General features: G+C 73.5%; 49 protein-coding genes, 2 tRNA genes and 2 pseudogenes (1 of these 53 running past the window's edge). 19 read left to right on the top strand and 34 right to left on the bottom strand.

Annotated features, from left to right (window positions below; genetic code table 11):
* The 3 genes in view from purL to purS are tightly spaced (each overlapping or abutting the next) and all read right to left on the bottom strand, a layout consistent with a single transcriptional unit that may run on beyond the window.
* Window positions 1-1,341 carry the 5' portion of a phosphoribosylformylglycinamidine synthase subunit PurL gene (gene purL / locus ACFXPX_RS17735; RefSeq protein ID WP_380642094.1) on the bottom strand. It extends 915 nt beyond the left edge of the window, so the window shows 1,341 of its 2,256 coding nt (coding positions 1-1,341); its start codon is at window positions 1,339-1,341; its stop codon lies off the left edge, out of view.
* Window positions 1,341-2,018: a phosphoribosylformylglycinamidine synthase subunit PurQ gene (gene purQ, locus ACFXPX_RS17730; RefSeq protein ID WP_375882778.1), complete on the bottom strand. Its 678-nt coding sequence runs from the start codon at window positions 2,016-2,018 to the stop codon at window positions 1,341-1,343. Before purQ ends, purL begins: the two co-directional genes overlap by 1 nt.
* On the bottom strand, window positions 2,015-2,269 hold the full coding sequence (gene purS / locus ACFXPX_RS17725) for a phosphoribosylformylglycinamidine synthase subunit PurS (protein ID WP_030278336.1): 255 nt from the start codon (window positions 2,267-2,269) through the stop codon (window positions 2,015-2,017). Before purS ends, purQ begins: the two co-directional genes overlap by 4 nt.
* A 468-nt stretch (window positions 2,270-2,737) precedes the next feature.
* On the opposite strand from purS, the gene ACFXPX_RS17720 reads away from it, so the two are divergent.
* The 7 genes from ACFXPX_RS17720 (at window position 2,738) to ACFXPX_RS17690 (ending at window position 7,468) form a co-directional block, all read left to right on the top strand.
* A complete protein-coding gene (locus tag ACFXPX_RS17720; RefSeq protein WP_030056585.1) occupies window positions 2,738-3,055 on the top strand; it encodes an Lsr2 family protein in 318 nt (105 codons plus the stop codon).
* A 140-nt stretch (window positions 3,056-3,195) separates the two neighbouring features.
* Window positions 3,196-3,268: transfer RNA gene (locus ACFXPX_RS17715), tRNA-Gly, on the top strand.
* 40 nt (window positions 3,269-3,308) lie between these two features.
* Window positions 3,309-3,384, top strand: a tRNA-Gly gene (locus tag ACFXPX_RS17710).
* 172 nt (window positions 3,385-3,556) lie between these two features.
* A complete protein-coding gene (locus ACFXPX_RS17705) occupies window positions 3,557-4,597 on the top strand; it encodes an ABC transporter ATP-binding protein (RefSeq protein ID WP_380523812.1) in 1,041 nt (346 codons plus the stop codon).
* Complete coding sequence (locus ACFXPX_RS17700; RefSeq protein WP_380523810.1) at window positions 4,594-5,421, top strand: ABC transporter permease; 828 nt, start codon at window positions 4,594-4,596, stop codon at window positions 5,419-5,421. The genes ACFXPX_RS17705 and ACFXPX_RS17700 overlap by 4 nt, the downstream gene beginning before the upstream one ends.
* Window positions 5,422-5,526: 105 nt before the next feature.
* Window positions 5,527-6,753: a sensor histidine kinase gene (locus tag ACFXPX_RS17695; RefSeq protein ID WP_380523808.1), complete on the top strand. Its 1,227-nt coding sequence runs from the start codon at window positions 5,527-5,529 to the stop codon at window positions 6,751-6,753.
* Between the two features lie 94 nt (window positions 6,754-6,847).
* The gene (locus tag ACFXPX_RS17690; RefSeq protein ID WP_380642092.1) at window positions 6,848-7,468 is read left to right on the top strand and encodes a response regulator; all 621 of its coding nucleotides are present in this window, start codon (window positions 6,848-6,850) and stop codon (window positions 7,466-7,468) included.
* Between the two features lie 31 nt (window positions 7,469-7,499).
* Here ACFXPX_RS17690 and ACFXPX_RS17685 read toward each other — a convergent pair whose 3' ends face one another.
* The 4 genes from ACFXPX_RS17685 to purD form a co-directional block, all read right to left on the bottom strand.
* Window positions 7,500-8,399 (bottom strand): phosphoribosylaminoimidazolesuccinocarboxamide synthase, encoded by a 900-nt coding sequence (locus ACFXPX_RS17685; RefSeq protein ID WP_375882793.1) that lies wholly within the window; start codon window positions 8,397-8,399, stop codon window positions 7,500-7,502.
* 133 nt (window positions 8,400-8,532) lie between these two features.
* On the bottom strand, window positions 8,533-10,071 hold the full coding sequence (locus ACFXPX_RS17680) for a N,N-dimethylformamidase beta subunit family domain-containing protein (RefSeq protein ID WP_380642090.1): 1,539 nt from the start codon (window positions 10,069-10,071) through the stop codon (window positions 8,533-8,535).
* Between the two features lie 357 nt (window positions 10,072-10,428).
* Entirely contained in the window at window positions 10,429-12,009 is a 1,581-nt protein-coding gene (locus tag ACFXPX_RS17675; RefSeq protein WP_380523803.1) for a hypothetical protein, read from the bottom strand.
* Between the two features lie 621 nt (window positions 12,010-12,630).
* Window positions 12,631-13,878 (bottom strand): phosphoribosylamine--glycine ligase, encoded by a 1,248-nt coding sequence (purD, locus tag ACFXPX_RS17670; RefSeq protein ID WP_375882802.1) that lies wholly within the window; start codon window positions 13,876-13,878, stop codon window positions 12,631-12,633.
* Window positions 13,879-14,244: 366 nt separating this feature from the next.
* Between purD and ACFXPX_RS17665 the strand changes: the two genes are divergently transcribed.
* Window positions 14,245-15,030 (top strand): SLATT domain-containing protein, encoded by a 786-nt coding sequence (locus ACFXPX_RS17665; protein WP_375882804.1) that lies wholly within the window; start codon window positions 14,245-14,247, stop codon window positions 15,028-15,030.
* Between the two features lie 74 nt (window positions 15,031-15,104).
* Here the strand turns inward: ACFXPX_RS17665 and ACFXPX_RS17660 are convergent, their stop codons facing one another.
* The 3 genes from ACFXPX_RS17660 to ACFXPX_RS17650 all read right to left on the bottom strand — a co-directional run bounded on the left by ACFXPX_RS17660 (window position 15,105) and on the right by ACFXPX_RS17650 (window position 17,871).
* Window positions 15,105-15,752, bottom strand: coding sequence for a hypothetical protein (locus tag ACFXPX_RS17660; protein ID WP_375882807.1), 648 nt, complete (start codon window positions 15,750-15,752; stop codon window positions 15,105-15,107).
* Between the two features lie 112 nt (window positions 15,753-15,864).
* Window positions 15,865-16,926: a GntR family transcriptional regulator gene (locus tag ACFXPX_RS17655; protein WP_375882809.1), complete on the bottom strand. Its 1,062-nt coding sequence runs from the start codon at window positions 16,924-16,926 to the stop codon at window positions 15,865-15,867.
* A gap of 147 nt (window positions 16,927-17,073) precedes the next feature.
* The gene (locus tag ACFXPX_RS17650; protein ID WP_375882812.1) at window positions 17,074-17,871 is read right to left on the bottom strand and encodes a carbon-nitrogen family hydrolase; all 798 of its coding nucleotides are present in this window, start codon (window positions 17,869-17,871) and stop codon (window positions 17,074-17,076) included.
* 173 nt (window positions 17,872-18,044) lie between these two features.
* Between ACFXPX_RS17650 and ACFXPX_RS17645 the strand changes: the two genes are divergently transcribed.
* Together ACFXPX_RS17645 and ACFXPX_RS17640 are read left to right on the top strand one after the other, a co-directional pair.
* Window positions 18,045-18,866, top strand: coding sequence for a maleylpyruvate isomerase family mycothiol-dependent enzyme (locus ACFXPX_RS17645; RefSeq protein WP_375882815.1), 822 nt, complete (start codon window positions 18,045-18,047; stop codon window positions 18,864-18,866).
* A gap of 168 nt (window positions 18,867-19,034) precedes the next feature.
* A complete protein-coding gene (locus ACFXPX_RS17640) occupies window positions 19,035-19,862 on the top strand; it encodes a Bro-N domain-containing protein (protein WP_380642088.1) in 828 nt (275 codons plus the stop codon).
* A gap of 74 nt (window positions 19,863-19,936) precedes the next feature.
* Here ACFXPX_RS17640 and ACFXPX_RS17635 read toward each other — a convergent pair whose 3' ends face one another.
* From ACFXPX_RS17635 to pdhA, 6 genes are all read right to left on the bottom strand, one after another.
* Window positions 19,937-21,286 carry a nitrate/nitrite transporter gene (locus ACFXPX_RS17635; RefSeq protein ID WP_380642085.1) on the bottom strand — a complete coding sequence of 450 codons (1,350 nt, stop codon included), beginning with the start codon at window positions 21,284-21,286 and terminating at the stop codon, window positions 19,937-19,939.
* A 90-nt stretch (window positions 21,287-21,376) separates the two neighbouring features.
* Window positions 21,377-22,609: a M64 family metallopeptidase gene (locus tag ACFXPX_RS17630; protein WP_380396373.1), complete on the bottom strand. Its 1,233-nt coding sequence runs from the start codon at window positions 22,607-22,609 to the stop codon at window positions 21,377-21,379.
* A gap of 192 nt (window positions 22,610-22,801) precedes the next feature.
* Window positions 22,802-24,031 carry a benzoate/H(+) symporter BenE family transporter gene (locus ACFXPX_RS17625; RefSeq protein WP_380523796.1) on the bottom strand — a complete coding sequence of 410 codons (1,230 nt, stop codon included), beginning with the start codon at window positions 24,029-24,031 and terminating at the stop codon, window positions 22,802-22,804.
* A 363-nt stretch (window positions 24,032-24,394) separates the two neighbouring features.
* Complete coding sequence (locus tag ACFXPX_RS17620; RefSeq protein WP_380642083.1) at window positions 24,395-25,846, bottom strand: dihydrolipoamide acetyltransferase family protein; 1,452 nt, start codon at window positions 25,844-25,846, stop codon at window positions 24,395-24,397.
* 15 nt (window positions 25,847-25,861) lie between these two features.
* Window positions 25,862-26,833, bottom strand: coding sequence for an alpha-ketoacid dehydrogenase subunit beta (locus tag ACFXPX_RS17615; protein ID WP_375882831.1), 972 nt, complete (start codon window positions 26,831-26,833; stop codon window positions 25,862-25,864).
* Window positions 26,833-27,987, bottom strand: coding sequence for a pyruvate dehydrogenase (acetyl-transferring) E1 component subunit alpha (gene pdhA, locus ACFXPX_RS17610; RefSeq protein ID WP_375882834.1), 1,155 nt, complete (start codon window positions 27,985-27,987; stop codon window positions 26,833-26,835). Before pdhA ends, ACFXPX_RS17615 begins: the two co-directional genes overlap by 1 nt.
* 426 nt (window positions 27,988-28,413) lie before the next feature.
* Here pdhA and ACFXPX_RS17605 point away from each other — a divergent pair, with 426 nt between their 5' ends.
* Both ACFXPX_RS17605 and ACFXPX_RS17600 read left to right on the top strand, forming a co-directional pair.
* Window positions 28,414-29,073 (top strand): response regulator transcription factor, encoded by a 660-nt coding sequence (locus ACFXPX_RS17605; RefSeq protein ID WP_350506572.1) that lies wholly within the window; start codon window positions 28,414-28,416, stop codon window positions 29,071-29,073.
* A 64-nt stretch (window positions 29,074-29,137) separates the two neighbouring features.
* Window positions 29,138-30,241 carry a phosphotransferase enzyme family protein gene (locus ACFXPX_RS17600; RefSeq protein ID WP_375882838.1) on the top strand — a complete coding sequence of 368 codons (1,104 nt, stop codon included), beginning with the start codon at window positions 29,138-29,140 and terminating at the stop codon, window positions 30,239-30,241.
* A gap of 4 nt (window positions 30,242-30,245) precedes the next feature.
* Here ACFXPX_RS17600 and ACFXPX_RS17595 read toward each other — a convergent pair whose 3' ends face one another.
* The 11 genes and pseudogenes from ACFXPX_RS17595 to ACFXPX_RS17545 all read right to left on the bottom strand — a co-directional run bounded on the left by ACFXPX_RS17595 (window position 30,246) and on the right by ACFXPX_RS17545 (window position 41,664).
* The gene (locus tag ACFXPX_RS17595; protein WP_375882930.1) at window positions 30,246-31,805 is read right to left on the bottom strand and encodes a protein kinase; all 1,560 of its coding nucleotides are present in this window, start codon (window positions 31,803-31,805) and stop codon (window positions 30,246-30,248) included.
* Between the two features lie 266 nt (window positions 31,806-32,071).
* Window positions 32,072-33,502, bottom strand: a complete 1,431-nt coding sequence (locus ACFXPX_RS17590) for a protein kinase (protein ID WP_380587550.1) — start codon at window positions 33,500-33,502, stop codon at window positions 32,072-32,074.
* 335 nt (window positions 33,503-33,837) lie between these two features.
* Window positions 33,838-34,452, bottom strand: coding sequence for a bacterial proteasome activator family protein (locus ACFXPX_RS17585; RefSeq protein WP_375882844.1), 615 nt, complete (start codon window positions 34,450-34,452; stop codon window positions 33,838-33,840).
* 283 nt (window positions 34,453-34,735) lie between these two features.
* Window positions 34,736-35,521, bottom strand: a complete 786-nt coding sequence (locus ACFXPX_RS17580) for a hypothetical protein (protein WP_380642081.1) — start codon at window positions 35,519-35,521, stop codon at window positions 34,736-34,738.
* Window positions 35,522-35,660: 139 nt separating this feature from the next.
* Window positions 35,661-36,638: an NAD(P)H-quinone oxidoreductase gene (locus tag ACFXPX_RS17575; protein ID WP_380523784.1), complete on the bottom strand. Its 978-nt coding sequence runs from the start codon at window positions 36,636-36,638 to the stop codon at window positions 35,661-35,663.
* 36 nt (window positions 36,639-36,674) lie between these two features.
* A complete protein-coding gene (locus ACFXPX_RS17570) occupies window positions 36,675-37,733 on the bottom strand; it encodes a potassium channel family protein (RefSeq protein WP_380523782.1) in 1,059 nt (352 codons plus the stop codon).
* Window positions 37,730-38,938 carry a molybdopterin molybdotransferase MoeA gene (locus ACFXPX_RS17565; protein WP_380642079.1) on the bottom strand — a complete coding sequence of 403 codons (1,209 nt, stop codon included), beginning with the start codon at window positions 38,936-38,938 and terminating at the stop codon, window positions 37,730-37,732. The genes ACFXPX_RS17570 and ACFXPX_RS17565 overlap by 4 nt, the downstream gene beginning before the upstream one ends.
* Window positions 38,935-39,216 (bottom strand): annotated as a pseudogene (locus ACFXPX_RS17560) (DUF6457 domain-containing protein); the annotation flags it as partial. The gene ACFXPX_RS17565 and the pseudogene ACFXPX_RS17560, both read right to left, overlap by 4 nt.
* A 113-nt stretch (window positions 39,217-39,329) precedes the next feature.
* Window positions 39,330-39,902, bottom strand: a pseudogene (locus tag ACFXPX_RS17555) (molybdenum cofactor guanylyltransferase); the annotation flags it as partial.
* A gap of 17 nt (window positions 39,903-39,919) precedes the next feature.
* On the bottom strand, window positions 39,920-40,906 hold the full coding sequence (locus ACFXPX_RS17550; RefSeq protein ID WP_380523778.1) for an MBL fold metallo-hydrolase: 987 nt from the start codon (window positions 40,904-40,906) through the stop codon (window positions 39,920-39,922).
* Window positions 40,907-41,016: 110 nt separating this feature from the next.
* Window positions 41,017-41,664: an FMN-dependent NADH-azoreductase gene (locus tag ACFXPX_RS17545; protein ID WP_375882860.1), complete on the bottom strand. Its 648-nt coding sequence runs from the start codon at window positions 41,662-41,664 to the stop codon at window positions 41,017-41,019.
* A gap of 106 nt (window positions 41,665-41,770) precedes the next feature.
* Between ACFXPX_RS17545 and ACFXPX_RS17540 the strand changes: the two genes are divergently transcribed.
* Window positions 41,771-42,181, top strand: coding sequence for a winged helix-turn-helix transcriptional regulator (locus tag ACFXPX_RS17540; RefSeq protein ID WP_375882862.1), 411 nt, complete (start codon window positions 41,771-41,773; stop codon window positions 42,179-42,181).
* A gap of 94 nt (window positions 42,182-42,275) precedes the next feature.
* Here ACFXPX_RS17540 and ACFXPX_RS17535 read toward each other — a convergent pair whose 3' ends face one another.
* On the bottom strand, window positions 42,276-43,043 hold the full coding sequence (locus ACFXPX_RS17535; RefSeq protein ID WP_380523775.1) for a polyprenol monophosphomannose synthase: 768 nt from the start codon (window positions 43,041-43,043) through the stop codon (window positions 42,276-42,278).
* Between the two features lie 354 nt (window positions 43,044-43,397).
* Here ACFXPX_RS17535 and manA point away from each other — a divergent pair, with 354 nt between their 5' ends.
* Window positions 43,398-44,606, top strand: coding sequence for a mannose-6-phosphate isomerase, class I (gene manA / locus ACFXPX_RS17530; RefSeq protein WP_380523773.1), 1,209 nt, complete (start codon window positions 43,398-43,400; stop codon window positions 44,604-44,606).
* A 140-nt stretch (window positions 44,607-44,746) separates the two neighbouring features.
* Window positions 44,747-45,958, top strand: a complete 1,212-nt coding sequence (locus ACFXPX_RS17525; protein WP_380642077.1) for a GNAT family N-acetyltransferase — start codon at window positions 44,747-44,749, stop codon at window positions 45,956-45,958.
* Between the two features lie 39 nt (window positions 45,959-45,997).
* Here ACFXPX_RS17525 and dnaB read toward each other — a convergent pair whose 3' ends face one another.
* Window positions 45,998-47,494 (bottom strand): replicative DNA helicase, encoded by a 1,497-nt coding sequence (gene dnaB, locus ACFXPX_RS17520; protein ID WP_380642098.1) that lies wholly within the window; start codon window positions 47,492-47,494, stop codon window positions 45,998-46,000.
* Window positions 47,495-48,073: 579 nt separating this feature from the next.
* Between dnaB and ACFXPX_RS17515 the strand changes: the two genes are divergently transcribed.
* Window positions 48,074-49,438: an MATE family efflux transporter gene (locus tag ACFXPX_RS17515; RefSeq protein WP_380642075.1), complete on the top strand. Its 1,365-nt coding sequence runs from the start codon at window positions 48,074-48,076 to the stop codon at window positions 49,436-49,438.
* A 69-nt stretch (window positions 49,439-49,507) separates the two neighbouring features.
* Here ACFXPX_RS17515 and rplI read toward each other — a convergent pair whose 3' ends face one another.
* The 4 genes from rplI to rpsF all read right to left on the bottom strand — a co-directional run bounded on the left by rplI (window position 49,508) and on the right by rpsF (window position 51,283).
* Window positions 49,508-49,954, bottom strand: coding sequence for a 50S ribosomal protein L9 (gene rplI, locus ACFXPX_RS17510; RefSeq protein WP_360227569.1), 447 nt, complete (start codon window positions 49,952-49,954; stop codon window positions 49,508-49,510).
* Window positions 49,955-49,971: 17 nt separating this feature from the next.
* On the bottom strand, window positions 49,972-50,208 hold the full coding sequence (gene rpsR / locus ACFXPX_RS17505) for a 30S ribosomal protein S18 (RefSeq protein WP_030059640.1): 237 nt from the start codon (window positions 50,206-50,208) through the stop codon (window positions 49,972-49,974).
* A gap of 79 nt (window positions 50,209-50,287) precedes the next feature.
* The gene (locus tag ACFXPX_RS17500) at window positions 50,288-50,896 is read right to left on the bottom strand and encodes a single-stranded DNA-binding protein (RefSeq protein WP_375882874.1); all 609 of its coding nucleotides are present in this window, start codon (window positions 50,894-50,896) and stop codon (window positions 50,288-50,290) included.
* 96 nt (window positions 50,897-50,992) lie between these two features.
* Entirely contained in the window at window positions 50,993-51,283 is a 291-nt protein-coding gene (gene rpsF, locus ACFXPX_RS17495; protein WP_375882877.1) for a 30S ribosomal protein S6, read from the bottom strand.
* Window positions 51,284-51,601: 318 nt separating this feature from the next.
* On the opposite strand from rpsF, the gene ACFXPX_RS17490 reads away from it, so the two are divergent.
* The 3 genes from ACFXPX_RS17490 to ACFXPX_RS17480 all read left to right on the top strand — a co-directional run bounded on the left by ACFXPX_RS17490 (window position 51,602) and on the right by ACFXPX_RS17480 (window position 54,237).
* Window positions 51,602-51,901, top strand: coding sequence for a hypothetical protein (locus tag ACFXPX_RS17490; RefSeq protein WP_380642073.1), 300 nt, complete (start codon window positions 51,602-51,604; stop codon window positions 51,899-51,901).
* 169 nt (window positions 51,902-52,070) lie between these two features.
* Window positions 52,071-53,189: a lipid II:glycine glycyltransferase FemX gene (locus ACFXPX_RS17485; protein ID WP_375882883.1), complete on the top strand. Its 1,119-nt coding sequence runs from the start codon at window positions 52,071-52,073 to the stop codon at window positions 53,187-53,189.
* A 13-nt stretch (window positions 53,190-53,202) separates the two neighbouring features.
* Window positions 53,203-54,237: an alanine racemase gene (locus ACFXPX_RS17480; RefSeq protein WP_375882884.1), complete on the top strand. Its 1,035-nt coding sequence runs from the start codon at window positions 53,203-53,205 to the stop codon at window positions 54,235-54,237.
* A 36-nt stretch (window positions 54,238-54,273) separates the two neighbouring features.
* Here the strand turns inward: ACFXPX_RS17480 and ACFXPX_RS17475 are convergent, their stop codons facing one another.
* Window positions 54,274-55,857 carry a glycosyltransferase family 87 protein gene (locus ACFXPX_RS17475; protein ID WP_380642070.1) on the bottom strand — a complete coding sequence of 528 codons (1,584 nt, stop codon included), beginning with the start codon at window positions 55,855-55,857 and terminating at the stop codon, window positions 54,274-54,276.
* Between the last annotated feature and the right edge of the window lie 119 nt (window positions 55,858-55,976).

Genomic DNA, 55,976 nt, shown 5'->3' with positions numbered 1-55,976 from the left:
GCCGAGCACGTAGCGGTCGTACTGGTCGGTGATCCAGGACTTGGAGGCCTGGTTCGGGTGGCTCGCGACCTTGAGCAGGTCGGCCTTGAGGCCCTCGCCGGTGGTCGGGCGGGCCAGCCGCTCGGCGGTGGGGGCGTCGGCCTGGAGCGCGTCCTGCCAGCTCGGGCGGGCGTAGGGGCGCTGGTAGACCGGGCCGTCGTGGGCGACGGTGCGCGGGGGCACGTCCACCACGAGCTCACCGTGCCAGAAGATCTCCAGGCGCTCGCCGTCGGTCACCTCGCCGATGACGTTGGCGATGACGTCCCACTTCTCGCAGATCTCCAGGAAGCGGGCGACCTTGTCGGGCTCGACGATCGCGCACATGCGCTCCTGCGACTCGCTCATGAGGATCTCCTCCGGCGAGAGCGTGTGGTCGCGCAGGTGCACGGTGTCGAGGTCGATCCGCATGCCGCCGGAGCCGGCCGAGGCCAGCTCGCTGGTGGCGCAGGACAGGCCGGCACCGCCGAGGTCCTGGATGCCCTTGACGAGCTTCTCCCGGAAGATCTCCAGGGTGCACTCGATCAGGAGCTTCTCCTGGAACGGGTCACCGACCTGGACGGCGGGGCGCTTGGTCGGCTTGGTGTCGTCGAAGGTCTCGGAGGCCAGCACCGAGACGCCGCCGATGCCGTCGCCGCCGGTGCGGGCGCCGTACAGGATGACCTTGTTGCCGGCGCCGGAGGCCTGCGCGAGGTGGATGTCCTCGTGCTTCATGACGCCCACGCACAGCGCGTTGACCAGCGGGTTGCCCTGGTAGCAGGAGTCGAAGACGACCTCGCCGCCGATGTTCGGCAGGCCCAGGCAGTTGCCGTAGCCGCCGATGCCCGCGACGATGCCGGGCAGCACGCGCCGGGTGTCCGGGTGGTCGGCCGCACCGAAGCGCAGCGGGTCCATCACGGCGACCGGGCGGGCGCCCATCGCCAGGATGTCGCGCACGATGCCGCCGATGCCGGTGGCCGCGCCCTGGTAGGGCTCGATGTACGACGGGTGGTTGTGCGACTCGACCTTGAAGGTCACCGCGTAGCCCTGGCCGACGTCGACCACACCGGCGTTCTCGCCGATGCCGACGAGCATCGCGTCCGAATCCGGCTTCTTCTCGCCGAACTGCTTGAGGTGGACCTTGCTGCTCTTGTACGAACAGTGCTCGGACCACATGACCGAGTACATCGCGAGTTCGGCGCCGGTCGGGCGGCGGCCGAGAATCTCCCGGATGCGCGCGTACTCGTCCTGCTTGAGGCCGAGTTCGGCCCACGGCTGGGCGGTGTCCGGGGTCTGCTCGGCGTTCTTGACGGTGTCGAGGCTCATCAGGCGTTCACCAGCTGCTTGAGGACGGAAGTGAAGAAGCCCAGTCCCTCGGTGGTCGGACCGGTGAGCGGCTCCACGGCGTGCTCCGGGTGCGGCATCAGGCCGACGACATTGCCGGCGGCGTTGGTGATGCCGGCGATGTCGCGGTACGAACCGTTCGGGTTGACGTCGAGGTATCGGGCCACGACCCGGCCCTCGGCCTCCAGCTCGTCCAGGACGTGGGCCTCGGCGACGAAGCGGCCCTCGCCGTTCTTGAGCGGGACGACGATTTCCTGGCCCACCGAGTAATCCCCGGTCCAGGCGGTGCCCGCGTTCTCGATCCGGAGCTTCTGGTCGCGGCAGATGAAGTGCAGCGAGTCGTTCCGGGTGAGCGCGCCGGGCAGCAGGTGCGATTCGCACAGCACCTGGAAGCCGTTGCAGATACCGAGCACCGGCATTCCGAGCCGGGCCTGCTCGATGACGGTCTCCATCACCGGCGAGAAGCGGGAGATCGCGCCGCAGCGCAGATAGTCGCCGTAACTGAATCCGCCCGGCAGGACGACGGCGTCGACCTGGTGGAGATCCTTGTCACGGTGCCAGAGGGCGACCGGCTCCGCGCCGGCCAGGCGGACCGCGCGCTGGGCGTCGCGGTCGTCGAGGGAACCGGGGAAAGTGACGACGCCTACGCGGGTGGTCACTTCGCCGCCTCCTCGACCCGGACGGTGAAGTCCTCGATCACGGTGTTGGCGAGAAAGGTCTCGGCGGCTTCGCGGATACGGGCGAGCGCGGCGTCGTCGACCGGACCCTCCAGCTCCAGCTCGAAACGCTTGCCCTGGCGGACGTCGGCGATCCCGGTGAATCCGAGACGGGGCAGTGCACGCTGCACCGCCTGGCCCTGGGGGTCGAGGATCTCCGGCTTGAGCATGACGTCGACTACGACGCGTGCCACTGGCACTCCCGGTGGTGTCTTCGGTGAGGCGGGGGAACTCCAGACTACCGGCCGTTCGGGGCAGGATTGCTGGCCGGGGCGGGTGACGCGCGTAGACCCAGGCCCCTTACGCCACAAGGGATCCGACGCCCCCACCCCCCGCCCGGGCGGCCCCGTTTCCCGGGATTCGGGGCCCCGAACCGCGCTGCCCGAAGAACACCCGAATACGGCACTTGGGGACAGATCCTCCCGTCCCGCACTCCGGTATCCGGCAGTGCCGCGAAGACTCGTGAATATCCGGAAAAGAATGCCGAACTCTTCGATTTCGACCCCCTTCGGGTGCAGAATAGGGCCACCTGTCGCGGCAAGTGCTGCGTATCCGGCGGGCCACCAGGCCTGCCCGTATGCGCTTGCGCGAGTGGGTGCACATCAGGCCGGCGGGCGCACTCCGCGAACCGGCGGCCGAATTGCCCGAGAGGATTGACACCCATGGCTCAGCGTGTAGTTGTCACGCTCTCCGACGACCTGGACGGCGGTGCCGCAGCGGAAACCGTCCACTTCGGTGTCGACGGGAAGTCGTACGAGATCGACCTGTCCGTGGACAACGCGGAAAAGCTGCGGGAGGCCCTCGCTCCGTTCGTCGCGGCCGGCCGTCGGCAGAGCCGCACCGGAAAGTCCTTCCGCCGCACCGCGCTCACCCCGGACCCGGCCGCCGTGCGCGCCTGGGCCCTGTCGCGCGGCATGGAACTCCCGGCCCGCGGTCGCATCCCCAAGCACGTCTACGAGGCGTTCGCCGAAGCGAACTGACCCCGTCGGGGCACGCCCCAGGTCGCCCCGCCCGCCTGGACCGAAAGGGTGGGGCGACCACCTCGAACGATGCTGTAGAGTATTCCTCGTCGCCGCAACGGAGAGATCCAAAGAGGCGGCAGGTGCCCACCAGGCACCATGCGGACGTAGCTCAGTTGGTAGAGCATCACCTTGCCAAGGTGAGGGTCGCGAGTTCGAATCTCGTCGTCCGCTCGCAGTGTGCGAGCACAGCACAACTCAATAGTCTGACCATGCGGACGTAGCTCAGTTGGTAGAGCATCACCTTGCCAAGGTGAGGGTCGCGAGTTCGAATCTCGTCGTCCGCTCCAGAGCGAAGGCCCCCTCGGATCGAGGGGGTCTTCGGCGTATTCCCGCACGTTCTCCCGTGCTCCTCCCCCGCTCCTCCCCATGACATTTGTCATCGCCGACCCGTGGATCCGCAGCACGGACCGATGACGGCCCGCACTGCCCGGAAGGCCCCGGCGGCGGAAGGCTTGGGGCATGGAAAAGAGCCAGCCCGCCCGCCCCGGGGACAGCGTGATCGAGGTCACCGACCTGCACCGCCACTACGGCACCGGCGCCGCCGCGTACCACGCCGTCCGTGGCGTCGACCTGACCGTCGGCCGCGGTGAGCTGTTCGCCCTGCTCGGCACCAACGGCGCCGGCAAGACCTCCACCATGGAGGTCATCGAGGGCCTGGCCGCTCCCGGCGCCGGCAGCGTCCGGGTGCTCGGCCACGACCCCTTCGCGGAGCGCGCCGCCGTCCGGCCGCGGATCGGCATCATGCTCCAGGAGGGCGGCTTCCCCGGCGAGCTCACCGCCGCCGAGACCGGCCGCACCTGGGCCGGGATGACCAGCGGCGCCCGCCCGGTGGCGGAGGCGCTGGAGCTGGTCGGCCTCGGCCACCGCGCCGACGTCCGGGTCAAGCAGCTGTCCGGCGGCGAACGGCGCCGGCTCGACCTCGCGATGGCCCTGCTCGGCCGCCCCGAGGTGCTGTTCCTGGACGAGCCCAGCACCGGCCTCGACCCGGAGGCGCGCGCCGCCGTGTGGCGGCTGGTCCGCGAACTGCGCGCCCAGGGCACCACGGTGCTGCTCACCACCCACTACCTGGAGGAGGCCGAGGAGCTCGCCGACCGACTGGCCATCATGCACGGCGGCCGGGTCGTCACCACCGGCACCGTCGCCGAGGTGATCGCCGGCCGGCCCTCCCGGATCACCTTCGAGCTCCCCGAGCTGCTCGACCACGGGCGGGCCGGGGCCGCGCTGCCCGTCCTGGTCGGCGCCGAGGTCACCGTCGACGGCCGCAAGGTCACCGTGCAGAGCACCTGCCTCCAGGACACCCTCACCGACCTGCTCGGCTGGGCCCGCCACCACGGGATCGCGCTCGGCGCCCTGGACGCCCGCAGCGCCTCGCTGGAGGAGGCCTTCCTCGCCATCGCCTCCGAGGCCGCCCACCAGGCCCCGCCCGGCGCCACACCGCCCGCGGGGCCCGCCGCCCCCACCCGTCCCGCCCGCCGCCGCCTGATCGGATCCGCCCGATGACCACCGCAGCCACCACCGCCACGGGTGCCCCGAGCACCACCGCCGGCCGCCTGCTCGCCCTCGGCCGCGCCGAGGCCACCCTGCTGCTGCGCAACCGCACCGCCCTGTTCACCGCCGTGGTGCTGCCGGTGGTGCTGATCGGCTCGCTGCGCAGCATCCTCAAGCAGCAGGCCGAGAACACCCCCGGCCTGGACATCGACTCGATGCTGGTCTACGGCTCGGTCGGGATGGTCCTGGCCTTCGTCGTGTACTACAACCTGACCGCCGCGTACGTCGGTCGGCGCGGCGAACTGGTGCTCAAGCGGCTGCGCACCGGCGAGGCCCGGGACCTGGAGATCCTGCTCGGCACCGCCGTCCCCTCGCTCACCCTCGGCCTGCTGATGGCCGCCCTGATCGGGGTCGGCGGGAGCCTCGGCCTGCACCTGGCGGTGCCGGTCAACCCGCTGCTGATGCTGGTCGGCCTGGTGCTCACGCTGGCCACCATGATCGCCCTGGCCGCGCTGTCCAGCGCCTTCACCAAGACCGTGGAGAGCGCGGGCATCACCACCCTGCCGGTCATGCTGGTCATGCAGTTCGGCTCCGGCCTGTTCGTCCCGCTGGAGGTGATGCCCTCCCAGCTGGCCGACGTCTGCCGGCTGCTGCCGACCACCCCGGCCTTCCAGCTGATCCGGGTCGGCTGGTTCGGCACCGACGGCTCGGCCGCCCCGACCGGCTTCCTGGGCAGCTGGGACGCCGCCGCCCCGCACCTGGTCACCGGCACGGTCTGGCTGGGCCTCGCGATCTGGGGCGCGGTCCGCTACTTCCGCTGGGAACCCCGCCGCTGACCAGGGCGAACGACCAGGACGAACGGGAAACCGAAGGACCCGCCCCCGGCCCGCCTCTGATATGAAGACAGCGACACGATCGTGACTCGGACGGGGGACACTGCGATGGTCCGGGGGCCGATCCGCCGCTGGAAGGGCTACGGCAAGCCGCAACGCGCCGAGCTGTACTTCCGCTGGTCGCTCTACCTGGTCGCGTGGATCGGGCTGCCGGTGAACCTGCTGGCCAGCGCCTCCTCGGTACGGATCACGGGCTCGGCCTCCCTCGCCCGGGTCGCCCTGGTGCTCTCCCTCGCCTCGGTGCTGGTCACCATCCGGGCCTACCGCACCTCCCTCGACCACTACCTGGGACGGCCCAGCCCCCACCGCCGCTGGCTGGCCGTCAACGCCGCGCTCGCGGTCGGGGGCTCCTGGGCCCTGCTGCTGCTCGGACCGTCCTCCGACAGCCTGTCACCGAATCCCGGCGCGCCGTTCACCACCGTGATCGCCGCCGCCCTGGTGGGCGGGGCCACCGGACCGGCCGGGGTGGGCCTGCCGGTGCGCTGGGCCTTCGTCGGCGCGGTCGCCGCGCCGCTCGCGGTCGCTCCCGCGATGCTGCTGGCCGGCATCAACCTCTTCACCACCGCGGGGTGGGTGGTCGGCGCGGTCATCGGCACCTTCGTCCTGATCGGCAGCTGCCGCAGCGCCGCGTGGGTGACCGCCGTCGTCTGGGAACTGGACACCGCCCGCGAGGCGCAGTCCCGGCTGGCCGTCGCCGAGGAGCGGCTGCGCTTCTCCCGCGACCTGCACGACGTGATGGGCCGCAACCTCACCACCATCGCCTTGAAGAGCGAGCTCGCCGTCCAACTCGCCAAGCGCGGGCGCCCGGAGGCCGCCGAGCAGATGTCCGAGGTGCAGCGGATCGCCCAGGAGTCGCAGCGCGAGGTCCGGGACGTCGTCCGCGGCTACCGCACCGCCGACCTGCGCGCCGAGGCGATCGGTGCCCGGGCCGTACTGCGCTCCGCCGACATCGCCTGCGAGATCGACCTCGGCGAGAACGCCGACGGGCTGCCGCTGCCGGTGCAGTCGGTGCTCGGCTGGGTGATCCGCGAGGCCACCACCAACGTGCTGCGGCACAGCGAGGCCGCCCACTGCCGGATCCGGCTGCGGCGGGAGGACGGCCGGGCGGTGCTGGAACTGGAGAACGACGGCGTGCCGGAGGTCCCGCTGCCCTCCCAGGGCGCCGGAACCGGGCTGCGCGGCCTGCGCGAGCGGCTGGCCGCCCACGACGGCGAACTGACCGTCCCGACGGCCGTGCCGGGCACCTTCCGGATGCTCGCCGCCGTACCGCTCTGACCCCTGCCACCGCGGGTCCCGCTCCCACTGCGGGTCCCGCTGCCCCCGCGGATCCCCCGCCACCGCGGGCCCCGCTGCCGAGGAAGGCCGTCCGATGACCGACACCCCGCCCGTGCGCGTCCTGCTCGCCGACGACGAGCACCTGATCCGCGGCGCCATGGCCGCGCTGCTCTCGCTGGAGGAGGACATCGAGGTGGTCGCCCAGGCCGGCTCCGGCCCGGAGGCGCTGGCGATGGCCCGGGCGCACCAGCCGGACGTCGCGGTGCTGGACCTCCAGATGCCCGGCAAGGACGGCATCGAGGTGGCCACCGAGCTGCGCCAGGTGCTGCCGGACTGCCGCTGCATGATCGTCACCGGCCACGGCCGCCCCGGCTACCTCAAGCGGGCGCTGGAGGTCGGGGTGCGCGGCTTCCTGCCGAAGACCGTCTCGGCGGCCGACCTGGCCGGCATCATCCGCACCGTGCTCTCCGGCGGCCGGTACGTGGACCCGGAGCTCGCGGCGGACGCGATCAGCGCCGGGGAGACCCCGCTGACCCCGCGCGAGACGGACGTCCTGGAACTGGCCGCGGACGGCACCCCGATCGCGGAGATCGCCGGGCGGGCCGGACTGTCCCAGGGCACCGTGCGCAACTACCTGTCCTCGGCGGCCACCAAGCTGGGCGCCGAGAACCGGCACGCGGCGGTGCGGATCGCCCGCGAGCACGGCTGGATCTGACGGATCCGGTGCTCGCGGGCGGAGGCGAGGCTCAGACCCAGCTGGTGCCGGTCAGCCGCTCGTACACCTCGATGTACTTGGCCCGGGTCCGCTCGACCAGCTCGGCGGGCAGCTCCGGCGGCGGCTGCTCGCTGTAGCGGTCCCAGCCGGAGGCCGGGGAGACCAGCCAGTCGCGGATCAGCTGCTTGTCGAAGGACGCCTGCGAGCGGCCCGGCCGGTACTCGTCGGCCGGCCAGTAGCGGGAGGAGTCCGGGGTGAGCACCTCGTCGCCGATGATCAGCTCGCCGTCCAGCAGGCCGAACTCGAACTTGGTGTCGGCCAGGATGATGCCGCGGGCGCGGGCGATGTCGCGGGCGCGGGCGTAGACGTCCAGGGTGGTGCGGCGGACCTGGTTGGCCAGCTCGGCGCCGATCCGGCGGGCGGTCTCCTCGTACGGGACGTTCTCGTCGTGCTCGCCGACCTCGGCCTTGAGGGCCGGGGTGTAGATCGGGGCGGGCAGCTCGGAGCTGTTCTCCAGGCCCTCCGGCAGGGCGATGCCGCAGACCGTGCGGCTCTCCTCGTACTCGGTCAGGCCGGAGCCGGCCAGGTAGCCGCGGGCGACCGCCTCCACCGGGATCATGTCCAGGCTCTTGCAGATCAGCGTGCGGCCCTTCCAGTCGGCGGGGGCGCCGGCCGGGACCTCGGTGGAGATCACGTGGTTGGGGACGATGTCGGCGATCCGCTCGAACCACCAGAGCGAGAGCTGGGTGAGCACCCGGCCCTTGTCCGGGATCTCGTTCGGCAGCACCCAGTCGTGGGCGGACATCCGGTCGCTGGCCACCATCACCAGCTCGCCCGACCCGGTGCGGTACAGGTCGCGCACCTTGCCGGTGTGCAGGTGGACCAGGCCGGGTACCTGGACCGGCTCGGGCTTGGTGACAAATCCGCTCAAGGTGTTCAGTCCTCAGGGGTCGTTCACGGGCGTGGGGCACCGCGAAAGGGGAGGTCACTGCCCCCGCAGTCTTTCACGCCCGCCCGACCGGGCTCCCGGGGAGCCCGGGGCTCGGTTCCCGCGCGGCCCGGACTCAGTTCTTGCAGAGGCGGTCCAGCAGGTTGGCGGTGGCCCGCTGGACCCGTTCGTCGGTGAGCCCGGGGCGGCCGAGGGCGGGCGACCAGGCGAAGGTCCCGGCCGCGAAGACGTAGGCGCCGCTGGGCGCCCGGTACAGCGAGGTCTCCTGGTAGCGGGTGCGGCCGGCCAGGTCCCGGTACGGCGAGTGGGCCAGCAGCACCCGCTCGGTGTGCTCGGGCAGCGCGACCTTCGGGTAGTACCGGTCGGCCTCCCCCGCGACCAGCCCGGGCAGCTCGTCGCCCTCCTGCAGCCCGGTGCCGTCCCAGAGCCAGTGCGCGGTGTGCCGGGCGACCAGCGGCACGGGCGCGGCGACCCGGCCCGAGTACTGCACGCCCAGCAGGTGCTGCTCGGGCTCCCCGGCGTCCCGCCAGAGCGCGCTGGCCGCGCCGGGCACCCCGGCGGCCGGGCTGCCCGGCCCGACCTTCTGCCGCTTGCGGCAGTTGAGCAGCCGGTTCGGTTCGCCGGAGGCGGCGGCGGTCAGCTCCACCCGCCAGTACATGGTGTTGGCGGACAGGAAGACCAGCGAGGTGCCGCCGTCCCGGGCCCGCTCGGCGGCCCGGCGCATCGGCTCGGACCAGTACTCGTCGTGGCCGGGGAAGACCAGCGCGCGGTGCTCGCCCGGGTCGACCAGCCCGGCGTGCAGGTCGGTCGCAGTGGCGTAGGAGAGGTCGTAGCCGTAGCGCTCGGCCCAGCGGATGAAGTCGTACGCGTGGCCGACGTGCAGCGGCAGCCCGGCGGTGGCGTGCGGGCGGTCGAAGGAGACGGTGACGGCCGCCTCGGGCTCGCCGACCAGGCCGCCCCGGCCGTCCCAGGCGTGGTACAGGCTGGCACCGGTCCGGCCGTCCTCGGGGAACAGGTTGTACGCCTGCCAGGTCACGTCCGGGACCACCAGCAGCAGTTCGGCCCTCCGCCCCTGCTCGGCGACGTCCCGCACGGTGAACGGGATGTGACTGCGGTGCAGCATGTCCGCGGTGGTCAGCACGGCCACGTACGCCCCGGGCTGCCAGTGCGGCGGGACCTGCAACCGCCAGGAGTGCCACCAGTGGTGGCAGGAGACCGTCCGCTCGACCACCAGCGGCGCGGGCTGGGCCAGACCGGAGATCAGCGGACTGGACGTCATGTGGCGGGCGCCGTCGCCGCCGTAGTGGCCGATCCGGTAGACGTCCACGGTGAACTCGCGCGGCGGGTTGACGGTGACCCGGAAGTCCACCGAGCCGCCGGCGCGGATCACCCCCGCCGAGGCGAAGCCCTTGATCTGCTGGTCCACGTCGTTGGAGCTCTGCGGGGTGCCGACCGGCGGCTTGGGCCGCACCCCCGCCGACAGCGGCTGCTGGCCGGGCGCGTCCACCGAGACGTACCAGGGCACCGCGCCCTCGGCCCCGGCGAGGTACTGGTCGGGGCTGCGCAGCCAGGGCAGCGGGCCCTGGCCGAAAGGGTCGGAGACGCTGTAAGCGTGCGTGCCCGACTCCCAGCGGCCGTTGAGTTCGGTCCCCACGCGCCCCTCCCAGGTGCACTTCCGCGAATCCCTCGCTCGCCTCCGGCCGCTCCCGATCCGGTGTCGACGTTCCTCGCTCCGGCGCTCGCTGCCCTCGCTCGTCGCTCGTCGCTTTCGGCACCGGCGCGCCTTCGGCTCCCGAGGCCCGGTTGGCACGTGCCCCCCGGATGTGCGTGCGGTCTAATACACCACACAGTGCTGGCGCTCCGTCACCCCACGGTAGCAATTGGTGTCGGGAATCTTCCGCTCCGCCGGGACAGGGCCTCCGGCCTGCGGAGACGGCCGGCGGCCGGGGGCCCCGGGGGCGCGTGCCGGGGGCCGAGCGCCGCCCCGGGGCGGTCGGGGCCTCCCGGGGCCTCAGAGGCGGACGGGCTTCTCCAGGCGCACCTCGGCGGCGTCCAGCCAGGCGCGCAGCGGCCCGTCCTGGCCCTGCTCCACCGCCTGGGCGACCGGGCCGGCCAGGTCCGTGCGGCGGACCCCGCCGAGCAGCAGCACCGGGCCGTCCAGCCAGTCCAGGCCGGGGGCGCCGCCCGCGGTGTCCACGGCGGCGCAGCAGACCATCGCGGTGACGTGGTCGACCAGCAGGTCGCGGCCGGTGCGGTCGGGCTCCAGCAGCGGGGCCGGGGTGGTGGTGCGGGCGAGCTGGGCGGCCAGGGCGGCGGCCAGCCGCTCGCCGTCGCCCTCGGCCAGCCGGGCCAGCAGCCGGGTGAGGGTCGGGGCGCCCGGGCGGGACTGCGGGGCGAGCCGGTCCAGGGCGGACTGCAGGGCGGCGGCCCTGGCCCGCCAGCCGGCGTCCACCACCTCGGCCGGGTAGTCGACCCACTCCAGCTCGTGCCAGGTCCCGGCCGCCGGGCGGCCGAAGAACAGCTCGGCGGCCAGCCGGGAGACCGCGCGGTCCACCGCGCCGGGCTCCTCCAACAGGTCGCAGGCCGGGCGGTCGCCGAGCCGGGTGCCGTAACCGTCGGCCAGCCGGTCGCGGCGGGACAGCTCGGTGAGCGCGGCGACCACGCCGGCGTTCAGGTGCGCGGGGTGGCGGCCGAGCCGCCAGGCGGGCAGCGCGACCCGGGTGAGCAGCCGGTCCCAGCCGGCGTAGGCCAGGCCGACCTGCTCCTGGGCGGCGATCCGCAGGCCGTAGTCGACCGTCCTGGCCTGCTCGGAGGCCCAGCCCGCGACGGACCGCTCCAGCTCGGCGGAGTGGCCGCGGCAGGCGCCCAGCAGCCGGCGGGCGATCCGCCGGGTGATCCGGTCGGCGAGCCGGGCCGGGCCCCGGCGGGGCGGGGCCGGCGGGACGGTCAGGGTGCCGCCGCCGAGACCGGGCGCCGCGGCCGGACCGGAGTCCAGACAGGCGTCCAGGGCGCGCAGGAAGCGGCGGGCGGCGGCGATCTCGGGGTCGGCGGAGGCGGCGGTGCCGGCCACCACGGGGGCGAGCAGGGCGCGCAGCTCGCCGGACCGCATCCACCACAGGAACGGCGAGCCGATCACCAGGACCGGCGCGGCGGGCGAGGGGTGCGGCCGCAGCGGGTGGGGGCGGCGCGGCGGGGCGACGTCCTCCAGCCAGCTGTCGCAGTCCGGGGTGAGCGCCACCGCCGACGGGGCCGGGACGTCCAGCCGCTCGGCCAGTTCGTCGATCAGCCGGTACAGCTCGGGGGCGCCGGCCCGCTCGACCGGCACCGCCGGGATCTGCGGCGGGACGGCCCGGCGCAGTGCCCGGGCGGTCAGCCCGGCCACCAGCAGGGTCAGCGCGGCGACCGCGCAGACCACCCACCGGACGGCGTCCCAGCCGGCGGCGTCGGAGGAGCCGGCGGCCCCGATCCGGCCGGTGAACCGGCCCGCGAGCAGGACCACCGCCACGGCGGCGGGCAGGACGGCCACGGCCAGGGCGAGGCCCCGGATCCGCAGGACCGCTTGGGCGTGAGCGCGCGCGGTGTCGACGGCCATACGGTGCGGCACCCCCTTCGGAGCCCTCGGGCACCCGCCACGGGCCCTGAGGCGACTCGAAACGATCAGTTCCGACCGGGAAGCGGAGGCGTCCGATCCCGGCAGTGCATGCTGTGTGGCGCTACTGACATTTTCGACGCCCCGGTCCGGGCGGGCGTTCCGGATCGCCCCGGTTTCCACTCGTCCCGGTGACACCGCCCGGTCGTCGCGGTGACGCCGCGGTCGGTCCGGCGACGCCGCCCGGGGGCCGCTACCGGTCCGGTGCGAAGCACCGGGCGACCACCCGGCCGATCGCCGTCCAGCATCCCCCCGCGGGCGCGCCGCTACCCGGCGGCGACCCCGGCGCACGGCACCGTCGCACGGCGATCCAGCGCACCATAAGGCCGGGCGCCGGGTTACGTCAGCCGGATGCGGGTGCTGTCACCCGATGGGCTGGAATCCGCCCGCCGATCGGTGCGTCGGACCCCGGAAACGCTCCGACCCCGGAAACGCCCCGGGCGCTGCGCCCTGCGGGTTGTTCGGCCCCGCTTCGGCCACGCTTCGGCGCCCGCCCGCGGGCCCGGCACGGCCGCGGCCCCCGCGCGAAGGGTTCGCACGGGGGCCGCCGGGGTCGCGGTGGCGTCAGCCGTTGGCCGCCTTGAGCGCGATGTCGGTGCGGTGCTGGCCGCCCTTGAGGGAGATCCGCTCCACCGCCGCGTACGCGCGCTCGCGCGCCTCGGCCAGGTCGGTGCCGGTCGCGGTGACCGACAGGACGCGGCCGCCGGCGCTGAGCACCCGGCCGTCCCCGTCCGCCCTCGTCCCGGCGTGCAGCACGTACGCGGTGCCGTCCGCCTCGGCCTCGGCGAGGCCCTCGATCGGGTCGCCGGTGCGCGGCGCGGCCGGGTAGCCCTCGGAGGCGACGACCACGGTGACGGCCGCACCTTCGTCCCAGCGCAGCGGCTCCAGCTGGTCCAGGGTGCCGGTGGCGGAGGCGAACAGGACGCCGGCCAGCGGGGTGCGCAGCCGGGCCAGCACGACCTGGGTCTCCGGGTCGCCGAAGCGGGCGTTGAACTCGATCACCCGGGTGCCGCGCGAGGTGAGCGCCAGGCCCGCGTACAGCAGGCCGGAGAACTCGGTGCCGCGGCGGCGCAGCTCGTCCACGGTCGGCTGCAGGACGGTGTCCAGGACCTCCTGGACCAGCCCGGCGGGCGCCCAGGGCAGCGGCGAGTAGGCACCCATGCCGCCGGTGTTGGGGCCCTCGTCGCCGTCCAGCGCGCGCTTGAAGTCCTGCGCGGGCTGCAGCGGCAGCACGGTGGTGCCGTCGGTGACGGCGAAGAGCGAGACCTCGGGGCCGTCGAGGTACTCCTCGATGACCACGCGCTCGCAGGAGGCGGCGTGCGCCAGCGCGGCCGCGCGGTCGGAGGTGACCACGACGCCCTTGCCGGCCGCCAGGCCGTCGTCCTTGACCACGTAGGGGGCGCCGAAGGCGTCCAGCGCCTCGGCGGCCTCCTCTGCGGTGGTGCAGACGTACGAGCGGGCGGTGGGCACGCCGGCGCCGGCCATCACGTCCTTGGCGAAGGCCTTGGAGCCCTCCAGCTGCGCGGCCGCGCCGGAGGGGCCGAAGACCGGGATGCCGGCCGCGCGGACGGCGTCGGCGACGCCGGCCACCAGCGGGGCCTCGGGGCCGACCACCACGAGGTCGGCGCCGAGTTCCGCGGCGAGTCGGGCGACCGAGGCGCCGTCCGACTGGTCGATGGGGTGGACCGTCGCCACCTGGGCGATCCCGGCGTTGCCCGGGGCACAGTGCAGCTCGGTCACGGAGGGATCTTGGGACAGGGAGCGGCACAGGGCGTGTTCGCGGGCGCCGCCGCCGATGACGAGGACCTTCACGCCTGGCAGCGTAGTCGGTGGCCTGTTCCGGCCGCTCTCCGGTCCCGTCGGATCCTCCAGGAGAAGCGGTCCGTACACCGATGAGGTAGGAGGATCCTCCAAGCCGGGCCGGGTCGGATGCGCGCCGGGTGTCCGGGTCAGGACGGCGGGTCACCGGCGCCTCGCTCGGACGGGTGAAATCTCGCCGGGCCCCGCAACCGCCCCACCTCGTGTTCCGGTGGCCGAAACCGGTAACGATCACCGGGGAAGCTCCCCGCGGTCAGCCATTTGGCGGTAAGAAGTGCTGTTGGACAACCACCGGCGGACGTCGCGTCAGCCGATGCGCCGACAGACCATGCCGCCCGCCCGCCACAGGGAGCCCCACAGGTGAGCCAGCCGGAAATGCAGCCCGAGGAGAGTGCCTGGGGCAAGGAGATCGGCGAGGAGGACCAGCCCGCCGCAGCCGTGGCCCGGCGGGCCTCCACCCGGTACCGGACCGATCTGAGCGCCCGCCAGTTCCCGCTCGGGGACTGGGGCGAGCCCGCGGAGCGGCTGGAGGAGCTCTACCGCTGGTCCGAGGAGCGGGCGGTCGAGGCGATCGAGTGGTACCGCCGGGACCGGATCTGGAAGCGCCGCTGGGCGCGCCTGCTGCGCTTCGGGTCGGCCGGCTTCGCGGCGAGCGGGGTGACCGCCCCGCTGGTCGGCCTCACCGGCACGCTCGCCCACGGCACCGCCTGGGGCTACGTGGGCTTCGCGCTCTCCGCCGCCTGCTACGGCACCGACCGGGTCTTCGGCCTCACCTCCGGCTGGATGCGGGACGTCTCCACCGCGCAGGCGCTCCAACGCCGCCTGGAGGCCTTCCAGTTCGACTGGGCGTCGGAGTGCGTGCGCGAGGTGCTCGGCCCGACCGAGGGCACCGCGGGCGAGGCCGCCGAGCGCTGCCTGGGCGTGCTGCGCCGGTTCTGCGAGGACGTCTCGGACATGGTCCGCACCGAGACCTCGGAGTGGATGCTGGAGTTCCGCGCCTCGATGACCCAGCTGCCCACCCAGTCCGCGGGGACCTGGGGCGGCCGCACCGAACCCGGGGTGGGCGCCCAGGTGCGGGTGCTGCCGCCGCCGGGGACGAGGCCCACCATGCCGCGTCAGCGGCCGCCGGAGGGCCCGCTGCGCTAGCCGGACGGGCCTGGCACCCGGGGATCGGGGGCCTGGGGTCGGCGCGGAGCGGAGCCGGAGGCGATGCCGGGGCGTCAGGCGAAGACGATCATCGAGCCCTGGCCGAGGCTCCGGGTCGCCGCCGCGTACAGGCCCGACCACGCGTGCCGCTCCCGGGCGAAGGGGTGCAGGTCGTCGATCGGCGGTCCGAACGGCTGCTCCAGGCCGGTCGGGCCGAGCGGTCGGGTCGGGCTCGGCGGGTTGAGCGGGTCGATGCCCAGGGCCGGTGCCACGGCCTGCAGTTCGCGCAGCAGCCCGTGGCTGGAGCCGAGCGGGCCGCCGGCGGCGAGCAGCGTCTCGTCCACCAGCGGGGCCGGGAACTCGATCGGCACGTAGGCGCCGGCGTGGTCGAAGTGCCAGACCAGGTGCGACTGTTCGGCACTGCTCTCGAACATCTCCAGCAGCTGCTCGTAGTCGCTGCCGAGCGCGTCGACCGGGGTGATGTCCAGGCCGGTGAGGCCCAACAGGTAGGCGCGGCGCAGGAAGTGCAGCGAGTCGTAGTCGAAGGCGGCTATCGGCTCGACCGCCCCGCTCAGACCCGGGACGAACTGGTACACCGGCACCTCGGGCAGGCCGCGCGAGGTGAGCACCGCGTTGTAGAGCGCGAGGTCGTCCCGGAAGGGGTTGTCGGGGCTGTGGCTCAGCACGTCCACCAACGGGACGAGCCAGAGGTCGCAGGCCATGGCCGGCAGTTCCTCTCCGGACGGCGGGATCGCCCGCGGGGCGGGGCGACGACGGGGGCGGGGTCGGTACCCGGACGGCCCGTGCGGGCGGCCGGTCCGACGCCCGCCCACCCTACCGGCCCGGGGCCGGACGCGGATCGGGCCGTCCCTGCGGAGCCTCGGGGGGCGGCTCGGGCAGCCGTCGGCCGAACCTGGTGTGCGGCACCCAGCGCGGCTGCGGCACCAGACCGAGGCCGAGTCCCAGCTCGCGGCCCAGTTCGCGGCCGACCTCGTCACCCCGCCGGGACCGCCCGCCCCGGGCCGTCCCGGGCTCCGGCGCGGCCCCGTACTCCTCCGCGGCGTCCGGCGCCGGCCGGTCCGCCGGGAGCTGACGGGGCCGGTGCCACCCCGGCTGCGGCGCGGGCGGCTCCACCGGGACGGGCAGCGGTTCGCCGTCCGCGACCTCGGTGAGCAGCCCGAGCACCGTCACGGACTCCAGCGGCCGCCCGGCCAGCCCGGCCAGCAGCCGGACGGTGAAGAGGTTGTACTCGCAGATGATCCGGTGCGCGCCGTGCAGGTCGCGGGCCCCGATCGCCTCGACCAGGTCCGGGTGGCGGTCCCAGCAGACCCCGCCCAGGGTGGGCATCGCCCGCAGGTACCGCGCGGCGAACATCCAGGACTGCACCCGCAGCCAGTCCAGGTACTCCGCGATCCGGCGGTTGCCGAGCAGGGCGGAGACCTCCTGCCAGAACCGGCGGTCGCAGCCCACCATCACGTCCAGGTTCCCGGCCCGGGCGGCCCGCACCGCCGCGTCGGCCCGGCGGCTCAGCGAGGGCAGCCGGGTGAGGTCGGGCAGGGCCCGGCGGGTGGCGAACTGGCGGTGGAAGCTGTCGGTGAGCAGCACCCTGGCCTCGAAGATCTCCAGGAAGTCCTCCCAGCCCAGCTCCGGCACCGTGAAGCCGCGGTGGTGCTCGGCCCGCAGCAGCCCCTGGGCACCGAGGTCGACCAGCGCCTCGCGGGCCGGGGTCGCGGAGACGCCGTACAGCTCGGCGATCTCCTTGACGGTGAAGTTGCGGCCGGCCTCCAGCCGGCCGGCCATCATCTCCTCGCGGAGCGCGCCGGCGATCTGCTCGCGCAGGCTGTTGCGCTGGATGACGACGGGGCGGGGGGTGTCGCCGGCGCCGGTGCCGGACATGCGCGCGACCTCCTGGGGCGGGCCACCGTACCGACCCGCGACGGACCGGCCGACCGGCGGCGGGGAACACGACGAGTGCTCATCTTCTCAAACGGACCCGGAGCAGGTACGAACCAACCCTCCCGGACCCCGTGCCCCCGCCCGTGCCTACCGCTGGACCGGCGCCGGAATGCCGAGCAGACGGTCCCGCAGCACCGGGAACTCCTCGCGCGCCCGACCCACCTCGGCCGGGTCGAACTCGACGGTCAGCACCTCCTCGGCCGGCCCGGCCTCGGCCAGCACCCGACCCCACGGATCCACCACGATGCTGTGCCCGGCCTGCTCGACCCCGGCGTGCGTCCCGGCCGTGTTGCAGGCCAGCACGAAGGCCTGCTCCTCCAGCGCCCGGGCCCGGGCCAGCAGCGTCCAGTGCTCGCGCCGCTTGGCCGGCCAGGCCGCCGGGACCACCAGCAACTGGGCCCCGGCGTCCAGCAGCGCCCGGAACAGCTCCGGGAAGCGCAGGTCGTAGCAGGTGGCCAGGCCCAGGGTGCCGAACTCGGTGGGCGCGGTGACGATCTCCTGCCCGGCGCCCATCACCACCGCCTCACCGCTGTCGAAGCCGAAGCGGTGGATCTTGCGGTAGGTGTGCACCAGCTCGCCGTCCGGGGCGAACACCATCGAGGTGTTGTAGATCGGACCGTCCGGATCGCGTTCGACGATCGAACCGGCGTGCAGCCACACCCCGGCGGCCCGCGCGGCGGCCGCCATCGCGTCCGAGGTGGGCCCGTCGAGCGTCTCCGCACCGTCCGACCAGAGGTCGTGGGCGAAGCCGCCGAGCGGCCACAGCTCCGGCAGGACCACCAGGTCGGCACCCTGCTGGGCCCGTACCAGCGACGCGGCCCGGGCCCGCCGTTCGGCGGCCGGCTCGGCGTCGGAGACCGCGAGTTGGATCAATGAAGCGCGCACAGTACCACCGTCCACGGCAAGAGACCTACGATCGTCACCCGAAAGCGCTGCCCAGCTGTCTCCCGGCAGCGTAACGTGCGGTTAGCGTGTGCGCCCGGAAGCCGGACCATCCCGGCCGACCGCGACGGCCGGGCGCCGAGCGTAGGAAAGCTGACGGAGGGCCGGAGATTCCCGTGACGGACAACCAGACCGTGCAGGCTTACACGGAGGCGTGGACCCAGAGCATCGAGTCCATATCGGAGCTGGTCGCCCCCCTCCCCGAAGGCTCCTGGAACCGGGCCACCGAGTGCCCCGGCTGGTCGGTCCGCGACGTCGTCTCGCACGTGATCGCGGTCGAGTCCGAGCTGCTCGGCGACCCCCGCCCGATCCACTCGCTGCCGCGTGACCTTCGCCACGTGACCACCGATTTCGCCCGCTACGTCGAGCTGCCGGTCGACAAGCGCCGCTGCCACACCGCGCTGGAGATGACCAGCGAGCTGGAGTACACGATCATCCGCCGCTCCCGCGCGCTGCGGAACGCCAAGCAGACACCCGGGGAGCCGGCCCGCTGGCCCGCCGGTCCGCTGGCCACGGACGTGCCGTACCACCAGCTGCTGCGGATGCGGGCCTTCGACGTCTGGGTGCACGAGCAGGACCTGCGCCGGGCCCTCGACGCCCCCGGCAACCTGGACTCCCCCGGCGCCCTGATCGCCCGGGACGTCCTGCTGGAGCTGCTGCCCAAGGCCGTCGCCCACACCGCCGGCGCCCCGGCCGGGACGGCCCTCGTCCTGGACGTGACCGGCCCGGTGGAGTTCCTGCGCACCGTCCGGGTGGACGCCACCGGGCGCGGCAGCGTCGACGAGTCGATCAGCCTGGCCCCCGACGTCCAGCTCACCATGGACTGGGAGACCTACGTCCGCCTCGCCTGCGGCCGCGGCCGACCCGGCCCGGTCAGCGTCGAGGGCGACAAGGAGCTGGCCGAACGGGTCCTGGCCACCTTCTCCGTCACCATCTGAGCCGCTACGGCGAGCCCCGCGCGCACCACCCGGCGTACACGCACGACCGCGCGCCGGGTCGGCACCACTCGTGCACCCATACGTCAATCCAGCACCAGCAACCTCACCTGTTTGGCCTCGTTTCACCGGGCAGCACTGCCATCACCCGGAAGAAGGAGGGGCGTCCGCATGGACGACGAACAGGAACAGCAGGAACAGATGGTGCTGGTGCGGTCGAGCTTCCCGGTCACGGGGCAGCCGATCCGCGTCGTGATGATCGACGGGGAGCCGTGGTTCGTCACGGCGGACGTGTGCCGGGTCCTGGGGCGAGGCAATGCGGCCCAGGCCGTCAAGGGGCTGGAGAACCGTCAGCACCGCACCGTCGACATGCGATCGGTAACTATCACCAAAAGTGATAGTTACGACGTTTCCGCAGGTCAGAAACTGTATAGCCACGCGAATCCATTCCTGCGCGTGGTGAGTGAAGCGGGCCTCTACTCGCTGCTGATGAGGTCCAACAAGACGACTTCCAAACCGTTCAGGGACTGGGTCACTGAAGAGCTGCTCCCCTCCGTCCGCCGAGGCGACACCGACATCCCCACCCAGCAGCGGCGGATGGCGGAGACCCTCGCCGAGGCGATCGGGCAGCAGGTTCGGATCGTCGCGGAGATCGAACATGACGACTGGCCCGGCCTGACCGTCCACTCCGACGGGACGGTCCACTGCCGGCACGGGGAAATGGTGCTCCACCTGCCGGACCGGGAGGAGGACAGCGGGCCGCCGTTCGGTGCGTACTTCGCCTGCCCGGGTGGGGAGCGGGTCGGCATCCGAGGCAGCCGAATCGTCCCGGGATGCCCGAAGTTGAAGCTGGTGGACCTGATCCGGCTCCGGAAGGCGGCGAAAACCGAACCCACCCGAGTGCCGCGGCAAGGAACCCTGACCGTGGAGATGCACGGCGCCCGGATCTACGGAACCGCGCCGCAGATCGCCGAGCTGATGCGCGAGTACGGCGGCTGACCCAGCTCCGCATACGGAAACGCGATTACCCTAACTTCGCCTTAGGGTAATCACGTTTCCGCAGGTCAGAAACCCTACGCGTCCGCCGCCGCGACCCTCCGCCGGAGCCGCAGGATCATCGCCGTCCCCACCGCGAGCGGCACGTACTGCCAGCAGAACGCCCAGCGGAAGGCGTCGGCGGAGTAGGACCCGGCGCCGGACGGGGAGAGGGCGTCGAGCAGGACGCCGATGCCGAACAGGGTGATCATCGTGCCGATGAAGCCGCCCATGTTGACGATCCCGGAGGCGGTGCCGAGCCGTTCGGCCGGGTTGCGGGTGCGGGCGTAGTCCAGGCCGACCAGTGAGGCGGGGCCGTTGCTGCCCATCACCAGGATGATCCCGACCAGCAGCAACATCGGCGGGTGCCCGCCGGGCCAGGCGAGCACGAGTGCCCAGCCGAGCGCGGTGGTGGCGATGACGGTGAGCACGATGGGCATCCGGGTCCGGGCGGTGCGGGAGAGCAGTCGGCCGAAGAGGAACCCGCAGGCCATGTTGGCGAGCACCAGCAGGGTCAGCAGCCCTCCGGCCTCGCCCCGGGTCATCCCCTGGGCCTCGATCAGGTAGGGCATGCCCCAGAGCAGGCCGAAGGCGTTGCCGGGGAACTGGGTGGTGAAGTGGATCCACAGGCCCAGCCGGGTGCCCGGCTCCCGCCAGCAGTCCTGGATCTGCCGTCGGACCTTCGGGCGGGCGACCGGCGTGCCGAGCGGCGGGTCGACCGGTCGTACGGCCGCCGGGGCCTCCTTGAGGAAGAGCGCGACCAGGGCGAACACCGCCACGCCGAGCAGCGCGATCGCGGTGAAGGTGGGCGTCCAGCCCTCGCTGTGCAGCGCCTGGGCGAGCACCACGGTGGTGACCAGGTTGCCGCCCATCCCGGCGAGGCCGGTCAGCTGGGCGACGAAGGGGTTCTTCGCCGCCGGGAACCACCGGGCGGCGATCCGCAGCACGCTGATGAAGGTCATCGCGTCGCCGCAGCCGAGCACGGCCCGGGAGGCCAGCGCCGGGGCGAAGGAGGAGCTGAACGCGAAGGCCAGCTGGCCGGCGCTCAGCAGCAGTACGCCGAGCAGCAGCACCCGGCGCGGCCCGAACCGGTCGACCAGCAGGCCGACCGGGACCTGCATGGCCGCGTAGACCAGCACCTGGAGGATTGAGAAGGTGGAGAGCGCCGAGGCACCGATGCCGAAGCGCTCGGCGGCGTCCAGTCCGGCCACGCCGAGGCTGGTGCGGTGGATGACGGCCAGGACGTAGACGCTGACGCCGACGGACCAGGCCAGCCAGGCTGCCCGGCCGCCGGGCGGTACGGGGGCCCCGGCCGTCGGCGGCCCGACGGCGGACCGAGGAGCGGGGACGGACAGGGACGCGGCTGGACGAGCGGGCTCCACGGTCATAGTCCGTCCAGACTAGTCATCCCATGATTGGACGCCCAGGTCCCCGCGGTGTGAGCTCGCGAACCCCGACCGGCGACGACCGTCCGGCTCTCAGCCGGTGACCGTCCAGGACACCGACCGGGTCATGTAGCGGTCCCGGAAGGCCTCGTCCCGCACCCAGTCCGTGGTGTCCCGGACGGTCGCCGTCACGGTCGCCGTCCGGCCCGGGGCGAGGTCCAGCTGCGCGGTGTCCAGGCGGCCCCCGTCGACGGCCTGCGGGGCGGCCGGGGCGCCGTCCACCTTCCAGTCCACCGTCAGCTGCCGGGCGCCGGTCAGCGGCAGCGGCCGGACGTCCAGCCGGGGGAGCCCGGCGACCTCGCCGGGCGGCGGCGACGGGGCGTCGGTCGGCCGGACCTTGCGGTACAGCTCCTGGACGATCGCCTCGCGGGAGGGCAGGTTGTAGGCACTGCCCAGGGTCCGCATCACGGAGTCGGGGGTGGGCCGGTAGAGGCCGTTGGCGCTGCGGTACGCCCCGACGGTGCCGGCGCCGTCCGGCGAGACGGCGCCCAGCCAGCGCCACCACTTGGTCTGCTTCTTGAGCATGTCCTCGGCGTTGAGGGTGGAGAGGTTCGGGTAGTCGGCGTCGTCCGGGGCGCTGTCGTACTCGTCGCCGAGGTCCCCCACGGTGTGGCCGATCTCGTGCTGGATGATCCGTCCGGCGTCCGGGCTGCCCCCGGCCAGGGTGGTCACCCCGGTGCCCCCGGCGCCGCCGTACTCGACCGAGTTGGCCAGCGCGATCAGGTACTGCGGGCCGGTGCTGTCCCCGGCGTAGCGGGCGGTGGCACCCTCGTCGGCGCAGAGCAGCCGGGCGGTGCCCTCGCACCAGAAGTGCATGCCCAGCGGGGTGGCGGGGTGGCGGCCGCGGCTCTCGGTCTCGGCTATCCCGGAGATCGGGGAGACCACCTCGACCCGCCGTATGTTGAAGAACCCCTGGTAGGTGCGGAACGGCTCGATGTCCATCAGCGCGTGCCAGGCCTTGTCGGCCTGCTGCCGGAACGCCTCCTGCTCGTCCGCGGTGTAGCCGTCGCCGAGCAGGACCAGGGTGATCCGGTTGGTCGGGTCCCCGGTGCGGCGTATGTCGAAGGTCGGGGCGGCCGTGAGCATCCGCCGGTCGGCGCGGAGGGCGGTGTGCGGGGGCACCGCCCGGTCCACGGGGGCGCCCGCCCCGATCACGCCGAACGGCGAGGGGCCGACGAGTTCCAGGGCGGCCGGGAGTACGGCGGTGGACACCAGTACGAGGGCGGCCAGACTCCGGACGAGACGGCCAGGGTTGCCAGCAGGCATACGGGTGCGTCCTCGGGGCTCCGGTCACCCGGTGTCGCCCGGGTGGGGGAGCGGAGACGTACCCGTACCGGCGTGTCGCCCCCACCGGCCGCAGAAAATGTCACCGACCTGGCCGAACGATTCCCGTTGTACCTGTCATACCAATCAATCTCGGGGACGCCCCCGTCCATCCCGGGAGGGCTCCCCCGCGGCTCACCGGGAGCGCTTGCCCACGTCCAGCAGCAGGTGCGTCCCGAGCCCGAAGAGCAGTCCCCAGAAGGCCGAGCCGATGCCGAACAGGCTCATCCCCGAGGCGCTCGCCAGGAAGGTCACCACCGCCGCGTCCCGCCCGCGCTCCGCCGCGACCGCCGCCGCCAGGCTGCCCTGCAGCGAGGCCAGCAGCGCGACCCCGGCGATCACCGCGATCAGCTCCTTCGGCAGCCCGGTGAACAGGCTCACCAGCACCCCGCCGAAGCTGCCCACCAGCACGTACAGCACGCCCGAGGACATCCCCGCGACGTAGCGGCGGCGCGGGTCCGGGTGGGCCTCCGGGCCGGAGCAGATCGCCGCCGTGATCGCCGCCAGGTTCACCCCGGGCGAGCCGAACGGCGCCACCAGCACCGACACCGCCCCGGTCGCACCGATCAGCAGCCGGTCGTCGGCCCGGTAGCCGAAGGCCCGCATCACCCCGAGCCCGGGCGCGTTCTGCGAGGCCAGGGCGACGATGGTGAGCGGCAGCGCCAGCCCCACCAGGGCCGACCAGGAGAAGGCCGGCACGGTCAGCACCGGTACGGTCGGCCCGCCCGAGCCCAGGTGCAGCGGCAGCCCGACGGTGAGGGCCGCCAGCACCCCGCCGACCACCAGCGCGATCAGCACGGCGTACCGCGGCGAGAACCGCTTGGCCAGCAGGAAGGCCGCGAAGCTGCCCACCACCAGCACCGGCGCGCCGTGCACGGCACCGAAGATCCCGGCGCCGAAGGAGAACAGGATGCCCGCGAGCATCGCGTTCACGATCCCCACCGGCACGGCCGCGATCAGCCGGCCGAACCACCCGGTCACCCCGAACAGCGCCACCACGGCCGCGCTCACCAGGAACGCCCCGATCGCCTCCCGGTACGGGTAGTGGCCCAGGCTGGTCACCAGCAGCGCGGCCCCCGGCGTGGACCAGGCGGTGATCACCGGCGTCCTGGTCCACCAGCTGAGCGCGAAGCCGCTCACCCCGCTGCCGATCGCCACCGCCCAGATCCAGGAGGAGGTGTGCGCCGGGTCCAGCCGCCCGGCGGCGGCCGCCGCGAGCACGACCACCAGCGGCCCGGAGAACGACACCGCGACGCAGACCAGCCCCGCCAGCAAGGCCGGCACCGACACGTCCCGCCGCAGCGACCGACGTTCCCCGGCCCCACTCGTCACCGTTTCCGGGCTGATCGTCAGTTCATCCGTCATTCCGGCAGTATCCCGAAGCCCGGCCGGAGACTCCTGGAAAACCTGCCAACTCCCCTGCAACCCCCGCGGGGGATGCGCGTCTGTACGAAGGAAGGCGCGGCGAGCGGGACCGGCGGAGCCGGGGGGCGGTCGTCCTCGCCCGCCGCACCACCAGTCACCCGGCCCTGGGGAGTCACGTCATGCGCATGTCCGCTATCACCCGTTGTACGAAGAATGCCGGTACCGCCGCCCTCGCCGCCGACACCGGCACCGACACCGGCTGGGCCTAGTCGTGTCCGTCGGTCGACCGACGGATGCCGGAAGGGGCCCTGATCCGCACGGCGGTGCGGTTCAGGGCCCCTTCGTCACGTCTCCCCGGGGGCGTCAGCCCCAGGTGATCAGGCGCTTCGGGAACTCCAGCAGCCCGGCCACGTCGGCCAGCACCCGGGAGCCCAACTCCCCGTCCACCAGGCGGTGGTCGAAGGAGAGCGCGAGCGTGGTGACCTGGCGCGGGACCACCTTGCCCTTGTGCACCCACGGCAGTTCCCGGACCGCGCCGAAGGCGAGGATGGCCGCCTCGCCCGGGTTGAGGATCGGGGTGCCGGTGTCGACGCCGAAGACGCCGACGTTGGTGATGGTGACCGTGCCGCCCTGCATGTCGGCCGGCGAGGTCTTGCCCTGGCGGGCGGTCTCGACCAGCTCGCCGAGCGAAGTGGCCAGGCCCGAAAGGGTCTTGGACCCGGCGTCCTTGATGTTCGGGACGATCAGGCCGCGCGGGGTGGCCGCGGCGATGCCGAGGTTCACCTGGCCCTTGACCACGATCTCCTGGGCCGCCTCGTCCCACTGGGCGTTGATCTCCGGGTGCCGCTTGATCGCCACCAGCAGCGCCTTGGCGACCAGCAGCAGCGGGCTGACCCGGACGTCCCGGCCCAGTTCGCCGCTCTCCTTGAGCTTGCGGACGAACTTCATCGTGCGGGTCACGTCGACCTGGACGAACTCGGTGACGTGCGGGGCGGTGAAGGCCGAGGCCACCATCGCCTGCGCGGTCGCCTTGCGGACGCCCTTGATCGGCACCCGGACGTCGCCCGAACCGGACACCGGCGCCGGGGCCGCCACGGTCCCGACGGCCTCGACGGCCTCGGTCACGACCGGCTCGGCGGCCGGAGCGGCCGGAGCGGCCTGGGCCGCCGCGTGGGCGTGCAGGTCCTCACGGGTGATCACCCCGCCCGCACCGGTCGGGGTGACGGACCGCAGGTCGATGCCCAGGTCCTTGGCCAGCTTGCGCACCGGCGGCTTCGCCAACGGCCGCTCACCGACGGGCAGTTCGACCGGCGAGACGGGCGCGGCCGGAGCCGGGGCGGCGACCGGAGCGACCGGAGCGACCGGAGCCGCGGCCTTCGCCGTAGCGGTGGCCGTGGCCGTGGTGGTCCGCCGGGCCCGGCGCTGGGCGGTGCCGGTGCGCGGGCCGTACCCGACCAGCACCTCCCGCCGCTCCGGCTCGGCCTCGACGGCCGGCGCCGCGGCCGCGGCGGCAGCGGGCGCCGGGGCGGGTGCGGCGGCCGGAGCGGCCCCCGCCTCCCCGGCGACCGCCACCGAGATGATCGCGGTGCCGACGTCGACCGTCGCGCCCTCGGGGAAGAAGAGCTGCTCGACGACCCCGTTGAACGGGATCGGCAGCTCCACCGCCGCCTTGGCGGTCTCCACCTCGCACACGACCTGCCCGTCGGTGACGGTGTCACCCGGCTTGACGTACCAGCTGAGGATCTCGGCCTCGGTGAGGCCCTCGCCCACATCCGGCATCTTGAACTCGCGGAGCGAGCGAACTTCGGTGGTCATCTTCGCTCCCCGGTATCAGTACGCGAGCGCGCGGTCGACGGCGTCGAGCACGCGGTCCAGGTCGGGGAGGAAGGCCTCCTCGACGCGGGACGGCGGGTACGGCGCGAAGTAGCCGCCGACCCGCAGGACCGGTGCCTCCAGGTGGTAGAAGCACCGCTCGGTGAGCCGGGCGGCCAACTCGGCGCCCATGCCCAGGAATACCGGGGCCTCGTGCACCACGACGGCCCGCCCGGTGCGCTTGACCGACTCCTCCAGCGCGGCGAAGTCCACCGGGGAGAGCGAGCGCAGGTCGACGACCTCCAGCCGGCGGCCGTCCTCCTCGGCGGCCGCGGCGGCCTCCTGGCAGACCTTGACCATCGGGCCGTACGCGATCAGCGTCAGGTCGGTGCCGGGGCGGACGATCCGGGCCTCGTGCAGCCCCAGGTCGGCGGCGGCGCCGACCTCGCCCTTGTCCCAGTAACGCCGCTTGGGCTCCAGGAAGATGACCGGGTCGTCGGACTCGATGGCCTGCCGCAGCATCCAGTGCGCGTCGTGCGCGTTGGACGGCGTGACCACCCGCAGACCGGCGGTGTGCGCGAAGTACGCCTCGTGCGACTCGCTGTGGTGCTCGACCGCGCCGATTCCACCCGCGTAGGGGATGCGGACGGTGACCGGCATCTTGACGTGCCCGAGCGCGCGGGCGTGCATCTTCGCCAGCTGGGAGACGATCTGGTCGAAGGCCGGGTAGACGAAACCGTCGAACTGGATCTCCACGACCGGGCGGTAGCCGCGCAGCGCGAGGCCGATCGCGGTGCCCATGATGCCGGACTCGGCCAGCGGGGTGTCGATCACCCGGTCCTCGCCGAAGTCCTTCTGCAGGCCGTCGGTGATCCGGAAGACGCCACCGAGCTTGCCGATGTCCTCGCCCATCAGGACGGTCTTCGGGTCGTTCTCCAGCGACTTGCGCAGCGCGTCGTTGAGCGCCTTGGCGATGCTCTGACCGGCCATCAGTGGTTCTCCCCCGCCTCGAAGGAGGCCGCGTACTCGACGAATTCGGCCCGTTCCTGGTCGACCAGCGCGTGCGGCTCGCTGTACACGTGGTCGAAGATCAGCGTCGGGTCCGGGTCCGGCATGCTGCGCACGCCCTCACGCACCCGCAGCCCCAGCTGCTCGCTCTCGGCGTCGACGGAGGCGAAGAACTCCTCGTCCGCCAGGCCCTCCTTCTCCAGGAGGGTGCGCAGCCGCAGGATCGGGTCCTTGGCCTTCCAGGCCTCGGTCTCCTCGGTGGCCCGGTAGCGGGTGGGGTCGTCGGAGGTGGTGTGCGCGCCCATCCGGTAGGTGAAGGCCTCGATCAGCACCGGGCCGTTGCCGCTGCGGGCGTGGTCGAGCGCCCAGCGGGTGACCGCGAGGCAGGCCAGCACGTCGTTGCCGTCGACCCGGACGCCGGGGAAGCCGAAGCCGGAGGCGCGGCGGTACAGCGGGATCCGGGTCTGGGTGGTGGTGGGCTCGGAGATCGCCCACTGGTTGTTCTGGCAGAAGAACACCACCGGCGAGTTGTAGACCGAGGCGAAGGTGAAGGCCTCGTTGACGTCGCCCTGGCTGGACGCGCCGTCGCCGAAGTACGCGATCACCGCGTCGTCGGTGCCGTCCTTGGTGATGCCCATCGCGTAGCCGGTGGCGTGCAGGGCCTGCGCGCCGATCACGATGGTGTAGAGGTGGAAGTTCTTCTCGTTCGGGTCCCAGCCGCCGTGGTTCACGCCGCGGAACATGCCGAGCAGGTTCAGCGGGTCCACGTCGCGGCACCAGGCGACGCCGTGCTCGCGGTAGGTCGGGAAGGCGTAGTCGCCGGTGCGCATGGCCCGGCCGGAACCGACCTGGGCCGCCTCCTGGCCGAGCAGCGAGGCCCACAGGCCCAGCTCGCCCTGGCGCTGGAGCGAGGTCGCCTCGCCGTCGAACCGGCGCACCAGCACCAGGTCGCGGTAGAGGGAGCGCAGCTCCTCGGGAGTGGTGGTGAGGGGGTAGTCCGGGTGCTCGACCCGCTCGCCTTCCGGCGTGAGCAGTTGGACGAGCTCCGGCTGGACGTCCGTTCCCGTGGCGCGGAGGGTGTCAGGAACAGCGGGGGCCGCCTTCTTGCGGGTCCTCGCCGTGCTTTTGACGGTCACGTTCACTCCTCGGTCTGTCCGGCCGCCCGGGGTCGCCGGTGACCGGTCCGGTCACCGCCTCGCGGGGCGCGCGTGGGTGTGCGCACCTACTGCGTGGCAGGTGGTGATCCTGTTCCGACGGCGTCCCTCACGAGAACGTTACCCAGCGTCCGCCCTTGGCGCGCTTGCGCTAGGACGTCCTACTTGTTCAGGGCCTACGACCCCGAGGGTGCCGCGCCCGGCTCGCCGTCGGAAGGGTGGGGGTGACGGTCGGCGTGACGCAGCTCTCAATTCGAGCGCCTTCAGGACACCAGCGCACGTTATCCGGGCGGAAGCCCGTACGTAAGGGGGTTCTCGGTATCGGTTTCGGTCGGGTGTGGCTGGATCCCGCCTTTACGGCACTGGGGACGATAGGCCTTTTGTACGGTGGTATGGGAGGCTTTGGGCGTGACTGATAACGGACAAATCAGGGTGTTCCTGCTCGACGACCACGAGGTCGTCCGACGGGGCGTGCACGACCTGCTGTCGGTCGAGGACGACATCGAGATCGTCGGCGAGGCCGGCACCGCCGCCGAGGCGCTCACCCGGATCCCCGCGGTCCACCCCGACGTCGCGGTGCTCGACGTCCGGCTGCCGGACGGCAACGGGGTCGAGGTCTGCCGCGAGATCCGCTCCCGGCTGCCCGAGATCAAGTGCCTGATGCTGACCTCGTTCTCCGACGACGAGGCACTGTTCGACTCGATCATGGCCGGCGCCTCCGGCTACGTCCTGAAGGCGATCCGCGGCACCGACCTGATCACCGCCGTCCGGGACGTCGCGGCCGGCCGCTCCCTGCTCGACCCGGTCGCCACCAGCCGGGTGCTCGCCCGACTGCGCGACGGCGGCGAGAAGGAGGACGAGCGGCTGGCCCAACTCACCAAGCAGGAGCGGCGGATCCTCGATCTGATCGGCGAGGGGATGACCAATCGTCAGATCGGCAACGAGTTGCACCTCGCCGAGAAGACGGTGAAGAACTACGTCTCCAGTCTGCTCGCCAAGATGGGCATGGAGCGACGCACCCAGGCGGCGGCGTACGTGGCGCGGCACCAGGCCGATCATCAGTACTGATACGGTCCTTCACACATGTGACGGTTTGTCAAGGGCCCCCACCAGGGGGCCATAACCTCTGCACGTGACTTTCAGCCAGACCCTCGCCTGCGCCCCGGCCCGCCCCGACCTCTCCGCACCGCCGATAGGGACCCTCAGCCCACCGGTACCGCGCAGCGCACTCGCCGAGGTCCTGGCCCGGTTCCGGGTGGGGCGGCTGCTCACCGCCGAACCGGTCGCGGAAGGCCTGCTCAACCGCGGTTACCGGGTCACCACCGAGGCCGGCGCGTACTTCCTGAAGTGCTACGTCGACGCCGCCACCGCCAACCGCCCGAAGATCCTCGCCCACCACCGCGCCATGACCGACCTGCACGCCCTCGGCCTGCCGGTGGCACCCCCGCTGAACTGCTCCGACCGCGGCGCGACGGTGGCCGGCCTGAACGGCCGCCTGTTCGCCCTGTTCCCCTGGACCGATGGCCGACACCGGCACGGTACTGAGCTCGAACCACCGCAGTGCGACGCCCTCGGCGCGCTGCTCGGCCGACTGCACGGCGCACTCGACGACGTCTGCGCCCCCCTCGACCAGCCCGACGGCTACCGCAGCGCCGACCCCCTCGACAGCGCCGAACTCGCCCGCGACCTGCGGCGCCGCGCCCGCGCGCACCGCCCGAACGGCGACCTGGACGCCCTCGTCGTCCGACGGCTCGACGAAAGGCTGGAACTGCTCGCCGAGCACGCCCAGCGACGGCCCGACCCGCTCGCCGCCCCGCCCACCGGCTGGACCCACGGCGACTTCCACGGCCTCAACCTGATCCACACCGCGGGCCCGGACGGCGGCGAGCGGGTCACCGCGGTGCTCGACTGGGACAAGCTCGGCCCGCAGCCGCGCGCCGAGGAGGCCGTCCGGGCCGCCACCCTGCTCTTCAACGACCGCACCAGCGGCGCCCTCGACCTGGTCCGGGTCCGCCGCTACTCCCAGGCCTACCGGGCCTCCGGTGCCGCCACCGCCGAGCACCTGGCCGCCGCCGTCCACCGGGTCTGGTGGGAGCGGCTGAACGACTTCTGGATGCTGCAGTGGCGCTACCAGCGGGCCGACCACCGGGCCGACCCGCTCTACCCCGCCTCGGCGGGCCAGTTGGCGTGGTGGTGCCAGGAGTACGAGCAGGTCCTGGACGCCTTCGCCAACTGATCCGTCAGTTGCCGCCGCCGACCGGCGGTGTCACCGGCGGCTTGACCGGGGTCTGCGACGGCAGCGGCTTCGAGCTGCCAGTGCTGCCCCCGTCGCCGCCGGGCGGCACCGACGCCGAGGCGCTCGCCCCGCCCGTCGCCGTCGCGGAGGCGCTCGGCGTGTGGGTGGCCGTCGGCGTCGGGGTCGGGGTGTGCTTCCCCGTCGGCGACGGCGACATGTTGGTGCCGCCCCCGCCACCGCTGCCGCCGTACGTCCCGGGGTCGCTCGGCTGCTGCGGCCGCCGGCTGCCGGAGGTCGACGGCGGCGGGGTCAGCTGGCCGCTCTGGGTCGGCGTGGTCGACTCGACGGTGCTGACCGCCGGCTCGGGCGTGCTGGGCACGACGGGCGTCTTCACGTCGGTGCCGCTGAGCGCGAAGGCGATCCCGGCCCCGGCCGCGACCAGCACGGCGATCCCGCCGGCCAGCCAGCCCCAGGGCCCGCGCCGCCGGCCGCCGTGGTCGCCGTGGTCGTCCTCGCCGCCACCGCCGCCGTACGAGCCGCCGCCCTGGTACGGGGAGGGGGTGTGCGGGCCGCCCGTGGAGTACGGCATCACCGAGGTCTGGTCGCCGGCGCCGACCGCGCCGAAGGCCTGGGTGGCGGCCGCCTGGTCCGGCCGGAGCACCTGGGTGGCCCCGGTGTCCCCGGGCAGCCCGGTGCCCGCGCCGACCCAGCCGGCCCCGCCCGCGCCGTGCATCTCGCGCAGCGCGTGCTGCAGGTGGGCGCGGAACTCGTCGGCGTCCTGGAAGCGGTCGTCCGGGTTCTTGGCGAGCGAGCGCAGCACCAGCGGGTCCAGGCCGACCGGCACCCGGCCGTTGGCCTGCGAGGGCGGCATCGGCGGGTCCTGGACGTGCTGGTAGACCACCGAGAGCGGGGTGTCGCCGGTGAACGGCGGGCGCAGCGTGAGCAGTTCGAAGAGCATGCAGCCGGCCGCGTACAGGTCGGAGCGGTGGTCGACCGGCTTGCCGAGCGCCTGCTCGGGCGACAGGTACTGCGGGGTGCCCATGACCATGCCGGTCTGGGTCATCGTGGTGGCCCCGCCGGTCAGCGCCCGGGCGATGCCGAAGTCCATCACCTTGACCGCGCCGGCGTTGGTGATGATCACGTTGGCGGGCTTGATGTCGCGGTGCACGATGCCGTTGCGGTGGCTGTAGGCCAGCGCCTCCAGCACCCCGGCGATGATGATCAGCGCCTGGTCGACCGGCGGCGCCTCCTCGTCCGCCAGCAGCTCGCGGACGGTCCGGCCCTCGACCAGCTCCATCACGATGTACGGCGTGGACTCGTCCCCGACGTACTCCTCGCCGGTGTCGTAGACCGCGACGATCGAGTGGTGGTTGAGCGCCGCGACGGCGTGCGCCTCGCGGGTGAAGCGCACCCGGGCGATGTCGTCCTGCGCCAGCTCGCCGCGCAGCAGCTTGACCGCGACGGTGCGGCCCAGCCGCACGTCCTCGGCGGCGAAGACCTCGGCCATGCCGCCGCGGCCGAGCCGGTGGGTCAGCCGGTAGCGGCCGTCGCCGACCGTGCCCATCGGCACCCCGCGGCCCGGTGTCTGCGAACCGCCGAACGGCGGCAGCGCGGAGGTCGCGGATTCGCTGCCCGGCCCGGGGATCCCCGGCGTGCCGCCGGTCCGGCCGTTCGCTCGGGCACCCGTCTCGTCGTCCGGCTGCTGCGTCTGTGCCATCGCTCCTCGCCCCGGGCGTTCGCTCGGATTCGCGGTGCCCTGTCGCTTACGTATCCCCGAACGCTACCGCTTCCGGCGCGCACCCGTGACACGCGCGGAGGGGCGGAAATCCGTCAGAGCAGACCGCCCCGGTCGGCCTGCGGGTCCACCACCACGACCGCGGCCGGGCGCTCGGAGTGGAACTTGCCGTTGGTGGTGTTCTGCGCCTTGTTGACCACGATCGCGATGATGATGCCGGCCAGCACCAGCACGCCGACGATGATCGCGATCACCACGAAGGCCGTGGAGCAGCCGCCGCCGCTGGGCTTCGGCTGCTGGTACGGCGGCATCGGCTGCGGGCCCGGGGTGTGCATCGGCCGCTGGAAGGGCTGCGGCGTGTGCGGGGCCTGCGGGCCCGGGGTCTGGTACGCGGGCGGCGGGGTCCGGTACTGCGGCTGGGCCTGCGGCCCGCCCTGCTGGAGGTACTGCGGGTGCGGCGTCTGGTAGGCCGGCGGCGGCGTCCGGTACTGCGGCGGCTGCTGCGGCTGGGCCTGCGGCCCGCCCTGCTGGAGGTACTGCGGGTGCGGGGTCTGCGGCGCCTGCGGAGTGGCGTGCACCGAGCGCGGCCCCTCCTTGATCACCAGCGGGGAGCTGGCCTGCAGCGCGTGCCCGGCGCCGCCGCCCTTCAACTCGGCGATCAGCCGCTCCGCCTCGTCCCGCATCGCGGCCGCGCTCTGGAACCGGTGGGCCGGGTCCTTGCGCAGCGCCTGCGCCACGAAGGCGTCCACCACCGGGACGACCGACCGGTTGAGGCTGGAGGCCGCCGGCGGCTCCTCCTGGACGTGCTTGTAGGCGATCGAGAAGGCCGAGTCGCCGTCGAAGACCAGCTGGCCGGTGAGCATCTCGAAGAGCATCACGCCGACCGAGTACAGGTCGGAGCGGGCGTCCACCGGCTTGCCGAGGGCCTGCTCGGGCGACAGGTACTGCGGGGTGCCGACCACCATGCCGGTCTGGGTCATCGACGTGACGCCGGACTCCAGCGCCCGGGCGATGCCGAAGTCCATGACCTTGACGTTGCCCTTGCGGTCGAACATGACGTTGCCGGGCTTGATGTCGCGGTGCACCAGGCCCATGTCGTGCGAGGCCTCCAGCGCGTTCAGCACGCCGACGATGACCTTCAGGGCCTCGTCGGCCGGCATCGCGCCGTACTGGGCGACCGCCTCGTTGATCGCCTCGCGCAGGCCCTTGCCGTCGATCAGCTGCATGACGATGTACGGCGTGCTGGAGCCGTCCGGGGCCACGTCCTCGCCGCTGTCGTAGACCGTGACGATGTTCGGGTGCTCCAGCCGGGCCACCGCCTGGGCCTCACGGCGGAACCGCTCCTTGAACGAGTCGTCCCGGCCCAGCTCGCTGTGCATGCTCTTCAACGCGACCTGCCGGTCCAGCACGCTGTCGTACGCGAGGTGCACGGAGGCCATGCCGCCCTCGCCCAGCAGCCGCTGCAGCACATAGCGGCCGTTGCCCAGGGAGAAGCCCCCGGCCGCCGCGTTGCCGTGCTCGCTCATGGTCCCCTGCTCCCCCTCGGCGCGGTGGTCCTGCCGCAACCGTGACGTTCGGTCTCGTCCGTGCGTGGTGGCCCGGCCCACTGGCCCGGCGAACCCCTGTCGCGGCGGCTCCACCGGCCTGCGACAGGGGTCAGGGTATCGGCTCCCGCCGACGGTGATCGGCCCAGGGCCGGTCCCGCCCCCGGACCGTCGGCGCCCGCTCCCCGCACGCCGGTCCGGGGCGGATCGTCGCGGTACGTCCGGCCCCGGGGCGGGTCCGGCGGGCGGGTCCGGGCCCGGCGGGCCCACGGCTACGAGCCCGGCGGGCCCACGGCTACGGGCCTGGAGGTACGGGCCTACAGGTACGGGCCGGAGCGGATCCCGCGGCCCTGACCCGGGTCCTCCTCGTCCGGCTCGCCGCCGTGCAGACCGGGCGGCAGCGCGCGCCGCATCTGCTCCAGCTGCGCCCGCGCGGCCATCTGCTGCGCGAACAGGGCGGTCTGGATGCCGTGGAACAGGCCCTCCAGCCAGCCCACCAGCTGGGCCTGGGCGATCCGCAGCTCGGCCTCGGTCGGGATGGTGTCGTCGGTGAACGGCAGCGAGAGCCGCTCCAGCTCGGCGACCAGCTCCGGGGCCAGCCCGAGCTCCAGCTCCTTGATCGAGCTGGCGTGGATGTCCTTCAACCGGACCCGGCTGGCCTCGTCGAGGGGCGCCGCCCGGACCTCCTCCAGCAGCTGCTTGATCATGCTGCCGATGCGCATGACCTTGGCGGGCTGCTCGACCATCTCGGTCACCGGGAGCTCGCGCGGCATGTCCGCGTCCTCGTCCCCCCCGATCGGTACCGCGGCGAACCCCTGGCCCACGGGCAGCCCGTCCGGTCCGACGATCAGCACCTTCTGGCCGTCCTGCGACTGCCCGCCGGCGGCCCGGAAGGGCTCCTGCGACGAGCGCTCGTTCATCGGATTCGTCATGAACAACATTCTCTCTCACTGGGGTTGGTCGGGCGGAAGCCCCCGTGCGTCCCGCCGTCCTGCGCCAACCGTGACGACGGTACGCCCCCGCGGCCCGCCCGGGAATCCGTACGGATACTCAGTTCCCGCCCCGACCCGACCGTCCGCGCCCGCGCGTGCGCCGTCCCCCGCGCCACTCCGGTCGCACACAGCACCTCCCCGACCACCCCGCGAAACCCACCCCTCGCCGCGGCCGTGTCCCCCGGGAACCCGCACCGAACCTCCACGCCGCCGGCCCGCCCGCTCAGCCCTTCCGCAGCCGCAGGCCCACCAGCCCCAGGCCGCAGCCGATCAGCCCCAGGCCCACGCCCAGCGGCAGCTGGAGGGTGGAGGGGTCCTGCCAGCGGGCGGGGAGGACCCCGGTGACCGCCGTGGCCGCCACCGGCTGGGCGGCCGTCGTGACGGTGTCCTGGTCGGCGGCGGGGTCCTGGGCGTCCGGGGTGTCCGCGGCCGGGTCCGGCCGGTCGGCCTGGGCGCCCTGGTCCGGGGCCTGCTCGGGCGGCTGCTCGGGCAGCTGCTCGACGGCCTGCTCGGGGGCCTGCTCGGGGGCCTGGTCCGGCGCCTGCTCGACGGCCTGGTCGGGCCGTTCCAGGGCGGCGGCCGGGTGGTGGCGGTGCGCCCTGAGCTCGGCGAGGTCCGGGCGCGACCGGTCGGGCACCCCGTACTGCGGCGGTGCGGCCTTCGGCGCGAACCAGGCCTGGTCCGCGCCGTCCGTCCCGTCCGCCGTATCCGTCCCGTCCGCCGTATCCGTCCCGTCCGCCGTATCCGTCCCGTCCGCCTGGTCGGGCTGCGCTGCCGGATCGGACCGGTCCGCCCGCTGCTCCCCGCCGGCCGGCACCGGAGCGTCCGCCCGCGCGTGCCCCGGCGCCGAGGCACCCGGCGCGGGGAGCGCCACCGCGGCGGTCGCGGCGGCCAGCGGGAGCGTCAGCCCCAGCACGGCCGCCGCGACCAGCCGCCGGGCACGGCGGTCGGGGCGGTGGTGGAGCGCGGCGGGCAACGGCCCGAGGGCGGTGTGCGGGGGTGCGGCCACGGTCGGAGTCCTTCCGACGGCCGACCGCGCCCGGAGGCGGGTTCGGCGGCGGGACAGCTCCGCACCAGCCTCACACAGTCCGACAATCGCGGCATTTCGGACACGCGGCGGTACCCCCGCCCCGGACCGGGCCCAGCGCTCAGACCGTCAGCACGACCTTCCCGACCTGCTCCCCCGCCTCCAGCACCCGGTGCGCCTCGCCGACCTCCGTCAGCGGCAGCACCCGGTCCACCACCGGCTTCACCACCCCGGACTCCACCAGCGGCCACACGTGCTCCCGCACCGCCGCCACGATCGCCGCCTTCTCGGCCAGCGGCCGCCCGCGCAGGTTGGTGGCGATCACCGCCGCCCGCTTGCGCAGCAGCGCGTTGAGGTCGAGTTCGCCCTTCACCCCGCCCTGCAGCCCGATGATCACCAGCCGCCCGTTGACGGCCAGCGCCTCCACGTTCCGCTGCAGGTACTTGGCCCCCATGATGTCCAGGACCACGTCCGCCCCGGCCCCGTCGGTGGCCTCCCGGAGCACCTCGACGAAGTCCTGCTCCCGGTAGTCGATCGCGATGTCCGCGCCCAGCTCGGTGCACCGGGCCAGCTTCGCCGCGCTGCCGGCCGTCACCGCGACCCGGGCGCCGACCGCCTTGGCCAGCTGGATCGCCATCGTCCCGATCCCGCTCGCGCCGCCGTGCAGCAGCACCGTCTCGCCCGGCCGCAGGTGCGCGGTGAGGAAGACGTTGGACCACACGGTGCAGGCCACCTCCGGCAGGGCGGCGGCCTGCTCCGGGCTCAGCCCCTTCGGCAGCGGCAGCAGCTGCCCGCTCGGCACCGCGACCCGCTGGGCGTAGCCGCCGCCGGCCAGCAGCGCGCACACCTCGTCGCCGACGGCCCAGCCGGCCACGCCCGGGCCGAGCGCGACGATCCGCCCGGCGCACTCCAGTCCGGGGTAGGGGGAGGCGCCGGGCGGCGGGTTGTAGAAGCCCTGCCGCTGGAGCAGGTCGGCGCGGTTGACGGCGGTGGCCGCCACCTCGACCAGGACCTCGCCCTCGCCGGGCACCGGGTCGGGGACCTCGGCCCACACCAGTGCCTCGGGGCCGCCGGGTACGGGAATCGTCATCGCATGCATGCCCCGAACCTACTGCGGCGCACGGCGCTCCGGGGCTCAGGCCCCGCCCTGCGCGGCCGACTTGATGACGATCACCCGGTCGGTGAGCTGCAGCACGGCGGCCTCCGGCTCGGTGTAGTTGAGCACCCGCCGGCCCCGGACCACCGCGACCACCAGTTCCTCGCACGCGCGCGGACTGTGGCCCGCCTCGGCCCGGGTGACCGGACGCTCGACCACGTCCAGCCCGTTCCCGTACGTCAGCAGGTCCTCCATCACCGCCCCGGCGTGCGGGCTGAGCATCGACAGCCCGAGCAGCCGCCCGGCCGAACTGGAGCTGGTGACCACGACGTCGGCGCCGCTCTGCCGCAGCAGGGGTGCGTTCTCGTCCTCCCGGACGGCCGCGACCACGGTGGCGCCCTTGTTCAGCTGCCGTGCCGTCAGGGTGATCAGCACCGCGGTGTCGTCCCGTTCCGGGGCGACCACGATCCGGGCCGCGGCGGGGACGGCGGCCCGCACCAGGGTGTCGGTCCGGGTCGCGTCGCCGACCACCCCGACCAGGCCGTGCTGCGAGGCGTGCTCGATCACCTTGCGCTGCGGGTCGACGACGACGATCTCCTCCGCCTTCACCCCCTGCCCGAGCAGGGTGTCGACGGCGCTGCGCCCCTTCGTCCCGAAGCCGATGACGACGGTGTGCTCGCGCACGGTGGACCTCCAGCGGTTCAACCGCCATTGCAGGCGGGTCCGTTCGGTGAGCACCTCCAGCGTGGTGCCGACCAGGATGATCAGGAACACCACGCGCAGCGGGGTGATCACGAAGATGTTGGTGAGCCGCGCGCCGTCGCTGTACGGGGTGATGTCGCCGTAGCCGGTGGTGGAGAGCGTCACGGTGGCGTAGTACGCCGCGTCCAGGAAGCTGAGTTCGCCGCCCGCGTTGTCGTGGTAGCCGGCCCGGTCGAGGTAGACGATCACCGAGGTGGCGACCAGCACGGCCAGCGCGACCAGCAGCCGTGAGCCGACCTGCCGGACGGCGGGCGCGGTGCGGCGCGCGGGCAGCACGATCCCGGCGTCCGCCCACGGCTCCGTCCCCGGCGCCGAGATGCGTCGCAACCTGCTCATGGTGCCTCCACCAGTTCGACGGTCTCCCCCGCGGCCGCCCCGCCGGGCGGGACGACGGCCAGGGCCTCGGCCCGGGCGAGGCCGCGCAGCATCGCGGGCCCGTCGAAGGCGAGCGGCACCACGCCCTCGGCGGTGCGCCGCACCGGTTGCAGCCGGGTGTCCACCGGGTGCCCGGGCAGCAGGACGGCCGCCGGGGCGAGCGCGGGCGCGCCGGGTGCCCGGCCACCGCGGGCGTGCAGCAGCGGCAGGGCCAGGGTGACCATGCCGGCGACGGCGGCGAGCGGGTTGCCCGGCAGGCCCACCAGGTGGCGCCCGCCGCTGAGTTCGGCCAGCAGCATGGGGTGTCCGGGGCGGACGGCCACGCCGTCCACCAGCAGTCGGGCGCCGGCCTCGGCGAGCGCCCGGTGCAGGAAGTCCACCGGACCGGCGGCCGTCCCGCCGGTGGTGACCACGACGTCGGCGGTGGAGTGCCGCAGGGCGTCCCGCAGCAGCCCGAAGTCGTCCTGGACGCAGCGGACCTCGGTCACGTCGGCGCCGGCCGCCCGCAGCCAGGGCGGCAGCAGCGGGCCGAGCGCGTCCCGGACCAGCCCGGGTCCGGGGATCCCGGTGTCGAGCAACTCGTCGCCGAGCACCAGCAGTTGGACCGCCGGCCGACGGCGCACGGCGAGCCGGTCGTGGCCGCAGGCGGCGGCCAGGCCGAGCACGGCCGGCCCGACCACCGTCCCCGCGGGCAGCAACTCCTCGCCCCGGCGGCACTCCTGGCCGCGCGGGCGGACGTCCTGGCCGGTGGTCAGCTGCTGGGGGCCGGTGTCGCGCAGCAGCGCGCCGTCCGCACGGCCGTGTTCGCGGCGCAGTACGGCGGTGGCGCCGGGCGGCAGTTGGGCGCCGGTGGCGATCTCGACGGCGCCGCCGTCGGCCAGCGGCGCCACCTCGGTGCGGCCGGCCAGCACCCGGCCGGTGACCTTCCAGGGCCCCGGCCCGGCGACCGCCCAGCCGTCCATCGCGGAGGTGTCGAAGGCGGGCAGGTCGGTGAGCGCGCCGAGCGGTTCGGCGAGGACGTGCCCGAGCGCCTCGGCCAGCGGCAGCCCGATCACCGGCAGCGGCCGCAGCCCGGCCCGGCGCGCGGCCTCCCGGGCGCGCGACCAGCTCAGCACGCCGGGGCCGGTGGCGGGAACGGTCACGGTGGTCCGTCCGACCTCGCTCACGGCTCCCCCGGGCCGTCGGCCGGACTCCACCGCTCGGCGAGCGCCGCGGTCCGCCGGGAGGCCTCGGCCACGGCCTCCGCCCCGCCGCCCTGCTGCGCGGCCGCGTAGCCGATCAGGAAGGCGGTCAGCGGCGCGGCGGGCCGGGCCACCCCGTGCGCGACCACCCGGGCCAGGTCGAGCAGTCCCCGGACGTCCACGTCCAGGTCGATGCCCAGGTCGGCCTTGACCTCGGCGATCCAGTCTTCCAGCGTGCGCTCCATGCGCCCATGCTGCCCGATCGGCGGTTTCCCCGAGGTGTTCACCCCGTGTGCGGGGCGCGTCGTTCCCCTCACGACCGGCGGCCCGGCCCGGTGAGGCCCGCTCAGCGCCCGGCCGCCGGTCAGGACTTCTCCCGCTCCCGGGCCCGTTCCAGGTCCTCCCAGGTGTCGCAGTCGTACGCGACGTTGTCGGTGTCGGCGACCCGCAGCCCGGGCAGCCCGCCGACCAGGCGGCGCAGCGGCTGCCCGGCCGGGTCGCCGAGCCCGGCGAGCGCGGCGCGCAGCGGGGCGGTGCGGTAGGCGGCGGCGAGCGGCTGGTCGCGGCCGCCCGCGTCGACCAGTACGGCGGCGTCGGCGTGCGGTCCGGCCCGGTCGAGGGCGGCGACCAGCCGGTCCACCGTACGGCGGTCCAGGAAGGGCAGGTCGGCGGCGAGCAGCAGCACGGTGTCCGCGGTGACCAGGTCGAGCCCGGCCGCGACGGCGGCGACCGGCCCGCCGCCGGGCGGCTGCTCCCTGGTCCAGCGGACGCCCGGGCGCGCGGTGGGCCGGGCGGGGCCGACCACCACGGTGGTCCGGGCACCGGTGCAGGCGGCGAGCACCCGGTCCAGCAGGGTGGACTCGCCGACGGTCAGGCCGGGTTTGTCGACGCCGCCCAGCCTCCGGGCCGCGCCGCCCGCCGGAACGATCACGTCGTACGGCGTCGTCATGCCGCCAGTATCCCGCCCTACCGGTCGGCCCCGTCCGGGCCGTCCCCGGCCGTCCCCTCTTCGTCCTCACCCTCGGCCCCGTCCTCGGCCCCGACCGCCGGAGCGGCGGCGGACCGGGCGGTGTTGGCGGCCGCCCCCAGGTCCAGGAAGGACGGCAGGGTCAGCTCCCCGTACCGCTCGTTCATCGCCGTGACCAGCGCCTCCGGGTCGTCCGGGTGCTCGGCGAGCAGCCGGTCGAAGTCCCGCAGGTACTCCCCGGTGAAGGCGAGCACCCGGGCCGCGTCGTCGCCCTGGTCGGGGGCGCGGTGCCCGGCGATCACCCGGTCCACGCCGAGGTCGGCGATCCGGCCGAGGTTGTGGCCCCAGGTGGTGCGCTGGGCCGGGGTGGTGTCGGCGGTCCACACGTGGGTGCCGTTGCAGACGAAGTCCCCGGCGATCACGGTCCGGATGCTCGGCACGTGGACGACCGTGGACTCCCCGCAGTCGGCCTGGCCGAGCAGCAGCACCGGGATGACCTGGCGGTCGAGCATCAGCGGCTGCGGCAGCAGCGGGGCGGGCACCAGCGGGTGGTCCGGGATGTCGTCGCCGTAGACCGGCTTCCACTGGGCGACCTTGGCCGCGACGGTGCGCCGGATGCCCTCGACCACCGCCGGGGCGGCCAGCAGCTGGGCGTCCGGGAAGAGCCTCAGCACCTCCTCGGCCCCGAAGTAGTGGTCCGGGTGCTGGTGGGTGACCACGACGGCGAGCAGCCGGCGGCCCTTGCCCGCGACCCATTCGGCCAGTTCGCGCCCGGCGCTGCGGGTGAGCTGGGCGTCGACGAGGATCGCGGTCTGCTCGCCGAGGATCAGCGTGGAGGTGGCGAAGAAGGACGACTCGGGCCCGGTGAAGACGGAGACCTCCAGCGGTCGGGCGGTCCGCCCGGCGTCGTCGGGGAGCCCGGCCGCGACGGGCTCGGCGTCCACCCGTTCCGCGCCGGCGCTCTCCTCGGGCGGGGACGACGTCACGGGCTGCTCCCTCTGGTCGGCGGTCGGACTTCCTGCGCCCTACAGCATGGGAGTACCGGCCGCCGATTGCGCGGAAGGCGCGCCCGGTGGGACGCGCCTTCGGGCGCACGTCACACCGCGGCCCGGGCGGCGAGCTCCTTGCCCCGGGCGGCGGCCAGTTCCAGGGCCTTGGCCTTGGACTCGGCGGCGACCGGGACGAACTCGGCCAGCGCCGGGACGCTCGCCGCCATGGTGAACTCCGGGACGATGAAGTCGACCTCCAGCCCGAGCCCGCCGGCCAGTACCTTCTCCAGGTAGGTGATGACGAACTCGAACGGCTCGCGCGGGGCGCCGGGGCCGTACGAGCCGCCGCGGGAGGCGACCACGGTGACCGGGGTGCCCTTGGCGGAGGGCTGCTCGCCGGCGGTGCGGCCCATCAGGACCACCTGGTCCAGCCAGGCCTTGAGGGTCGACGGGATCGTGAAGTTGTACATCGGGGCGCCGATCAGCACGGCGTCGGCGGTCTCCAGCTCGACGATCAGCCGCTCGCGCAGCGCGAAGGCGGCGGCCTGCTCGGCGGTGCGCGCCTCGGCCGGGAGGTATCCGGCGGTGATGCCGGCGGCGTCCAGGTGCGGCATCGGGTCGGCGGCGAGGTCGTGGTGGACCACCGTGCCGCCGGGGTGCTCGGCCTCCCAGGCGGCCCGGAAGGCGGCCGTGACCTCGCGGGAGACGGAGCCGTCGGTGAGCGCCGAGGAGTCGATGTGCAGGAGCGTGGGCATGGCGGTCCTCCAGAGAATTAGTAGCTGCCTTTTCCCTCGCAGCTGCAACTAAGGTAGCAGCTTACTTTTCCGCAGTCACTAGTGCCCGGTCGAGTACGCTGGATCCATGGCCGAGCCCGAGGTAGTGACCGACGCAGTACCGACCGCGGTCGACGCGTGCGCCGCCCCTGCCGTCCGCGGCGGCTGCGCCAACGTCGACCTGGCCCTCAACCGGGTGTTCACCCTGCTCGGCAAGCGCTGGACCGGCATGCTGCTGGGCGTGCTCAACAACGGCGGACCGGCCTACTTCTCCGAGCTGCGCCGCGCCGTACCGGGCATCAGCGAGCGGATGCTCTCCGACCGGCTGACCGAACTGACCGAGGCCGGGCTGGTCGTCCGCGAGGTCGACCCCGGCCCGCCGCTGCGGGTCAGCTACCGGCTCACCGAGGGCGGCGTCGCCCTGAAACCGGCCCTCAACGAGCTGGCCGTCTGGGCCGACCGCTACCTGCCGGAGAGCGCCCTCCGGGGCGGCTGCTGACCGGCCGGCCTCGACAGCCGGTCGCCCCCGGGTACGACGAAGGGCCCGTCCGCCGTATCCCGGCAGACGGGCCCTTCGCACGATCGGGGGCGGCTCAGCCCTTCGCGGCACCGCCGCGCGCCCGGGACACCCGGTCGGCGACACCCCAGGAGGTCACCCGCCAGAGCGCCTCGACCACGATGCCGCGGCTCATCTTGGAGGCCCCGAGCTCGCGCTCGACGAAGGTGATCGGCACCTCGGCGACCTTGAAGCCGGCCTTCACCGTGCGCCAGGCCAGGTCGACCTGGAAGCAGTAGCCGGCCGAGGCCACCTCGTCCATGCCCAGGCCCAGCAGGGTCTCCTTGCGGAAGGCCCGGTAGCCGCCGGTGACGTCCCGGATCGGCACGCCCAGCATCAGCCGCGAGTAGGTCGAGCCGCCGCGGGAGAGCAGCAGGCGCGACTTCGGCCAGTTCACCACCCGGCCGCCCGGCACCCAGCGCGAGCCGAGCACCAGGTCGGCGCCGCGCAGCGCGCCCAGCAGCCGGTCCAGCTCCTCGGGCTGGTGCGAGCCGTCCGCGTCCATCTCGACCAGGACGTCGTAGCCGTTGTCGATGCCCCAGCGGAAGCCCGCGAGGTAGGCGGCGCCCAGGCCCTCCTTGCCCTTGCGGTGCAGGACGTGGACGTTGCCGTCCTCGGCGGCCAGCTTGTCCGCCAGCTCGCCGGTGCCGTCGGGGCTGTTGTCGTCGGCGACCAGCACGTGCGCCTCGGGCACCGCGGCACGGACCCGGCCGACGATCCGCTCGACGTTCTCCGCCTCGTTGTAGGTCGGGATGATCACCAGGACCCTGCCGAGATCAGCAAAACTCTGCTGGTTCACGGTCACGTACAAACCTCTCGGCCGATGGCGGGGAGTGTCAGAACACCGTCGCCCGCACTCTGGAACGCGGCCCCGCCGACAGCCCGCCGACGGGATGACCACGGTGGAGAATGCTGCGGGGGGCGGATACTACTGCGTCCTGGCATTCTACTACCGCGCCCGGGAACCGCTGGTCGGACCACGGCACTCCCCCCTGATGCCCACCGTTTCCCCGCGGGCGACCCAGGTCAGCTAGGGTCGATGCCCTTGCCCGGGCCCGGACCGCCCGCACCGCCGGGCCCGCACCGCCGGGCCCGCACCGCCGGCCCGGACCCGGGACGTCCGGGGCAGCCCCGTCAGCGAAGGAGTAGGACCGCGCGCATGGACAGGCTCGTCAACACCGTCCGCCCGTACGCCTGGGGGTCGCTCACGGCCCTGCCCGAGTTGCTCGGCCAGGAGCCGACCGGCGAACCGCAGGCCGAGCTGTGGATGGGCGCCCACCCCGGCGACCCGTCCCGGGCCGACCGCGGCGAAGGCCCGCGCCGACTGGACGAGCTGATCGCGGCCGACCCCGAGGGCGAGCTCGGCGCGGCGAGCGTGGCCCGGTTCGGGCCGAGCCTGCCGTTCCTGTTCAAGGTGCTCGCCGCCGGCATCCCGCTGTCCATCCAGGCCCACCCCACACCGGACCAGGCCCGGGCCGGCTTCGCCGCCGAGAACGCCCTCGGCATCGCGCCGGACGCCCCGGAGCGGAGCTACCGCGACGACAACCACAAGCCCGAAATGGTGTGCGCGCTCGGCGACTTCGAGGGCCTGTGCGGCTTCCGCCGGCCCGCCGGGGCGGCGCAGCTGATGGCCGCCCTCGGGGTGCCCGGGCTGGACCCGCTGATCGCGCTGCTGGCCGTCGGCGAGGACGGCGGCCCCGAGGCCGAGGCCGAGGCGCTGCGCCGCACCCTGGCCACCCTGCTCACCCTGGACGACGAGACCGCCGCACGGACCGTCCGGGAGACCGTCGCCGCGCTGGCCGGCACCGACCCGGACGGCCCGCACGCCCCGTACGCCCGGATCGCGAAGGACTTCCCGGACGACCGCGGCGTGATCGCCGGCCTGCTGCTCAACCACGTCCGGCTACGGGCCGGCGAGGCGCTCTACCTGGGCGCCGGGGTGCCGCACGCCTACCTGTCCGGCGTCTGCGTGGAGCTCCAGGCCAACTCGGACAACGTGCTGCGGGCCGGCCTCACCCCCAAGCACATCGACGTCCCGGAACTGTTGAAGGTCGTGCTCTTCGAGCCCGGCGCCCCCGAGGTGGTGCACCCCGTCCCGGTCGAGGGCACCCCCGGCGAGCGGCTCTACCCCGTCCCGATCGACGAGTTCCGGCTGTCCCGCTTCCAACTGGACGGCGTGCAGCGGGAGATCGACGGCCGCACCCCGCAGATCCTGCTCTGCACCGAGGGCGCCGTCCGGCTCACCGCCGCCGACGGCGCCGTACTGGACCTCGCCCGCGGCCAGTCCGCCTTCCTCCCCGCCACCGGCACCCCGACCCGCCTCTCCGGCACCCCCGGCACCCTCTTCCGGGCCACCGTCACCGTCTGATCCGCCCCCGGACCCGCCCCGCCCCCCGGACCCGCTCCGGCCACGGCCGGGCGAAATTCGTTTGCTCCGCCCACCGGTCACGGCTGGACTGTCGGCGGCCCGCGCACCGTGGGCCGTACCCAGGGGAGGGCCCAGCAGCGATGGAGATCCGTTCCACGACCGAGAAGGACCTCGACGTCTTCGTCGACACCGTCCACGCCGCGTTCGGCCGCTTCCCGGAGGCCCGGGCCGAGGACGGCAGCAGGGTCTGGTGGTCGGCGATCGAACCGGAGCGCGGCCTGCTCGCGGTGACGGACGACGGGCGTCCGGTCGGCACCGCCGCCGCGTACTCCTTCGAGCTCACCCTGCCCGGCGGGGCGCTCACCCCGGTCTCCGGAGTGAGCTTCGTCGGCGTCCTGCCCACCCACCGCCGCCGGGGCGTACTGACCGCGATGATGCGGCGCCAGCTCGCCGACCTGCGGGCCCGCGGGGAGTTCCTGTCCGTGCTGCTGGCCTCCGAGCCCGCGATCTACGGCCGGTTCGGCTACGGCCCGGCGACGTACACCGGGCGGTTGACGGTGCCGCGCCACCGGGCCGCCTTCACCGCCCCGCGGGCCGGCGGGGGCACGGACACCGGCTCGGTCGAGCTGCTGCGGCGCGCCGACTGCCGGGACCTCCTGGAGGAGGTCTACGACCGCTACCGCCGCGCCCGGCCCGGTGCGCTGTCCCGCCCGCACCGCTGGTGGGCCCTGGGCGCCGGGCAGCCCCCGGTCGCCGCGGCGCCGCGCTACATCGCCGTCCACCGCGACGCCGCCGGCACCCCGGACGGCTACGCCAGCTACTCCCTGGACGGGGACACCCTGACGGTGGACGAGACCGTCGCCGTCGACGACACCGTCACCTCGGCCCTGGCCCGGTTCCTGCTCGGGCACGACCTGGTCGACCAGGTCGTCTTCAAGCACTTCCCGGCCGAGCACCCGCTGCGCTGGCAGCTCGCGGACTTCGGCGCCGCCCAGGTGGGCAACAGCAGCGAGTGGCTCTGGGTCCGGCTGCTGGACGTCCCCCGGGCGCTGACCGCGCGCGGCTGGTCCGCCGACGGCGAGCTCGTCCTCGACGTGGACGACCCGTTCCTCGGCGAGCGCGCCCGCCACCTGCTGACCGTCCGGAGCGGCGAGGCCGTGTGCGTCCCGACCGACCGGGAGCCCGACCTCACGCTGGACGTGCGGGACCTGGGCGCGGTCTACCTCGGCGGCACCCCCGTGGGCACGCTGGTGCGGGCCGGGCACGTCCGGGCCCACCGCCCGGAGGCGGTCGCCCTCGCCGACGCCCTGTTCCGCACCGAGCGCCCGCCGCACTGCCTGTCCTGGTTCTGACCGGCCACCCCGACCGCACCGGCCGCACCGCCCCGGGCGTCAGTCCCGGGTCATGTCGACGAAGCGCGAGTAGTGGCCCTGGAAGGCGACGGTGATGGTCGCGGTCGGACCGTTACGGTGCTTGGCGACGATCAGGTCGGCCTCGCCCGCGCGCGGGGACTCCTTCTCGTAGGCGTCCTCGCGGTGCAGCAGGATGACCATGTCGGCGTCCTGCTCGATCGAGCCGGACTCGCGCAGGTCGGAGACCATCGGCCGCTTGTCGGTGCGCTGCTCGGGACCACGGTTCAGCTGGGACAGCGCGATGACCGGCACTTCCAGCTCCTTGGCCAGCAGCTTGAGGTTACGGGACATGTCCGAGACCTCCTGCTGGCGGTTCTCGGCCCGGCGGGAGCCGCCGGACTGCATCAGCTGGAGGTAGTCGATGACGATCAGCTTGATGTCGTTGCGCTGCTTGAGCCGGCGGCACTTGGCGCGGATCTCCATCATCGACAGGTTCGGCGAGTCGTCGATGAACAGCGGCGCCTCGCTGACGTCCGGCATCCGGCGGGCGACCCGCGTCCAGTCGTCGTCCGTCATGTTGCCGGAGCGCATGTGGTGCAGCGCGACCCTGGCCTCGGCGGAGAGCAGGCGCATGGCGATCTCGTTGCGGCCCATTTCGAGCGAGAAGATCACGCTCGGCAGCTTGTGGTGGATCGAGCAGGCCCGGGCGAAGTCCAGCGCCAGGGTGGACTTGCCCATCGCGGGGCGGGCCGCGATGACGATCATCTGGCCGGGGTGCAGCCCGTTGGTGAGCGCGTCGAAGTCGGCGAAGCCGGTCGGCACGCCGGACATCTGGCCGTTGCGGGAGCCGATCGCCTCGATCTCGTCGAGGGCGCCCTCCATGATGTGGGCGAGCGGCGCGTAGTCCTCGTTGGTGCGCTGCTCGGTGACGGCGTAGATCTCCGCCTGGGCGGCGTTGACGATCTCGTCCACGTCGCCCTCGGCGGCGTAGCCCATGCCGGCGATCCGGGTGCCGGCCTCGACCAGGCGGCGCAGCACCCCGCGCTCGGCGACGATCTGGGCGTAGTACTCGGCGTTGGCCGCGGTCGGGACGGAGTTGACCAGGGTGTGCAGGTAGGCGGCGCCGCCGACGCGCTGGAGCTCGCCGCGCTTGGTGAGCTCGCCGGCCACGGTGATCGGGTCGGCCGGCTCGCCGCGGGCGTACAGGTCGAGGATCGCGCCGTGCACCATCTCGTGCGCGGGCCGGTAGTAGTCGGCCGGCTTGAGCACCTCGACCACGTCGGCGATGGCGTCCTTGGAGAGCAGCATGCCGCCCAGCACGGACTGCTCTGCCGCGAGGTCCTGCGGGGGGACGCGTTCGAAGCCGTCGACGCCGCCGTGGCCCTCGTCGTCCCTGCGGTCGTCCCGGCCGCCGCCCTTGCCGTTCTTGCCGCCCCTGCCGTTGAAGTCGCCGCCGCCCTTGCGGAAGCCCTCGCCCCGGTTGCCGCCCTGACCGCCGCCGCCACCCTGGCCGCCGCGGTTGCGGGAGACCGGCAGCCGGTCGCCGGGACCGTCCGGGAAGGGGGCGTCGTCGAAGGCGCCGGCCGGGAAGGGGTCCTCGGCGGTCTGCCAGTCCTCCTCCGGCGGCGGGGCGTCGTGGTCGTCGTACTGGGGGCCGGTCACGCGTGTTCCCCGATCAGCGAGTGGTGCGAAGTTGGAGCGGGCCTTGCCGGTGGCTGGGTGGAGCGGAGCCGCTCCTCTTTGTACGCCACGGCCCCGACAAATCGGACGCCGGGGCCGGTGGGAGTGTCGGGTGGAGGGCCCACGCTAAGGCGCCGGACGCCCTCGCGCCAAGGCGGTTATCCACAGGGGGTGTGGACGAGCGGCCCCGGGCTGTGGAGAACTGCCGCAAAGCTGTGGACACCCCTGTGGAAGCTCCTGTGGATAACCGGACGATCGATCCATCGTCAACCTGTTGACCTGCGATTACCTCTTCCGGGGCCTGTGCATGAGAAATTCTTCACACACCGCCGAACAGCCGTGGGCACGGACCGGACGGAGCACACCGCTCGCAGTTTCGAGTAACGACCGAACCGGCCATTGGCCTCTTACCTGTGGATGAGTACCCTGGAGCGCATGAGCACCGCCCCCGCCGAGCCCTCCAGACGCAGCCCCACCGGCCGCGGCCACGACCGACGCGGCCACGACCGCGAGATCCTCGCCCTGGCGGTGCCCGCCTTCGGCGCCCTGGTCGCCGAACCGCTGTTCCTGATGGCCGACTCCGCGATCGTCGGCCACCTCGGCACCCCCCAGCTCGCCGGGGTCGGCGTCGCCTCCGCCGCCCTCACCACCGCCACCGGGGTGTTCGTCTTCCTCGCCTACGCCACCACCGCCGCGGTGGCCCGCCGGATCGGCGCCGGGGACCGCCGGGGCGCCGTCCAGCAGGGCGTCGACGGCCTCTGGCTCGCCGTCGGCCTGGCCGTCCCGGTGGTCCTGCTCACCCTGCTGCTGGCCCCCTGGGCGGCCGACCTGCTAGGCGCCTCGCCGACCGCGGCGCCGTACACCGTGACGTACCTGCGGATCAGCTCCCTGGGGATCCCGGCGATGCTGCTGGTGCTGGCCGCCACCGGCGTGCTGCGCGGCCTCCAGGACACCCGTACGCCGCTGCTGGTGGCCGTCGGCGGCTTCACCGCCAACATCGGGCTGAACGCCAGCCTGGTGTACGGCGCCGGGCTCGGGGTGGCCGGCTCGGCCTGGGGCACCGTGCTGGCCCAGACCGGGATGGCCGCGGTCTACCTGGTCGTGGTGGTCCGCGGCGCCCGCCGGGAGCGGGCCTCGCTGCGGCCGGACGCGGCGGGCATCCGGGCCGGGGCCAGGGCGGGCGGGCCGCTGCTGGTCCGCACGGTCAGCCTGCGCGCGGTGCTGATGATCGCCACCGCGGTGGCCGCCCGGCTCGGCGACGACCAGGTCGCCGCGCACCAGATCGCCATGACGCTGTTCAGCTTCCTGGCCTTCGCGCTGGACGCCATCGCGATCGCCGGCCAGGCCGTCATCGGCCGCTACCTGGGCGCCTCGGACGTCCCGGGCGCCCGCGCGGCCACCCGGCGGATGGTCGAGTGGGGCCTGTGCTCCGGGGTGGTGCTGGGCCTGCTGGTGGTGCTGGCCCGCCCCCTGTACGTCCCGCTGTTCACCCCCGACCCGGTGGTCCAGGGGCAGCTGCACACGGCCCTGCTGCTGCTCGCGCTGAGCCAGCCGGTGGCGGGCCTGGTCTTCGTGCTGGACGGCGTGCTGATGGGCGCCGGGGACGGCCCCTACCTGGCCCGGGCGGCGCTCGCCACCCTGGCGGTGTTCGCCCCGGCCGCGTTCCTGGTCCCGGCCACCGGCACCGGGCTGGCCGGGCTGTGGTGGGCGATGAACCTGTTCATGCTGGTCCGCGCGGTCTTCCTGGTGGCCCGCGCCCGCGGCGGCCGCTGGCTGGTCACCGGGGCCGTGCGCGACTGAGCGGGCCCGGGAACGCCCGAGGGCCGGACTCCCCTGGGGGAGTCCGGCCCTCGGCCGGTGCTACGGAACTCAGGCAGCCACGACGGCGACGTCGAGGTTGGCCACGACGTCCGAGTGCAGCTTGACCGAGACCTTGTGGGTGCCCACGGTCTTGATCGGCGAGGCGATCGCGACGGCGCGCTTGTCCACGGCCGGGCCGCCGGCGGCCTTGATGGCCTCGACGACGTCGGCCTGGGTCACCGAGCCGAACAGACGGCCGGCGTCACCCGAGCGAACGGCCAGCTTGACCTGGACGCCCTCGAGCTTGCCCTTGACCTCGTTGGCCGCGTCCAGGGTCTGGATCGCGTGGATCTTGCGGGCGCGACGGATCGCGTCGACGTCCTTCTGGCCGCCCTTGGTCCAGCGGATGGCGAAGCCACGCGGGACCAGGAAGTTGCGGGCGTAGCCGTCCTTGACCTCGACGACCTCGCCGGCGGAGCCGAGACCCGGAACCTCGTGCGTGAGGATGATCTTCATTACTCGGTCACCCTCTCTTAGCGCGCGGTGCTGGTGTAGGGCAGCAGCGCCATCTCACGGCTGTTCTTCACGGCCGTGGCGACGTCACGCTGGTGCTGGGTGCAGTTGCCGGTGACACGGCGGGCACGGATCTTTCCGCGGTCGGAGATGTACTTCCGCAGCAGGTTCGTGTCCTTGTAGTCAACGTAGTTGACCTTGTCCTTGCAGAAGACGCAAACCTTCTTCTTCGGCTTGCGAGCAGGCGGCTTCGCCATGGTGTGCTCCATTTGGGGTTCACGGCCCGACCGGCGTCCGGGGACGCCTGCGGCCGGGCCGCACGAAATCTGTCAGCTCTTAGAACGGGGGCTCTTCCGAGAAGCCGCCACCGGACGGGGCGCCTCCCCAGCCGCCGCCGCCCTGGTTTCCACCGGACGGGGCGCTGGACGCCCACGGGTCGTCGGAGGGGCCGGACTGGCCGCCGCCGGAGTTTCCACCCCAGCTGCCGCCGCCCTGCTGGCCGCCACCGTTGCCACCGCCCCAGTTACCGCCCTGGCCGCCGCCCTGCTGGCCGCCGAAGCCGCCGCCGGGAGCGCCGGACCGGTTGGCCCGGGTGACCTTCGCGGTCGCCGAACGCAGGCTCGGACCGACCTCGTCGACCTCGACCTCGAAGACCGTCCGCTTCTCGCCTTCCTTGGTCTCGTAAGACCGCTGGCGCAGTCGGCCCTGCACGATGACGCGCATGCCGCGCTGCAGCGACTCGGCCACGTTCTCCGCCGGCTGCCGCCAGACGTTGCACGTGAGGAAGAGGCTCTCGCCGTCCTTCCACTCGTTCGTCTGACGGTCGAAGGTGCGGGGGGTGGACGCGATGCGGAACTTCGCGACCGCCGCACCCGACGGGGTGAAGCGCAGCTCGGGGTCGTCGACGAGATTGCCGACGAGGGTGATGACGGTCTCGCCTGCCATGGTGGTGATGACCTCTCGGGAAGATGTCCGTTCACCGCTGTTTCACGTGAAACAGCGGACGCGAGCTACCCGAGACCCGAAGGCCTCAGAAGTGGCTCAGTGGGTGTCCGGGCGCAGGACCTTGGTCCGCAGAACCGACTCGCTCAGGCCCATCTGGCGGTCGAGCTCCTTGACGACCTCAGGCGTGGCCTTGAGGTCGATGACCGAGTAGATGCCCTCGGACTGCTTGTTGATCTCGTAAGCCAGACGGCGACGACCCCAGGTGTCGACCTTCTCGACCTTGCCGCCGGCGTTGCGGACGACGGCCAGGAAGGACTCGATCAGGGGGGAGACAGCGCGCTCCTCGACCGACGGGTCGAGGATGACCATCAGCTCGTAGTGACGCATGAGTAACCCACCTCCTTTGGACTCAGCGGCCACGGTCTCTCCGTGGCAGGAGGGTTGTGCGTAGCGTCGGCACCGGTGCGGTGACGACTCCGGCCCACGGTAGCGGCCGGGTCGGACAGTCGGGCCCCGTACACCCACCAGGGGTGTCACCCGGAAGAGGGCGCAAGGGGGCACAACTACACCAGTGCAGACGGCACAGCCTACCTGCACCCGGACGGCCGAACAAAACGCATAGGGGTTGTGAGACGGACCCAACCGCCGCAATCTGGACGGAACGGGATTCCTGCCCGTTCGTCTCCACGCCAGGAGGTGGGACTCATGGCCCAGTCCGTCCACCGCATGCCCGCCCTCACGCTGAACACCGACGGCCACCCGCACCCCCGCGAGAACACCCTGGTGGCCCTGACGGCCGTGCTGGGTGTGATCGCCTTCACCACCTCGTTCTTCTACAACCTGCACCTGCTGACCTCGTGGACCGGCCTGGCCGGGATCCTCACCGGCCTGTGGGGCATGTTCGTCTCGGTCACCACCGCCGAGCGCTTCGTCCTGATGATCGCGCTCGGCGCCTCCGCCATCGGCTTCTACCTCGGCATCGCCCGCGGCGGCCTCTGGGGCTGAAACACCCGGCTCCAGGAACCCTCGGCGCCCCCGTCGCGTATCTGCATCAGACAGGTACCCGCCGGGGGCGCCGTCGTGCCCGCAGCGCCGGGCCGCCGGGCCCCGGACGATAGGGTCGAGCCCGAGAACCTGGGCCCACCGCAGCCCGACCGACGAGGAGCACCGAGCAATGAGCCTGCGCCTGAGGACGATCACCCGCGAGGAGCACCTCGCCTTCATCAGGAGCCGCGCCTCGGCGAGTCACATGCAGGTGCCGTCCTGGGGCGACGTGAAGGCCGAGTGGCGCTCGGAGTCGATCGGCTGGTTCGACGAGGCCGACCAGCTGGTCGGCGCGGGCCTGGTGCTCTACCGCCAGCTGCCGAAGGTCAAGCGCTACCTCGCCTACCTGCCCGAGGGCCCGGTCATCGACTGGTTCGACCGCGACCTCGACCGCTGGCTCTCCCCGATGCTCGCCCACCTGAAGTCGCAGGGCGCGTTCTCGGTGAAGATGGGCCCGCCGATCGTCATCCGCCGCTGGAACGCCCCCACCATCAAGGAGGCCATCGCCGCCAAGCAGGCCAAGCGCCTGCGCGACGTCGAGGCCGACTGGTACGAGGCCCGCGCCTTCGAGGTGGCCGACCGGCTGCGCAAGGCCGGCTGGCTGCAGGGCGACGACGGCGGGGCCGGCTTCGGCGACGTCCAGCCGCGCTACGTCTTCCAGGTGCCGCTGGCCAACCGCTCGCTGGACGACATCCACAAGAACTTCAACCAGCTCTGGCGCCGCAACATCAAGAAGGCCGAGAAGAGCGGCGTCGAGGTGTACCAGGGCGGCTACGACGAGCTGCCGATCTTCCACCAGCTCTACCTGGTCACCGCCGAGCGCGACAAGTTCACCCCGCGCCCGCTGTCCTACTTCCAGCGGATGTGGCAGGCCCTCACCGCCGAGGACCAGAACCGGATGCGGCTCTACATCGCCTACCACGAGGGCGAGCCGCTGGCCGCGACCACGATGCTGGTGGTCGGCGAGCACGTCTGGTACTCCTACGGCGCCTCGGCCAACCACAAGCGCGAGGTCAAGCCGTCCAACGCGATCCAGTGGCGGATGATGCGCGACGCCTACGCCCTCGGCGGCGGCGTGTACGACCTGCGCGGCATCAGCGACACCCTGGACGAGAACGACCACCTGTTCGGTCTGATCCAGTTCAAGGTCGGCACCGGCGGCCAGGCGGCCGAGTACCTCGGCGAGTGGGACTTCCCGCTGAACAAGCTGCTGCACAAGGCCCTCGACCTCTACATGTCCCGCCGCTGAGGAGGCTGCCCCGATGACGCTGTCGCTCTACCTCGAGACCGAACGCTGGCGCGCCCACCAGCGCTCCGTCCTCGCCGAGTTCCCCGGCCTGGTGCCCGTCGCCAAGGGGAACGGCTACGGCCTGGGCAACCACCGGCTGGCCGAGGAGGCGACCCTGCTCGGCACCGGTGTGCTGGCCGTCGGCACCGCGTACGAGGCGGCCGACGCCGCCGAGTGGTACGGCGGCGAGCTGCTGGTGCTCACGCCCTACCGGGTCGGCGAGGAGGTGCTCCCGCTGCCGCACTCCCGGGTGATCCGCACGGTGGCCAGCGTGGACGCGCTGCGCTCGCTGCACGGCGCCCGGGTGGTGCTGGAGTGCATGACCACCATGCGCCGGCACGGCGTGAGCGCCGCCGACCTGCGCACCGTCGCCGCCGAGCTGGACGGCGTCTCCTTCGAGGGCCTCGCCCTGCACCTGCCGATGGACCGGCCGGACGGCTCCAGCCCGGTCGAGGAGGTCGTGTACTGGGTGGACACCGCGCTGGCGGCCGGCATCCCGGTGCACACCGTCTTCGTCAGCCACCTGGGCGCGGCCGGCATGGAACAGCTGGCCCAGCGCTACCCGGGCACCGTGTTCCGGGCCCGGATCGGCACCCGGCTCTGGCTGGGCGACCACGGCGCGCTGGAGGTCCGGGCCACGGTCCTGGACGTCACCCCCTTGAAGAAGGGCGAGCGCTACGGCTACCGCCAGCACCCGGCGCCCACCGACGGCCACATCCTGGTGGTCGCCGGCGGCACCGCGCACGGCATCGGCCTGGAGGCGCCCAAGTACGTGGCCAGCATGGGCGCCCGCGCCAAGGGCATCGCCCGGGCCGGCCTGGCGACGGTCAACAAGACCAAGTCGCCGTTCCACTGGGCGGGCAAGCAGCTCTGGTTCGCCGAGCCGCCGCACATGCAGGTCTCGCTGCTGTTCCTGGACGGCGAGACCGCGCCCCCCGCGATCGGCGAGGAGCTGGGCCTCCAGGTCCGGCACACCACCACCCACTTCGACCGGGTGGTGGACCGCTAGGAGCCGCCGGCGGCCGCTACGGGCCGCTGGGGGCCGCTACGCCTTCCCGTCGGCCGGTTCCTTCGCCGGTGGCTCCTCCAGCCACTGCTCGAAGGAGCCGGCCGGCGCGTATCCGGCGTAGCTCCGCTCCTCCTCCAGCCGCCGGGCGGCGCCCAGGGTCACCACGTCCGGCGCGCCGTCCAGCACCCCGCCGGAGGGGTCGTCGGTGCCGTCCCAGCGGACCGGGTCGCGGTCCGGGTACAGGGCGTCCCGGACCACCAGCACGACCAGGTAGAGCGTGCCGAGCAGGTGCAGCGCGATCGCGAAGTGGTACCACGGCTCGCCGATGCCGTGCTGCTTGGGCCCGGTGACGAAGCCCAGGTGGGACCAGATGCCCAGGGTGTACAGCACCTCGCAGGCCTGCCAGACCAGCAGGTCGCGCCAGCGCGGCCGGGCCAGCGCCGCGAGCGGCAGCAGCCAGAGCGCGTACTGCGGCGAGTACACCTTGTTGACCAGCACGAACAGCGCGACCACCAGGAAGGCCAGCTGCGCGAACCGCGGCCGTCGCGGCGCCGAGAGGGCGAGCCACGCTATGGCCGCGCAGCCCAGCACCATCAGCACGCCGATGTAGAGGTCGAGGTCGGCCAGCCCCACGCCGCGCTGCTGCATCAGGATCAGCCAGAACGAGCCGTAGTCCTCGCCGCGGTGCTTGCTGAACACGTAGAAGGTCGACCAGCCCTGCCAGTTGGCCAGCATGATCGGCAGGTTGACCACCAGCCAGGCCCCGACCGCGCCGCCGAGCAGCAGCCGGAACTCGCGCCACTTGCCCACCCGCCAGCAGAGCACCAGCAGCGGGCCGATCAGCAGCAGCGGGTAGAGCTTGGCCGCGGTGGCCAGGCCGATGAAGACCCCGGCCCAGCCCGGCCGGGAGCCGGACCACCAGGCCATCGCCACGGCGGCCAGGGCGACCGCGAGCAGGTCCCAGTTGATCGTGCCGTTGAGCAGCAGGACCGGCGAGAGCGCGAACAGCATCGCGTCCCAGGGGCGGCGGCGGTGGGTGCGCGAGAGCGCGACCGCGGCGACCACCGCGCAGGCCATCAGCAGCCCGGCGTTGATCGCCCAGAACCACTGCTCCTGGGCCTGCTCGGTGCCGCCGCCGGGCGTCAGCCAGGCCGCGACCTGCATGAACAGGCCGGTCAGCACCGGGTACTCCAGGTACTGGAGGTCCCCCGTGGTGCCGGGGATGCGGTCCACGTACGGGTGCAGCCCGGCCGCGAAGCCGCGGCCGGAGAACAGGTGCGGGACGTCGCTGTAGCAGGCGTGGATGTACTGCGGCGAGCCCGGCTGGAACCAGGCCTGGTCGTAGCAGGGCAGGTTGTGCACCATGCCGAGCGCGGAGACCACGATCACCACCAGGGCCAGCACCCGCACCGGGATCCACCAGGAGACGCCGAGCAGCGCCCGCCGGCCGGGCGGGCCGCCGAACACCTCGCTGCCGGCCGCCGCCACCCGGTCCTCGTCCGCCGGGACGACCACGGTGTCGGCCGCCGGCACGGCCGTGGCGACGGCTGCCGGGGTGGGCCCTGCGGCGGCGCCGGGCCCGTCCGGGCCGCCGGTTTCGTCACGATCGCTCGACGTCATGCCGGACATCCTGCCGCACCGGATGCGCCGGGACGAGGAGGACCCTGCGGTGGTCCGGCGGTACGGACGGGGCGCGTGCGGCGAATCGTGACGAAACGGCGGTGGCGGCCCTCCGAGGA

Source organism: Kitasatospora sp. NPDC059146, assembly GCF_042786665.1.
Classification (GTDB): Bacteria; Actinomycetota; Actinomycetes; order Streptomycetales; family Streptomycetaceae; genus Kitasatospora.
The sequence above is the reverse complement of the archived record's forward strand: the minus strand, read 5'-3'. Positions and strand labels throughout refer to the sequence as shown.

Bases quoted from the DNA above. Each gene is read 5' to 3' on its own strand.
- ACFXPX_RS17720 (WP_030056585.1), top strand. From the start codon at position 2,738: ATGGCTCAGCGTGTAGTTGTCACGCTCTCCGACGACCTGGACGGCGGT.
- ACFXPX_RS17705 (WP_380523812.1), top strand. From the start codon at position 3,557: ATGGAAAAGAGCCAGCCCGCCCGCCCCGGGGACAGCGTGATCGAGGTC.
- ACFXPX_RS17700 (WP_380523810.1), top strand. From the start codon at position 4,594: ATGACCACCGCAGCCACCACCGCCACGGGTGCCCCGAGCACCACCGCC.
- ACFXPX_RS17695 (WP_380523808.1), top strand. From the start codon at position 5,527: ATGGTCCGGGGGCCGATCCGCCGCTGGAAGGGCTACGGCAAGCCGCAA.
- ACFXPX_RS17690 (WP_380642092.1), top strand. From the start codon at position 6,848: ATGACCGACACCCCGCCCGTGCGCGTCCTGCTCGCCGACGACGAGCAC.
- ACFXPX_RS17675 (WP_380523803.1), bottom strand. From the start codon at position 12,009: ATGGCCGTCGACACCGCGCGCGCTCACGCCCAAGCGGTCCTGCGGATC.
- ACFXPX_RS17660 (WP_375882807.1), bottom strand. From the start codon at position 15,752: ATGGCCTGCGACCTCTGGCTCGTCCCGTTGGTGGACGTGCTGAGCCAC.
- ACFXPX_RS17655 (WP_375882809.1), bottom strand. From the start codon at position 16,926: ATGTCCGGCACCGGCGCCGGCGACACCCCCCGCCCCGTCGTCATCCAG.
- ACFXPX_RS17640 (WP_380642088.1), top strand. From the start codon at position 19,035: ATGGACGACGAACAGGAACAGCAGGAACAGATGGTGCTGGTGCGGTCG.
- ACFXPX_RS17635 (WP_380642085.1), bottom strand. From the start codon at position 21,286: ATGACCGTGGAGCCCGCTCGTCCAGCCGCGTCCCTGTCCGTCCCCGCT.
- ACFXPX_RS17630 (WP_380396373.1), bottom strand. From the start codon at position 22,609: ATGCCTGCTGGCAACCCTGGCCGTCTCGTCCGGAGTCTGGCCGCCCTC.
- ACFXPX_RS17625 (WP_380523796.1), bottom strand. From the start codon at position 24,031: ATGACGGATGAACTGACGATCAGCCCGGAAACGGTGACGAGTGGGGCC.
- ACFXPX_RS17620 (WP_380642083.1), bottom strand. From the start codon at position 25,846: ATGACCACCGAAGTTCGCTCGCTCCGCGAGTTCAAGATGCCGGATGTG.
- ACFXPX_RS17615 (WP_375882831.1), bottom strand. From the start codon at position 26,833: ATGGCCGGTCAGAGCATCGCCAAGGCGCTCAACGACGCGCTGCGCAAG.
- ACFXPX_RS17595 (WP_375882930.1), bottom strand. From the start codon at position 31,805: ATGGGCACGGTCGGCGACGGCCGCTACCGGCTGACCCACCGGCTCGGC.
- ACFXPX_RS17590 (WP_380587550.1), bottom strand. From the start codon at position 33,502: ATGAGCGAGCACGGCAACGCGGCGGCCGGGGGCTTCTCCCTGGGCAAC.
- ACFXPX_RS17585 (WP_375882844.1), bottom strand. From the start codon at position 34,452: ATGACGAATCCGATGAACGAGCGCTCGTCGCAGGAGCCCTTCCGGGCC.
- ACFXPX_RS17575 (WP_380523784.1), bottom strand. From the start codon at position 36,638: ATGCATGCGATGACGATTCCCGTACCCGGCGGCCCCGAGGCACTGGTG.
- ACFXPX_RS17570 (WP_380523782.1), bottom strand. From the start codon at position 37,733: ATGAGCAGGTTGCGACGCATCTCGGCGCCGGGGACGGAGCCGTGGGCG.
- ACFXPX_RS17545 (WP_375882860.1), bottom strand. From the start codon at position 41,664: ATGCCCACGCTCCTGCACATCGACTCCTCGGCGCTCACCGACGGCTCC.
- ACFXPX_RS17540 (WP_375882862.1), top strand. From the start codon at position 41,771: ATGGCCGAGCCCGAGGTAGTGACCGACGCAGTACCGACCGCGGTCGAC.
- manA (WP_380523773.1), top strand. From the start codon at position 43,398: ATGGACAGGCTCGTCAACACCGTCCGCCCGTACGCCTGGGGGTCGCTC.
- ACFXPX_RS17525 (WP_380642077.1), top strand. From the start codon at position 44,747: ATGGAGATCCGTTCCACGACCGAGAAGGACCTCGACGTCTTCGTCGAC.
- ACFXPX_RS17515 (WP_380642075.1), top strand. From the start codon at position 48,074: ATGAGCACCGCCCCCGCCGAGCCCTCCAGACGCAGCCCCACCGGCCGC.
- rplI (WP_360227569.1), bottom strand. From the start codon at position 49,954: ATGAAGATCATCCTCACGCACGAGGTTCCGGGTCTCGGCTCCGCCGGC.
- rpsR (WP_030059640.1), bottom strand. From the start codon at position 50,208: ATGGCGAAGCCGCCTGCTCGCAAGCCGAAGAAGAAGGTTTGCGTCTTC.
- ACFXPX_RS17500 (WP_375882874.1), bottom strand. From the start codon at position 50,896: ATGGCAGGCGAGACCGTCATCACCCTCGTCGGCAATCTCGTCGACGAC.
- rpsF (WP_375882877.1), bottom strand. From the start codon at position 51,283: ATGCGTCACTACGAGCTGATGGTCATCCTCGACCCGTCGGTCGAGGAG.
- ACFXPX_RS17490 (WP_380642073.1), top strand. From the start codon at position 51,602: ATGGCCCAGTCCGTCCACCGCATGCCCGCCCTCACGCTGAACACCGAC.
- ACFXPX_RS17485 (WP_375882883.1), top strand. From the start codon at position 52,071: ATGAGCCTGCGCCTGAGGACGATCACCCGCGAGGAGCACCTCGCCTTC.
- ACFXPX_RS17480 (WP_375882884.1), top strand. From the start codon at position 53,203: ATGACGCTGTCGCTCTACCTCGAGACCGAACGCTGGCGCGCCCACCAG.
- ACFXPX_RS17475 (WP_380642070.1), bottom strand. From the start codon at position 55,857: ATGACGTCGAGCGATCGTGACGAAACCGGCGGCCCGGACGGGCCCGGC.